Here is a 45,041-nt window from a genome sequence, read left to right on the forward strand (position 1 = left end):
ACATCGGAAAGCCGTATGAGGGAAAACCTCACGTACGGTTTGATGAGGAGGGGCTGAAATATTTCAGCCCTTTACTCTAGAGCGTTCACGTATGAAATATTGCGTGAGGCACTGTTCTGAGGCAGGAACAAGCATCCCCGCTAGTACAGGGCACTCTGGCCACGCAAACGCAAATAACTGGATTTTCTGTAGCTAATTCAAGCGAAATTACGCCATTTCACGAAATAACTGGATTTTCTCCCGCTATTTTCGACCAATTTCGTCAAATGAGGGTAGCGTCAAGAAGTTTGTGTAAAGGTCTTGTAGGGTTTATTCATCGGGACGATGAATTGGTTTTTTAGTTTAATGGATTCAGGGGGATCCCCCTGAAATTTTTGTATTTAATTCCCATTATTCTGAGACGTGCTCAGGCGCTTCATTCTCAGCTAGATTTGGTAAAGATGGATACCTGGTTTCAAAGAGCAACGCTAAAGCTTCTCTTGTTTTAGGGTCATTAAACCCTTGAATGACTCGGTTACCCCATCTTTCATTGTGAGCTACTGTATCCAAATAGATAATTTTTTCAGCAGCTTCAATATTGGTTAAACTGTTCATAGGACGTAACCTTTTTCTAAATTCTTTGTTGGTGCGCTCGATCGGATTGGATGTGTAGATGGCCTTCTTTATCATGGCAGGATATTTGTAAAACGTCAGCAACGTAGGCAGATTGGTCTCCCATGACTCCATCTCTTTGGGATACTGCTTCCCCCATTTCGCTTTCACCGTATCAAAACATGCCCTAGCAATTTCCTCATCCGGAGCATTGTAAATTGTTTTTAAATCATTTAGAAATTCCATCTTGTCTTTTACTCGAATCTTTGGAAACGTATTACGAACCTTGTGAACAACGCAGTGCTGCACATCGGCCTTTGGGTAGGCTTTTTTAAAGGCATCTTCAAGGCCGTTCAGCCCGTCAAATACACCTAAGAGCACTTCTGTTACCCCGCGTCGTTTGAGGTCTCCCAACACTCTCTAGAGGGCGTTCTTGCCAACGTTTTACGTCTTCGAGTACGGTGCTCGTGATGTTACTAATCGTAGTCGGCGAGTACTGCGTGCCAAACATACCCTCGATAAAGCGAGCCACATCACGCGTGCTCATACCGCCTTTATACATATGGATGACGGCCTCTTCGAGCCACCCATCGCGCCGCTGATACGGCTCAAAGAGCTGAGTTTGGAAGTCCCCTTTGCGGTCTCTTGGAACCTTCAAATCATCAATTTTCCCATACCGTGTATCGAGCGTGCGCTCGTAATAACCATTGCGGCTATTACGAATTTCAGGTTGTTCCACTTGAAGAAACTGGTTCATTTCTTCTTTCATGATCAGTTCAAGCTTTTCCTGGATCATTGTTTTCACAAGATTTTCTAGTAGATCGTTTAAAGTAGTTTGGGGTATAGTAGTCATTGAGTAGGGCTCCTTCTTGGTGGTGTGGTAATCCCGAGAATACCCTACTTTTTTGTCGTTCGCCTATACTCCAAATAATGGTACACTTCATCCAAATGAGACAGTTTAGGCGAAATTAGATGTAGAAAATCCATCTAAACTCCTCCAAAGGCTAGTTCTGCTCGGCAATAACTGTAGAAAATACAGTTAATCCTTAATAACTCCCAGCCGGAACGAAAAGGGTTCAGCAGCAAGGAGGGACGAGCGCTTCCATGGGATGACGGAGGTGCTTTTTTTCTTACATCCGGCTAAATAAACCGGAACCGATGCTGAGGTGGACAATCTCGGCATACAATGAATATACATATGATCCGTAATCTCATCCTGCTCTGTATAACTTCTTGAAAGTGATTAGAAGGGAGTGGTGAATTTGAACAAATGGCTGCTGGCTTTAACCTGTTGTATGGCGTTATTCACTGCGACGGCTGTCTTCGCATCGGATACCATTCAGATAGGCAGGCAAGTGAAGGTGAATGGCAAAGTGCTCGACACCCAAGTAGAAATAAGCCGTGATGGGACTACGTTAACCTCGACTCGGGCGATCGCGGAGGCGCTTGGTGCCAAGGTGTCTTGGAATGAATCAAGGAACACGGTTGAAATACATCGCGCGGAAGATACCATGACGTTCGATGAGAACCAAAGCTCCTACGCCAATTATGTATCCTTGCTGCTTCAAGGTAGATACAGTTTAAAGATTGAAATTATCGGAAAGAACCTCGGAGCTCGTTCAGATACGATGGTCGTGTTTGCAGACGGCTATGTGGATGTACCGGAAAATACGGATTATCAGAAACTGTTTCTCTTACTGCTAGCAGATCAAATAGGGGACTTACCCTTGGCTAAGGAGCAAGTCGAGTTCTGGTCGAATAAAGAGCTTGCCCAAACTTATGTAGCTGGGAAGTATATGAATGATCGATTAGAAGGATGGTCGGGGCTAGATGCTAGGTTTGGCTTGTTAACGAAAGAGGGAGGAAAGCTATCGCTTTCACATATTCTGAGTATCCATGAGCGCGACAGCGTCTCGATTGGCAAATATAAGCCCCAGTGACACCAAAGCCGTCCTTGCAGTGACCTGCGGACGGCTTTGTTATTGTGATTAGTTGCGGCTGCGTACGATCATCATAAGGCCGCCAACGACGATCAGTCCGATTGCGATGATGGAATTGTTATGGAAGAGCGTCCCGAAGATGGAACTGATGGAGAAGATCGCGAAGAACAGCAGCGACATCACGGTTAAGATGTTAATCGGAATAAGCAAAAATTTATTGCGACCGCCGAACCAATACAGTTCGAACAGGCCGACAGCAACAGCTAGCATGAAACCCGGCCACATCAGGTGCCAAATATCAAAAAGCGCGGAGATTTGGCACACGATACCTGCCGTTAGTAGAATACCGCCTGGAACTAGCACGCCTACGCCGCGTCGTTGCATGATGAAGAAGTACAACCAGTGGAAAAACAACCCGACGGGAATCACGAAGAGTGTCGGCCAGAAATATTGAAAAATAGTGCCAGAGCTGAACGAGACATCCCCTTTTAGAAACATAAAAACACCTAGCAGAATCAGGATCGGCCCGAGAAAGGCGCTGCGATTCATATTCATAGTCAATTTGTTCACTCCTATTGTTTGGATTCATTACTCTAAGAATACCATGATAGGGTACAAGTGTCTTCCGACTATAGGGAAGGTCGAAGATCGGTCTGAGGACTGATTTAACTGGAAAAAGTACAGCTAAACTCGCCGCTTTCCTCGCTTTCGGTAACTTAACTGTATTTCGTGTAGTTAATTGGACCGTATCTAGGTGCAGGGCCCGTAAATGGCGATTTTAACTGGAGGTTTTCCATTTAATCGTCCAGCGGGAGCGGAAATCGCGAAAATAGATGGAGGTTTTCCAGTTAATCCTGTTGGTCGATCACAAAGTTGCTACTAAGAGTGGCGGTTAGATGGTCAATGGGGGTTAGCAACTGCCAGAATTGCCTGCTGATCCAATACCAATCTGCTCAAGTTGCTGGAGGGAGGCTGGTCGTGCAATTGTTGGAGCAGCAGAATCCACGCACTCCCACATCCCCGCCACCAAAAAAGCCCCCTCCACGACGTGGAGGGGGCTTCTATACAAGGGGCAGAAGCTCCCATATACCCTTACTAGAAAAACTTCACGAGCTCATCCTTGATCTCGTCGTTCGAACCGCCAACCACCTTCTGGAACTGTGGTTTGTCGAACAGCGCTTGGATTTGCTCCGGATACGTCTGGGCAATTCCGCGCAGGCGGATCGACTCATCGAACTTCGCCGGATGCGCCGTGGACAAGGACACCGTTACCTCGCCAGAGACGGCGAGCTTATCAGCAGCTGCAACACCGCACGCCGTGTGCGGATCAAGCAGGTACTCGTATTTCGCGTGGTAGTCGCTGATCGTGTCGAGACACTCGTCGTTCTTCACGCCGTATGCAGCGAAATCAGCCTGTACAGTCTTCAGCTTGTCGGCTGGGATGACGACGCGGCCTTCGGCCTTGAACTGCTCCATGATCGCGTTAACAGCCGCAGCGTCTTCGCCGTACAAATAGAATAAGTAGCGCTCGAAGTTGCTCGCCACTTGAATGTCCATGGACGGGCTATACGTACCGCGGAACTCGCCTGGTTGATATACGCCTTCTTGTACGAATTTCTCAAGAATATTGTTTTCATTCGTAGCAAGAATAAGTTTATTGATGGGAAGTCCCATTTTCTGAGCCAAGTACCCAGCAAAAATATCGCCAAAATTCCCCGTCGGCACACTGAAATTCACCTTGCCAGCCTGCGCCTCTTGTGGCAGTTGGAAGTAAGCGTAGAAATAATACACCGTTTGCGCCAAAATGCGGGCAATGTTAATTGAGTTAATTGCGCGCAAATGGTAGCGGTGCTTGAACTCAACGTCTGCGAAAAGCTCCTTGATAATGCGTTGGCAATCATCGAAGGTACCTTCAACGGAAAGATTCAATACATTCTCATCATTGACGGTTGTCATTTGAAGCTCCTGCACCTTGCTGACCTTCTGGTGCGGGTGCAGGATACAAATACGGATGCCCTCTTTACCCCGGACACCTTCAATCGCAGAAGCTCCTGTATCACCGGAAGTAGCCCCGAGGATGTGAATGATGGAATTGGTTTTGCGTGAAACGTAGGAATACAGGTTGCCAAGGAATTGCAGCGCAATGTCCTTGAATGCAAATGTAGGTCCGTGGAACAATTCAAGCACGTACGTGTCATCGCTTAGGCGCTTAACAGGCGTGACTGCTTCGTCACGGAACGTTGCATAGCTTTCATCAACGAGTTGCTTCAGCTCATCGCGTGGAATTTCGTTGTTCACAAACAGAGAGAAAATCTCCAGAGCGAGCTCTGAATAGGAGAGCTTTGACCAGCTTTGAAGTGTGTCGGCAGATAGCTGCGGGAGGTGTTTCGGTACGAGTAGGCCGCCATCATTGGCCAATCCCATCAGGATCGCATCGATGAAGCCGATAGGTTCTACTTTGCCGCGAGTGCTAATGTATTCCATAGGAGTCCCCTTATACGATTGAATTTTCAGTTATTGTACCAAAAAACGGAACATTTGGACAGTGTACATCCATCACAGTGGCGTCTCCTTCCGAACAAAAACAGGCTGTCCCACAAGGACGGCCCGAAATTTTTACATATGGCATGTTCAAAATCTTACTCTTCTGCAGCAGCTACAACGATTTTCCAAGCGTTACTAATTGGTGGCAAGCTCTTGGTCATCATAGGCCCGTAAAATCCGATAACGTTCGCGCCTTTAACCAGCGTGGATTTGACAACGGGAATACCCTTACCGTCTACGATGGCTGTGTCAGCATTTATTGTAAGAACAACCTCATCTGGCGCATCTTCCGTAAGTCCCTCGCCTTTGACAAGAAGGCTGCCATCTTCGCGTATAGCTTCAATGACGCCAGACGTACCTAAAGCACCCTTATGGGCTGCTGTATCAAGGACCGTGATGTTGGAAGCAGATGTTTGTGGTGGCAAGCTCAACGTCATCGCTAAGGAATGCTCCGCAGTGATCGTCAATCCCACGTGAAGGTCAGCACGTGTCAGCTTCGAGCCGTCGAGCATTTGGTAGGTGGTATCGGGGCCAACATTGAGAACTATTCCATCTACTCCTGTACCTTGTATGTGAATTTGCGCGGTATCACCTGTTGTGCGAATGGAGGTAATGACACCGGTCGATTGCATTTGCTTAATTGCTTCTTTTATTGCGCTCCTGCTAAAGTCTCCTACGGCTGTATCGGGCTCCATTGCTTCTGTAGTACCTGCATAAGTTGCTCCTATTGTCAGCATGCTGGATAGAGTGAGGATCGCTAGTGTTTTTTTCATTATTTTCATCGTTGTTCTCTTCCTTTCTATATGCGAATATGATAAGATTCTGTTCTCATGATGTTCGTATCTGTGAGGAGGTTGCAGATGAGCCTGAAAGTTTCTTTATAACAAAGATCGGGTGTGGACTTCACTTCGCTTAAACTATAGAATCAATGAGTGTGCCAAGAAATTGTAAAGAGGTGGTAATGTTGTCTTTTGTTATGAAGCTTAGTTGGTTTTTCAAAGAGAGATGGAAGTATTATGTGCTCGCAGTCTCCCTCTTAATCGGTGTAAATATCTTAGCAACGATTCCGCCCAAAATGATTGGGAATATCATTGACCATATTCGTATGGGGAACTTAACAGCTTCCGGGCTTCATAATACGGTTTACTTGCTGATTGGCCTTTCGCTGCTTCTGTATGTCATGACCTATTTGTGGATCACGAACTTATTCGGGAACTCCGCTTTGGTGGAGAAGTTGCTTCGAGGACGCTTATTAACGCATTTGTCCAAAATGTCGCCACCCTTCTTCCAACGCAACACGACGGGACAGCTGATGGCGCTGGCGACGAATGATATCCTAGCCATTGGTCAAACCTCCGGGTATGGGGTGATGACGCTCGTCTCTACAATCGTCGGGGCATCTGTTGTCATCATTACGATGGTGTCGCTGATCTCCTTCAAGTTAATGCTTGCTGCGTTAATACCGTTGCCATTCCTAGCTGTAATGATTAATTTGTTAGGCAAAAAGGTGCGTACGCGCTTCCTTGCGGCTCAAGCCTCCTTCGGTGTGATGAATGATCATGCGCTGGAATCGATCTCCGGCATTCGAGTGATTCGTTCCTACGTGCAAGAAGCGCAGGATTTGAAAGCCTTCGATGACGTCACATCGGATGTGATGAACAAAAATCGCCGTGTATCGATGCTCAATGCTCTGTTCCAACCATTGACTTCGTTGATCGTAGGCCTCAGTTATTCAATCGGGATCGGATACGGGTCGTATCTCATGTTCCAAGGTGAAATCACGCTGGGACAGCTGATTTCATTCAATATTTACCTAGGTATGCTCATCTGGCCTATGATTTCCTTCGGTGAGTTTATTAACGTTCTGCAACGCGGCAGCGCCTCGGCAGATCGTCTCGATAAGGCGCTGATGCAGCAAGCAGATATTGTGGACGCTGAGAAGCTTGTCCATGTCGCTGTGCCTGAACGCATCGAGATGAACGATCTGACGTTCACCTATCCAACCGCGAATCATCCAAGTCTTGTTCATGTTTCCTTCGAGCTAACGCGGGGACAGACGCTTGGGATCGTAGGCAGGACGGGGAGCGGGAAGTCTACCCTTCTGAAGCAACTGCTTCGCCAGTATCCGATTGAGCCAGGCAAGTTAAATATCTCAGGTGTACCCATCGAGCAAATCGCCATCGATCAACTTAAACGTTGGGTCGCTTACGTGCCACAGGAACATCTGCTGCTATCCAAATCCATTCGCGACAATGTCGCATTAGGTAAACATACGGCTTCGCCAGAAGAGATTGCGCACGCCGTGGAGATGGCTTCTTTTACCCAAGATATTGCCCAAATGCCAGAAGGTTTAGCCACGATTGTAGGTGAGAACGGTGTGATGCTGTCCGGCGGACAGAAGCAACGTCTAGCGATTGCGCGTGCGCTATTGATTGATTCGGAGATATTGCTGCTCGACGACTCACTTTCTGCTGTAGATGCGCGTACGGAAAGTCGCATTCTCCAGCATATCCGCAAGGAACGTGCGGGGCGTACCACGCTCATTTCCACGCATCGACTGTCTGCAGTGAGCCATGCGAACTGGATTCTCGTTCTTGATGAGGGCAGAGTCATTGAAGAGGGCACCCATGAGGAGCTCATGCAGTTCGGTGGCTGGTACCGTGAACAGTGGGATCGTCAACAGATGGAAGCTAGTCTCGAGGATTGAGAACTTAGCCCATGCTTACGAAGATAGTTTTACTAAAGTAAAACTTTTAGGAGGACGTTTATTGTGTCTAAACCGACCACGGCCAGACGACTCATGTCTTATGCACTCGTCTACAAGTTCAGAATTCTCGGAGCGCTGCTCATTCTTTGCTGTTCAGTAGCTGCCGAGCTGGGCGGGCCTTATATAACGAAAACGATTATTGATAAGTATCTCTCAACCGGTGTGCATGAAATGGCGCCAGTGCTTAAACTGCTCGGCCTCTATATGGGCCTTTTGGTAACCGCTGGACTATGTAATTACTCCCAAGCTTATATCCTGCAATCTACGGCCTTACAGATCATTAAGAACATGCGGATGGACCTAATGGGCCACATTCAGCGTATTTCACTGCGTTATTTCGATAACACACCGATCGGCCAAGTCGTATCTCGTATTGCGAATGATACGGAAGCTGTCCGTGATCTGTTCATGAGCTTCATGGCCACGTTCGTTGTCAGCATGCTGCAATTGATCGGGATATATGTCGCGCTTTTCCTGCTGGATTGGCATCTAGCCATGTTCTGCTTGGTTTTGCCGCCGATTTTTGTGGTGATTATGTATGTTCATCTCAAATATTCGAAAATCTTCATCACCATCATGCGTGCCAGACTTAGCGATATGAACGCGATGATCAATGAATCGATCGTTGTGATGCCGATTATCCAGGCTTTTCGCCGCGAGAAAGTCACGTTGGATGAATTCGAAGTATTGAACATGGATCGTTATGTGAACCAACGGAAGCAATTTCAAATTTACGGTCTTTCCACACGGAATGTGGTTGGGACGATCGGCAGCTTGGTGACGGCGATGGTGATTTGGTATTTTGGCGGAAAATCCTTAGAGGCCGCTATTTCGTTCGGGGTGTTCTATGCGTTCATTGATTACTTAGGTCGGGTTTTTCAGCCGATCATTGGGATTTTCGATCAGTTGACGAATGCACAGCGTGCTTTTGTATCGGCGGAAAAGGTGTTCACGATTCTTGACATGGAAGGTCAAGACGTAGAGAAGGTTGGCCACGTACAGCGCCCTGAGGGCATCGTGAAGTTCGACCATGTCACCTTTGCGTATAAGGAAGGGGAGAACGTCTTGAAGGATATCTCCTTTGAGGCGCGAAAAGGGGAAACGATCGCCCTCGTCGGGCACACCGGCTCAGGCAAAAGCTCGATTCTGAACCTGCTCCTCGGCTTCTACGAGCCTGCTGAAGGCGCGATCACAATTGATGGCCAGGATATCAAGGGAATGTCCAAGCAAGCGCTGCGCAAGCATATGGGGATCGTGCTGCAGGATCCGTTCCTGTTCGCAGGGGACATCAAGTTCAACGTCAGCTTGTACAACCAGGACATCTCGCTCGACAGAGTGAAGGCTGCGTTACATGATGTTGGCGCTGCTGGCTTCATTGAGCAGTTGCCGAACGGCTACGACGAGCAAGTCGTCGAGCGGGGCAGCACGCTGTCCTCCGGCCAGCGGCAGTTGATCTCGTTCGCGCGTGCGCTGGCGTTCGATCCGTCGATCCTGATCCTCGATGAGGCGACAGCCTCCATCGACAGTGAGACGGAAGGGCTCATCCAGCGTGCGCTGAAGGTTGTGAGCGAAGGGCGGACGACACTCGTCATCGCGCATCGGTTGTCCACGATCCGCGATGCGGATCAAATTCTTGTGCTGCACCGCGGCGAGATCGCCGAGCGGGGCAATCACGAGACACTCATGGCGCTGGGCGGGCGCTATGCGAAAATGTACCAACTGCAGAAGGGTTCATCTGCAGTTGTAGGGTAAGGAAAGGCGCTTCCTCGGTTGCTGAGGAAGCGCCTTTTTGTGTGTAAGCGGGCCGCTGCGGGGGCGGCCGAAGCGCGCGGCCCCCGCAGCGGCCGCTAGTGTTAGGATGCGCTGCGGCCAAGGGCTTCTTTTTCGCGCGTGACATCTGCACGCTGCTCAGGATCGCCTCAATCCCGCCAGAAGAGGGTTACTCCAAGGGAGTGTGGCTGGCCGCACGCCACAATTCGTAACCATTTGGATTAACTGGAAAACCTCCATCTATTTTCGCGATTTTTGCTCCAATTGGACGATTAGCTGGAAAATATACAGTTAAAATCGCAGGTTTCGAGCTAAACAGCTAGATACAGACAAATTAGCTGTAGGAAATACAGTTAAGTTATCGAGAGCGAGGGAAATGTCGAAATTAGATGTACTTTTTACAGTTAACATGTGGGAAGAGGAGTAAGTGTGGGGACAACTGAGAGAGATAGGGTGCTAGAGGAATGTGTTAGTGGTGTATGAGAGTGAGAGTTGGAGTGAGTATTGAAGTTTTGGAGGATGGGGCGATGGCGTGCAGAGTGATGGAAGAAGAAGTAGACGAAGAGAAGTAGGAGCTGCGCTAAGAAGTAGAAGAAGTAGAAGAAGAGAAGTAACACCTATGCTAGTGGGAAAAGTATACGAAGATGAGTAGGAGTACAATAAAAATAGAGGTGGATGTAGCAAAAATAGAATAGTAATAGTAATAATAATAGTAATAGTAGACGAAGATGCTTCTACAGCTACCTGAGCAAAGCAGCCTTAAACCAAATTTGTTTAAAACAAGCAACTCTCAACAGAGGCTCAAGCCCACCAAATTACGATATCCAGCAGTAGTTGTTACAATAAAAAACCAGCGGCAAGCACAGACTTATATTCAAGTCTAGCTTGCTGCTGGTTTTACTTTTATTTACTTCAATTTAGGGTCCCGCAGATAGGTCCACAGCATCAAAACGAAGCCTGCCGCGGTCAATCCAGCACCGATCCAAGGTAAGGAAGATAAACCGATGTGGGTAATCGCCCAACCGCCGAGAAATGCACCGCCTGCATTACCGAGATTCAACGCAGAATGCGTTGAGGTGGCTGCCAGTTCTGGTGCGTCTTTGGCCAGATTCATGATGCGGATCTGCAGCCCAGGCAAAATCCCGAATGCAGCAATGCCCCATATGAATATGGTGATAATCGCAGCAACCGGGAATTGATCGGTGTACGCGAATACGGCTAGAATAAGCGCTAACGCTGCGAAGTTGCCGATCAAGGACGGCATGAGTTTCCAGTCTGCCATTTTGCCACCAACAATGTTGCCCAAAGTGACACCAAAGCCGAACAAGATGAGAATCCACGTTACACTGCTCTCTTTGAACCCTGTGATGTTGATTAGGATAGGTGCGATGTAGGTGAACACTGCGAACAAGCTGCTGCATCCCAACGCACCGATTAGAAAGACGAGCAATAATTGCGGCTGTAACAGAGCGCGAACCTGCCGCACAAGGCTGCTATTGGTTTTCTGAGTAATTTTTGGAATGAAAATAAGGATACCAATGAAAGAGATAATCCCCATGATGACAACCGAACCGAAGGATGCCCGCCAGCCGAGATGTTGACCGATGTAGGTGCCAAGCGGTACGCCAAGGATATTCGCGATGGTTAGTCCCGCCATCATGACCGAGATAGCACTAGCCCTCTTCTCAGGCCGAACTAGATTCGCCGCGATCACTGAGCCGACTCCGAAGAAGGTACCGTGAGCCAAAGCCGTAACCAATCTAGCTACGAGTACGATGCCATAGGACGGAGCTAGGGCAGCTAAGCCGTTTCCTAGGATGAAGATGAGCATTAGTATGAGTAGAAGGCGCTTCTGCGGGAGCTTATGAGTCAACATAGCGAGAATCGGAGCTCCGAATGCCACACCAAGTGCATAACCCGTAATCAATTGCCCCGCTTGCGAAATGCTAACATTCAAGTCATCAGCCACATTGGGCAGAATTCCCATAATAACGAACTCAGTCATACCGATGGCGAAAGCGCCGACCGTTAAGGAGAAAAGGGAGATAGGAAACCGCTCTTTCAAGGTGGCTGTCCCTTGTAAAGCTTGTGAAGTGTTCATTAGTGCGTAGAACCCACCTTTCTATCTTAAAGGTTTAATCATACCACGATACGAGTCGGAAAAGGTGTGACAGTCTGTTCATTATTTTTCCATTTGTATAGGGAGACTGACAAGGGCAAACTGATTTAGGCTATATAAGGATAAGATTGAGTTGATGAAAATACTTGTTGACATTTATCTCTAAATAGAGTATCTTTAAATAAAGATAAACGAAGCAAACAAAAGAAATGAGGTGAAGCGACATGAGCGAAGCAAAAAATCATTCTTTGGATCTCTACATTGCCCTTTCTAGAGCAAGTGAGTGGGTGAATGCCCACGGGGATCGAGATATTCGCAAACATGGACTGAACCGCACAGAGTTTGGTGTACTAGAACTGCTTTACCACAAGGGAGCGCAAGCGATTCAACAAATTGGCAGTAAAGTATTGATGAGTAGTGGGAACATTACTTATGTTGTCGATAAGCTAGTCAAGAAAGAATTCGTTATACGCAATACTTCAACGGAAGATCGCAGATTGATTTTTGCTGAAATTACGGAAAAAGGGAAACAATTTATTGAGGATGTTTTTCCTAAACATGCCGAAGTGATCGAGAGCGCAGTAGCAGGATTAACAGAGGAAGAGAAGCAGTTAGCAAGTCAACTGTTGAAGAAGCTTGGCAGGTATGCGCAGGAAGGGTTCAAGTAGTAACGAGTGGTTATTAGCTCAGAACGAAAGGACTTCCGTGTTTAAAAAAGCAATATCGCACGCAAACTATCTTAAAATAAAGATTCTTAAATATGAAGGAGTTGGCTATTATGACAACAACACAACAACAAACCGCAGGTATCCACCATATCACCGCTTTCGTACAACATGCACAGGCAACTGTTGATTTCTATGCAGGTATTCTAGGACTACGCTTGATCAAAAAAACAATTAATTTCGATGCACCAGAAGTGTACCATCTCTATTTCGGTAATGAAGCAGGCAGCCCAGGCACGATCATTACCTTCTTCCCTTACGCGGGATCTCGCAAAGGTCGGGTCGGCGGTGGTCAAGTCGGCATCACAACGTATGCTGTGCCAACAGGCAGCCTATCATTCTGGGAAGCACGCTTAACCCAATTCGATGTTGCTTATGAGAAAAATTCCCGATTTGGCGAAACTTATGTACAGTTCAAAGATCCAGACGGTCTACGACTGGAGATTGTGGAGCGCGAGCAGGGTACACCAAGTCAGTGGGCGTTTGGCGGTGTGCCGGTGGATAAAGCAATCAAAGGCTTTGGCGGGGCTGTTCTCTACAGCACAGCACCTGACAAAACTTCTGACCTGCTTGTGAATGTCATGGGTCTGACAAAAGTAGGTCAAGAAGGCGCCTATGCACGCTTCACTTCTTTCGGCGACTTGGGTAACATCATCGATATCAATGTAACGCCAATGGATTATGGCGCTGGCGGTGCGGGAACAGTCCACCATATCGCATGGCGGGCAAAAGATGATGCTGAGCATGCGCTATGGAGAAGCCACGTAGCGAGCAACGGTTACCACCCTACACCAATCGTGGATCGTCAATATTTCAACGCGATTTATTTCCGTGAAGAAGGCGGCATCCTGTTTGAAATTGCTACGGATCCTCCAGGATTCGCAAGAGATGAAGCACCAGAGGCGCTTGGTGAGAAATTAATGCTGCCAGAATGGTACGAAGCAAGCCGCGATCAAATCGTGAAAAATTTGCCGCCAATCGAAGTGCGGGTATTGGAAGGTGACGAGCAATGAGACATATCTTTCAGCAAGGATCTGATGTGACTGCACCCGTGCTCGTTCTGTTTCACGGAACGGGCGGGACCGAGCAAGATCTGCTCCCGTTGGCGCAGGCGATTTCACCAACCTCCTCCGTACTTAGCGTACGGGGGAACGTCCTAGAGAACGGCATGCCGCGGTTCTTCCGGAGGCTGGCTGAGGGTATCTTCGACGAGGAAGATCTCATCTTCCGTACGAAGGAAGTTTACGATTTCCTCGATGCAGCAGCCATCGAGCATGGCTTCGATCGCAGCAACGTCGTTGCGATCGGCTACTCTAACGGAGCGAACATCGCCGGCAGCCTCCTGTTCCACTATCCGAATGCGCTTCGCGCAGCCATTCTGCATCATCCGATGGTGCCGCGGCGCGGCATCCAGCTGCCTGATCTCACAGACACCCCTATATTCATCGGGGCTGGCAAGAACGACCCGATCTGCTCCCCAGAGGAATCGGAAGAGTTAGAACGCCTGCTGAGCGCTGCTGGATCGGATGTTCATGTGCACTGGGAAAATTCAGGCCATCAATTGACGCGCTCTGAGGTTTTTGCCGCAGCAGAGTGGCTTCAAGGAATCTCACTCTAAGAGAAGAAGAGGGGGAAGGTCGCCATGGCCGCCATGCTAGGCATTGATCCATCCGCACAAAGCGAACGAGAGAACTATAAGCTGCTGATTGGCAGCATTATTCCGAGGCCGATTGCTTTCGTCTCGACCTTATCTACGGAAGGTGTGCTGAACGCCGCGCCTTTTAGCTATTTCACCATCGTGACGGCAGATCCGCCGATGGTTGCCGTTTCCGTGCAGCGGAAGCAGGGTGTCCGGAAGGACACCTCCCGCAACGCGGTCGATATAGGAGAATTCGTCGTGCATATTGCAGACGAATCCTATATCGACCAGATCAATCAGACCGCCGCTGCGCTGCCGCCGGAGGAGAGCGAAGTGACGTTGGCGGGGCTAACGCCCGTCGCGAGCAGCCAGATCGGCGTTCCGGGCATCGCCGAAGCCAGCATCCGCATGGAATGCGTGCTGGAGCAGGTGATTCCGCTTGGCGGAACACCTGATGCACCTGCGGCAGATTTGCTAATCGGACGTGTCCTTTATTTTCACATCGATGAGAACTTAGTTGACAACGGACGTATTGATCCGCAGCAGCTAAGACCAGTAAGTCGATTAGCGGGCAATTCTTATGCGAAGCTTGGCGAGCTGTTTGAGATAGATCGCCCCCTATAAAGTAGAGACGAAAAGCTTCGTTCTAGCGCAGAACGAGAGGCGATTCGTCTCTTTTGTTGTTGGAGTAGGAGCCTAGGCAGACAGCTTATGGGTAGACAAGTGCTGTGGAATAACGTTATGCCACACGCTTATGTAAACTCATGCGATACCGCACCTTATCAGGGCAGATCATCCCCTCTGAAGTCGACTTTTTTGCAAAGAAATTCATCCCGAAAGGTCGGCATAGCACGTTCCCTGTAGCGATTTACTTATATTGCATTTTACAAAAGGGAACCTCCGCACGTATGCTGAGTTAGCAATGTAATATTTGTTGCCCTATAACGGGAACTTATTTCGATTCGCAACGTACTACTTCAAGGGATTTAACTTACACAATTCGACACGACGCGAAGAGAGGGAGTTCTAACAGGATGAAGCATGAGGATAAGGGTGGGTGGCGGAAAGATATCGCGCCTTACGAAAGACCACATATGAAGCATAGTGTGTGGCAAATCATTAATACAGTGGGACCCTTTTTCGTGCTTTGGTATTTTGCTTTTCTAAGTCTTTCTGTTTCCATTTGGCTGACTCTTGTGATGGATGTAATAGCCGCGGGATTTTTGATCCGCATATTTATCATTTTTCATGATTGCTGTCATAAATCCTTTTTCAAAAACAAACTAGCCAACGAAATCGTCGGCACACTAACCGGAATATTAACCTTCGTACCGTACCATCAATGGCGCCATACGCATTCCGTTCACCATGCATCGAGTGGTAACTTGGATAAAAGAGGCGTTGGTGACATCTGGACGCTTACCGTGGATGAATATATGCAAGCAACATGGCTCAAACGAATGACATACCGCCTATATCGCAGTCCGTTTGTGATGTTTATTATCGGTCCGATCTTCATCTTCTTGATTGATTACCGGTTTAACCGCCGGAAGGCAGGCATGAAAGAAAGAATGAATACGTATATCACCAATATTGGTATTGTGGGCAGCATTGCTCTGCTATGTTGGGGGATCGGCTGGCAGTCGTTCTTGCTGATTCAAGGACCGATGTTCTTCTTCTCGGGAATGGCGGGCATTTGGCTGTTCTACGTACAGCATAACTATGAAGAAACGTACTACGAGAATGATGAAGAGTGGGATTACGTGAAAGCTGCGATGCATGGCAGTTCATTCTACAATTTGCCACGTGTTCTACATTGGATTACAGGCAATATTGGTTATCACCATATTCATCATTTAAGCCCGCGCGTGCCTAATTATCATTTGGAAAAGGTGCACAATACAAACGCAGCACTTCGTAAAGTGCAGACGATAACATTGAAAACGAGTCTAGAATCTCTGAAATTCCGTATCTGGAACGAAGAGTCTAAGAAGTTCATCCAGTTCAAGGATTTGAAGCATTTCCAGGGGAACAGCGTGAAAGTGAAGCCGCGTATAATGAAAGCTGTTGATGTTGAATGAGTAAGATGTGTCCGACCTGTGATTATTTAGCGGGTGGGGCACCTTTTTTTATCGAAATAGCGTTGAAATGCCCAATTGGGCACGGTATAATCCATCTATGACGTCAAAAAGTGAACAGGTGTTTATTAATGCAAATTTTAAAAGATGAAGTGAAAAACAGCATCCGCCAAGCAGCCTTGGCCGAGTTCAAGAAGCATGGCTACTTGAAAGCCTCTATTCGACAAATTGCAGATGCCGCAGGCATCACACCTGGCAACATCTATCGCTATTTTAAGAGCAAGGATGATCTGTTCGATGAGCTTATTCAACCCATTCAGGAGCAATTAACTGAAGTACTTCGGGTGTGCAAGCAAGAGGTAGATAACACCTTGTGTACGGCCCTATCCGATCACTTGCTAATCCTGCGTCGAATTGATGCCTCTCTGATGCTGCTCTTCAAGGAGTCCAGCACTGAGCTTACCATTCTGCTGAATCTGAGCGAAGGTTCTCAATTTGCTTCAGTGAAACAAGACCTGATTACGCTGGTTCATCAGATTATCTCGGAAGTTTTTACAGCGGAATTAGCGCCAACAGGCACACTGCCTCTGAGAGATCAATTATCCGCGCGCATGATTGCGACGACGATGATTGAGAGTATATGTTTGATTTTGCGTGACCACGAAGATGGCGATACGATTAAAATGCTAGTTGATGAACTGTTGTACCTGTTTTGCACGGGTATTTCAGAAAAAATAAAGTTAGCACAAGCATAAAATTTTTTGACTCAATAATGAACGCTTGTTTACTAACAGAGTGGAGGAGAAAGTAAGATGAAATCCATTATTAAATGGCGCTGGGCAATTCTGGCCGTGTGGTTGGTGGCGACCGTATTGCTGACGGTTTTCCAGCCTAATGTGAATGCGATCCTGGGACTAAGAGGACAGGATCCGCTGCGGAGTGACGCACCTTCCAAGGTGGCTTCAACGATCCTGAACAAAATTAATGGGGTGGAGGGCACGAGTGATATCGTGGTTTTCCATAACCCGAATAAGCTGTCAGATGCGGATATGAAGGCAATCGAGGCCGGCATTACGAATTTGAAAAGTCATCAAGATGGGCTTGGCTTCAATCAGTTGATTGATCCATTTACGATGCCAGAGGCGAAGTCTTCACTTATTTCCGAGGATGGCACGACGTTGATGGCGAGCTTTTCGTTGGATAAGAGAGGGCGCCACGTCGAGGACATCAAGGTGGAGTTTGAAGATGTGTTGAAAGACGTGAAGGTGGAGTATTACCTCTCGGGGGAGGACTTCATTCAGGATGATTATATTAAGACCTCCGAGTCAGGTGTTGAAAAAAGCGCCGCGTTAACGGTCATTTTCATCCTAGCTGTCTTGGTCATTATGTTCCGTTCCGTCATTATTCCAGTGGTTTCCTTGCTGGCGGTTGGTATTTCGTACCTCGTATCCATGGGGATTGCCGCGCAGCTCATCGATAAGTTTAATTTCCCAGTGACGAGTGTCACTCAAATGCTGTTGATCTTAATTCTTTTCGGAATTGGGACCGATTATAACATTCTCTTATTCAATCGATTCAAAGAGGAATTATCCCACGGCCTATCCGTGGATGAAGCGATCATTGTGACCTACCGCACGGCGGGTAAAACGATTTTTTACAGCATTTTGACCGTATTTATTGCGTTTGCTGCATTGACCCTATCCGATTTCGGTATCTATCAATCAGGTAACGTAGTTGCCATCGGTACGGCGATTCTCTTGCTCCAAATCGTAACGGTGACGCCATTTTTCATGAAAATGCTCGGGAATAAGCTCTTCTGGCCATCCAAAGGAACAACTGGGCATAAGGAGAGTAAGTTCTGGGCGGGCTTGACGAAAATCGCGGTGAAAAGACCAATTATTACGACGGTTATCATTCTCATTATCACGATACCGCTCGCGCTTGCGAATCATCAGAAGCTATCTTTTGACCAGTTAAAAGAGCTTGGAAATGACCACCCTTCCACCAAAGGGTTTAGCCTTGTGGCAGATCATTTCAGCCGTGGTCAGGCGCTGCCAACGATGGTTGTTATTGAAAATGACAAACCGCTTAATACGAATGAAGGTTTAGCAGCAATTGATAAGGTAACGGAGAAGCTGAAAACCATTCCAGGTATCGATATGGTATCCAGTGTGACTCAGCCGCAATCGAAACCGATAGATGAATTCTATATTTCGACTCAAACGAAGACGGTTGCCGACGGCATTACAGCCTCACAGAAAGGTGTCAATCAAATTCGTGATGGACTCACGTTGATGCAAAGTAAGCTGGAGGTGCCTGATACGTCGAGTGTTGGCCAACTGGTAGATGGCACGGGTCAGGTGCAGGATGGTTATAGTAAGCTAACGACCGCGCTGGATCAAGTAGCTAGCGGTATTGCGCAAGGTGCTGGCGGTGCAGGAGAGCTCAGTACGGGGATTGCTGCACTGAAAGATGGCATGAATCAAATCGAAAGTAATACGGGTAAAATCAATGATGGGTTGACCCAGCTTGGGCAAGGCTATAGCGCCATGGCAGATGGCTACAGCCAAATCGAGGGGCAGCTTACAGGTATACAGCAAGGACTTGTTGGGATGAATGGGCTCATTGGCGGGCTTGGCAGCAAGTACAGCCAACTGGCGACCGACGCGGATTACATCAAGCTGAAGCAAACGGGTGAAGGTCTTGCCTCCGGCTTGACGCAGTTAAGCGGCGGACTTGGAGAGCTTGGCAAGAACACAGCCAAGCTGAACAGTGCTTTCGTAGATGCGACGCAAGGCCTAGCGCAAGTGAACGGCGCGCAGGCACAGCTAGCCGCGGGACTTGCGCAGCTAGAGAGCGGAGCCGCTGAGCTCACGCAAGGGCTGAAGCAAGGCAGCGCGGGCAGCCGCGAGATCGCTGCAAACATGGCGAAGCTGAATGCTGCGCTAGGCAGTGTCAAAGACGGTCAGCAGAAGCTGAGCGAAGGCTTGTCAGGTCTCAGCGGCGGTATGGGCCAGCTGAAGGACGGACTTGGCCAGAGCGGCAACGGACTCGGTGACGTGTCCGAGGGGTTGGGCAAGACGAGTCAGTTCTTGACGCAGCTGAACGGCTCGAAAACGTTCTTCATCCCGAAAGAAGCGCTGTCGAGCGCGGATTTCGGCAAGTCCTTGGACAGTTTCATGTCCAAGGATCGGACGATGACGAAGATGATCGTCATCTTGAAGGATGATCCGTATTCATCGGCGGCGATGGATACGATTGAAGCAATTAACGCGGAGCTTGCTGCCAGCGTGAAGGGCACTGTTCTTGAGCAAGCGAAGGTCGGCGCGGCAGGACCGAGCTCGACGACGTACGACACGAACAAGGCGCAGCTGAAGTCGTTCAATAGCACCGCGATTATCGTCATCATCGGTGTGTTCATCGTCTTGCTGTTCGTTATCCGTGCCTTCTGGCCAGCCGTCTACATCATCCTAAGCCTAGTGATTTCTTACTACGTGGCGATGACGGCGACGAATGTCGTAACAGATAAAATCATCGGTGCCGATGGTGTTTCCTCCTTCGTACCGTTCTTCTCCTTCATCATTATTATTGCTGTCGGCGTCGACTACAGCATCTTCCTGATGATGCGGTACAAAGAGCTTGGTGACCTATCGCCTTCGAAGGCGATCGTGCAAGCCGCCAAGCACATCGGCGGCGTGGTCATCTCGGCGATGATCATCCTTGGCGGAACTTTCGCCACGCTCGTACCATCCGGCCTCGTGCTGTTGATCGAGCTAGCGGTGGCCGTAATCGTCGGCCTCATCGTGCTCTGCTTCATTTTGCTGCCGATGCTGCTGCCTGCTTTGCTGGCTATGCCAGAAGCACTACGCGCGAAGCGCGGCGTCAGCGCGCACAAAGTGTCGACGGAGAGTCGCACGGCGTAAGAACCGTAGTATAAAATTGAAAGTGCCCCTCCACTTATTGTGGGAGGGCGCTTTTTTGGCGTGTAAAAAGTTAAACACAAAGTGTTGATTGGATAAAACTAGAAGTAAAAGCAGAACCTACTCGTAAAACAAATGGGGGATGGCTATGATTTCTCTGATTGTTGCTCTTATTCTGTTTGTAATCGGCTATCCCAAAAAACGTGCTCGCCAGCAAGATCATAGAATTGTTCCTGCTTATGTTACCTTGTTGCTGATCGCTCTCATTTTTGCTGTCCTACATGCAACTGGAACCTCTTATGTTCTAACGACTGCTCTACAAAATGCAATGAATAGAATTATGGAAAAGGTAGGCGGATAGTTTGTCATTTTTGGGAAAACTCCTCAAAAAATCAGCATCAGGTTCATCGTACGGACCGCTTTCTGAAGCTGTTGCGCCATATCTAGCGGAGCAACAATTAAGCGGCCAATTAGAGAAGGACTTACAGTTGATCCAGTCATCGACTCAGAATCCCTCAGATCTAATTGTTCGTGAACTTCTCCTTCAGAAGGGGGATGGTTCAGAAATCCGCGCAGCCGTTCTCTATATTGATGGACTCGCTGAAAAGGATATTGTACACCAATGTGTCATTCTCCCTCTGATGCAAATTGGTCATCATAATGAGGTTACTTTAACGTATATCGAGAAATTTGTGATAACAGCTAGCGGTATAAAGCGCGTAAACTCGCTTGCCGAGAGTATTAAGGGACTGCTTTATTCGAATACGCTTGTTTTACTTGATGGGGTTGGGGAAGTCCTGCTCGTCACATCGGAAGGATGGGAGCATCGAATTGTAAGCAATCCGACCAGCGAACCGATTATTCGGGGGCCACAGGATGCTTTTAATGAAGTGCTGCGCACAAATACTGCCCTAATACGAAGAAAAATTAAAGATCCTAAATTAGTTCTTTTCCCGATTCAGATTGGCACACGTACGTTGACGGATGGGGTTATCGCGTATCTGCAGGACGTAGCCAATCCAAGCATTGTTGATGAGGTGAAGAGAAGACTGGCTGCCATCGAGACCGAAGGGATTCTAGATAGCGGTCAACTGGAGGATTATTTGGAGGATTCGCCACTTTCGCCATTTCCTCAAATTAGCTCGACAGAGCGGGTGGATAAAGCAGCGGCGGCCATCTTAGAAGGTAAGATTGTCGTTCTTGTAGACGGCACGCCATTTGCCTTATCCATGCCGATCACCTTCACTGAATTTCTACTATCGACAGAGGATTACTACACGAGCTATATCGCAGCTACGATGCTGCGTTGGGTGCGATTCTTAGCGATGATGATGGCACTTGTGCTCCCATCCATCTATATCGCGATTACGTCGTACCATCAAGAAATGATTCCGACGGAATTGATGCTTGCCATTGCGAGCAATCGCAGCGGCATTCCATTCCCTGCATTTGTGGAAGCGCTGATTATGGAAATCAGCTTGGAACTTCTGCGAGAGGCGAGTCTGCGCCTTCCTGGCACGATGGGGCAAACGATTGGTATCGTCGGCGCGCTCGTGATTGGACAGGCCGCGGTTCAGGCGAATATCGTCGGCCCTGTACTGACGATTATTGTCTCCTTTACGGCAATTGGCGCCTTTGCCATACCGAATTACAATGCATCCTTAGCCATCCGATTGCTGCGATTTCCGATTATGGTACTAGCCGCTGTTTTCGGTATTTTTGGTATCGTATTCGGCACTAGCGCCATACTCATCCATATGATTCATCTGCGATCTTTTGGCGTCAGCTATCTAGCTGCTTTAACCCCGCAATCGTTAAAATCAGTCGACGACTCCATTGTCTTCAAGAAACCGGGACCATCGCTCAAATATCGTCAATCATTTCTTGGTCTTAAGAAGCAGAAACCTTAAGTGAAAGGAGGGATATCCTTGTCATCTGCCCATTTAACAACGAAGCAAATTATGATTCTTCTATGCTTTACCGTGTTTGGCACGATTTTTTTTACACTTCCACGCACGCTAACGCAGGCTTCAGGGCACAGTGGATGGGTATCGATTCTACTCGGCAGCCTGATGGTTATTCCCCTTCTCTGGTTAATCACACAAATTGGTTCTTCTATGCAAGGGATGAGCATTATCGCTTATTGCCTTAGCTTATTCGGACCCTTCTTTGGCCGGGTGTTTGCGCTTCTTATTTTGCTGCCGCTGCTATTTCTTTCCGGGACCTCAATTAGACTTGTTGCAGAATTATTCGTTACGCTCATTCTTCCAGAAACGCCGCTCGAACTGATTTCTATCATGCTTATTGTCCTTCGCTACTATTTGGCGAAAGGAGGGATGGCATCTATTGCACGTTGGGGAGAAGTTGTTATGCCCGGTGTTGTTATTTTCCTTATTATTATGTTTGGACTATCCTTTCAAAAGGTGGATACGGAACGCATACTGCCGCTATTGAATGCTTCCTATATGGATGTGTTTAGGGGGGCTCTGGCCATTTGCAGTGTTTTTTCTGAAATTAGTGTGCTGCTGTTTATTTATCCGCAAATCAAGAACAAGAGCAACATGTTCAAGAAACTAATTTGGATCATGATTATTGTTATGTTTATATTCGAGATTATCTTTTTAGTTACGATAGGAACCTATGGCAGTGCGTATACACAAAGGCTTATTTTCCCTGTGGTGGAGTTAATCAAAGATATTGCGATTTTTGATTTTATTGAGCATTTAGAGAGTATCTTCTTGGCGCTTTGGGTGTTCATTAATGTGTCCAAAGGGGCATTAACATTTTATGCCTGTTGTATTGGGACGCGGGATTGGTTCGGAACGCAAGATTACAAGGAATTGATGCTGCCTCTATCTGTGATTATGTTGTATATCTCGTTATTACCCGGCAATATTTATGTATCCATTGTTAGTTTTGAAATCGCGAAAGGAGTCACCTTTTGTTGGTATGCCCTCATCCTTCTCGTCATTGTTTGGATAGCGGGTAAGTTGAAAGCGAGGAGAACGGTGAATGAACAGAATACTTAGGACGGTACTTTTGCTGGGCTTCCTATTAAGCATAACCACTGGCTGTTGGAATCGCCAAGAACCGGATAAAGTCGAATACGTCCTAGCCGCAGGTATTGATCTTAACGATAAAGGTCAAATCGTTCTTACCGTGCTTACACCTGTGTTAGAGGCTTTGAAGCCTATGAGCGGTTTGCAAGGGGAGCAGAAGAAGACTTTGAGTGTCGTAGGGAATACGACGTTCGAGGCTGTACGAGCTTACATAAAAATAACAGGCAAAAAGCTGTACTGGTCTCATTTGCAAATGCTATTAATTGGAGAATCGGCCGCGAAAACAGATGCGCGATATTACTTTGATTTCTTCTCAGCGGATCCCGAGCTTCGGGGTACGGCTTATATCGCCACGGTGAAAGGACGTGCGCTGGACATGCTGGAATCCAGCCCAGACATTACAGCGTTATCATCGAATTATCTGAAAGAAATCATCACGAACTCCGATTTGGAGGGGAAAGCTGCCAAAGTGCATCTATCTGAATTTGCTCGAAAGCTTGCACAACCAATAGGTGCTCAGCCCTTCAGTTCGGTTCTTCGTTTAATGGATCAAAGCGAGTATGTCAAAACGGTTGTTGGAATGAAACCCTATGGAGCGTCAGACACACATCAATCTACCTTATTTTATGCAGCGGGAACAGGTGTTTTCTCTGACGGGAAAATGGTAGGGACATTGAATGGTACGGAGACAAGGGGCTTTTTATGGGCCATGGGGACATTAAAAACGGCAATTGTTGTCGTTCCCTGCCCGGATGAAACGGATTGTCACCTATCATTGGAATTATCCGGTGAAAAGGTTAGTAAAAAAAGAGTGAAATATGAGGATGGTAAAGCAAAGATCCATCTTCAAATTACGGTGGAGTTCAATATTGGAGATAAAGCGAGCACCACGTTCAAAACAAATCTCGAAACGATCGCCTATGTAGAGGATCAATTTGCCAAAACCGTTCAAAACGAAGTGAAACTGGCTTTTCACAAAGTTGCTGTAGACTATAAGTCGGATATATTTGCTTTCGGCAACAGCCTGGAAGATCGGAATCCCAAACAGTGGAAGCAAATTAAAGATCATTGGGAGAAGGAGATACTGCCGGAGGCCGAACTGGACGTAGAGGTCATCTCAAAGCTTCGCAGAACGTCAAGAACGCTCTATTCGCCTTGGGTGAAGGCGGATCATTCTTAATTAGATGTAGTGGGGGGACGTATGATGCGCGGATTAGCATGTTCCCCTCTTTTTTTCATGCCCAAAAACCTAAAAAAAACACAAGTGAGTGAAAAGCCATTCCATAGTTGAAAGCGCTATATCAGGGTAGGATAGACCTATAACATCGACGAAGATTAGTGAGGGGGGCCAGAGGATGGCGGTCAACGCACAAGCGGTAAAACAGATGAGTGGACGCAAGCAGATAAGCAAAGGCAAGGCCTTGCTGCGAGCGTTTTGGAAGTATAAGGCGTTATATCTGATATCGCTGCCGGGCATTATTTATTTTATTATTTTCAAGTATGTTCCTTTGTTAGGTTCAGTTATTGCCTTTCAGGATTACAACATTTTCGACGGCATCACAGGCAGTAAATGGGTTGGGTTTGAGCATTTTACCCGAATGTTCGCACACTATGACTTTCTCAATATCTTAAAAAATACCGTACTCATTGGCGTATATGATTTGCTTCTTGGTTTTCCGGCACCGATTATTCTGGCATTGCTCCTGAATGAGCTTCGCGTCGTATTGTACAAGCGTGTGCTTCAAACAGTCGTGTACATGCCCCACTTCCTGTCCTGGGTTATCGTGAGCGGGATCGCGATCGGTATTCTTTCTCCTTCTACAGGGGCTGTGAACCACTTTGTTACGTGGCTGGGCTTCGAACCGATTTATTTCTTAGGCGAAGAATCTTGGATTCGTACCGTATTGATTGGTTCAGGGATTTGGCGTGATTCTGGTTACGGCACGATCATTTATTTGGCAGCATTAGCGGGAATTAATCCCGATTTATATGAAGCCTCTGAGGTAGATGGCGCGAACCGCTGGAGACAGACAATTTCCATTACACTTCCGTCGCTCTTACCGACAATTATGATTTTGTTCCTTTTGCACATTGGGAAATTCTTAGACTTCGGTTTCGAGCGTGTGTATGTATTCTTGAATCCGCTTAATAAAGAGAATGGTGAAATCTTAGATACGTACATCTACACCGCAGGGTTGCTCGGTCAGCAATATAGCTACACGACGGCGATCGGGCTATTCAAAGCTTTGGTTGGTGTCATCTTCATTGTCACGGGTAACGTATTAAGTAAAAAAACAACGGGTGAAAGCTTGTACTAAGACGGAGGTGAACGCTTTATGAATCGCAAGCCGACAGCCGGTTGGCAAGTGTTTAACGGCTTTAATGTCATATTTCTAACGGCAATTTCTCTCGTGATGCTTCTGCCGTTCTTAAACGTACTGGCTCAATCCTTCTCCTCATCAGAAGCGATCGTGAAGGGAGAGGTTCTCTTCCTGCCAGTTCATTTTACGACAATTAACTACCAATATGTATTCAGTGATCATGCGATCTGGCGTTCCTTTGGGGTAACCGTGTATATTACGATCGTAGGTACACTTATTAACTTGATTGCTACAGCTTCTCTGGCTTATCCAGTTTCACGTCCAGAGTACATGGGTCGCAAAGCGATTGTCATCATGGTTTTAATTACGATGGTGTTTACCGCGCCGCTCATTCCTAACTTTATTTTGATGAAAAACTTGCATTTGACGAACTCGCTTTGGGCTTTGTTGATTCCTGGTGCGATCAGTGCTTTTAACTTTTTCATTATGCGTTCGTTCTTCCTTCAGATTCCAAGTGAAATCATTGATTCGGGTCGTATTGACGGAACATCTGAGATGGGTATGATTTGGCGAATCGTGCTGCCGCTATCGAAGCCCGTCATGGCGTCACTCGGTATTTTCTACGCGGTAAGCCACTGGAATACGTATCAAAGCGCCATTTATTACCTCAATAAGCCGACGCTATGGCCGTTGCAAGTGAAGTTGCGTCAGTTAATTGTGTCCGATGATATTACGATTGATCCGAACGCTTCCCAATTCAGTGGATTGGCTCACATGGATCCGGAAGGTATCAAGATGGCGACGATTATTATCGCAACGCTTCCTATCATTATTATTTACCCTTTTTTACAGCGGCATTTCGTTAAGGGTATGATGGTTGGATCGGTTAAGTCCTAAAAAAAAGACAATTCGAACTAAAGACAGTCCATATTCGCGCTTTGTAAACGCTTTTACAATGGAGATATGAAAGTGTTAGTTACCTAGTCGATATGAAAAGAGGGGTAGAAATGAAAAAATGGATTCCCACGACAATGGCTGTCGTATTAATGGGCAGTGTGCTTGCAGCTTGTTCTTCTTCCAAGACTGAGGATAAACCGGCATCCAGTGCTGGTGCGACTACAGCTGCAAGTACGAAGCCGGCAGAGAAAACGAAGTTCTCGATTTCCTTGCGTACACTTGCTTTCGGACACGTTGAGAAATCGCCTGATATTAATCAAGATAAATGGGTTAAGAAGCTCGAAGAATTAACAAACACCGATATGAATATTGTACTTGTTCCTCACAAAGAATATGAACAAAAAATGATCCAAATGTTTGCAACGAACGACATTCCAGACGTTGTACAAGGCAGCGGCGGGGTGAACGGGAAAGAAATGGCGGGCTCTGTGAAGGCTGGTGTTTTCCAACCGCTGGATGAGTTGCTGAAGAAGTTTGGTCCTAATTTGTTGAAGAAAGTTCCGAAAGACGCTTGGGATAACGTAACGTACAATGGGAAGATCTATGCGATTCCGGAGTACTTGTCCAATCCATCCCGCCGCGCGATCTTTGTTCGTAAGGATTTACTGGATAAAGCAGGCCTAGGCGTACCGAAAACGGTTGATGAGTACATGGCTGTACTGCGCAAGTTCAAAGAAATGGGCGTTGAGAACCCTTACATGGGCCGTGAGAACTTCAAGTATGCCGATTCCTTCTTCGGTGCTTATGATGTGTATCCGTACCTATCGATGTTCGAGAAGTCTGGCGATCAAGTTCTGCCGAAATTCTTCGATTCGGAGAACATGATGAAAGCACTGACTACGTACAAAACGATGTTTGACGAAGGCTTGATCAACAAAGAATTCGCAACAATCAACGCAACTGTGTTCAAGAACACGATTCTTTCAGGTAAAGCTGGCATGTGGTCTATGAATGCGAACGAAATGCTGCAATGGGAAACACAACTCAAAGCAACAGTTCCAACGGGCGATATCGAAATTATTGCTTCCCCAACAGGGCCTGATGGCAAAGGTGGACACTACTTGTATGGTCCAGCACCACGTGCGTACTTCATCAACAAGAACGTAAAAAATGCGGAGCAAATTATTAAGTTCTACGACTGGATGATGTCCGACGAAGCGGAGAAATTCTTCACATTCGGTATCAAAGACGACACGTACACAGAAGTAGATGGCAAAATCAACTACAAAGCGCCGACGGATCCAGCTGCTGTAGATGAGGAGCGTTACCGTCAATCTTTCTTGTGGCTAGTTCAAGATACCACGTATAATAAGGGCACATTAAGCTTGACAGATGAAGGTAAGAAATTAATGAACGTGTATGACACAACGTTGAAGAATGAAGGACGTGATGGGTTGAACTTTGAGCCTCGTCTGGATTCTTTGATGAAAAATCCTGATATTTCACCGCTTTCTGACCAAGCGCCTCCGTTTATTCTTTCTCACATGGTGAAAATGGTTTATGGTAAAGAACCGATTTCCGACTGGCCGAAAGTATTGGAAGAGTGGAAGTCCAAAGGCGGCAATGAAGTTATCAAGGAAGCAACTGAGAAATTTAATAGTAAAGATTCCGGTACGACTGTGTCGATGCCGCGTAAATAAGCTCAAGCATTGAGCATGCCGCCTCCTCACGTACCCACCAGTGCGTGGGGAGCGTGCATTTCATCCCATTATGAAAGGAGAGTTTCTCATGTACCGCATACTCATTGTCGATGACGAGCCGATGATACGCAGAGGATTACAGAAGCTTGTGGAGCAATCGGGGCTGCCCATTGAAAGCTTGCGAACGGCTGAGAATGGTGTTGTCGCAATGCAGCGGATTCAAGAGGAACGACCCGACTTTCTTTTTACAGATATTCGCATGCCGAAGATGGATGGTTTGGAGCTGTGTGCGCAAATTGCCGAGATGGATGCGGATATTCAAGTGGTTGTGATCTCTGGCTACGGAGATTTCGAGTACGCCCAGAAGTGTGTGTCTTACGGGGTCAAAGAATATTTGTTGAAGCCAGTCAATATCAAGGGGTTTCAGCTCGTCCTAGAGAAGCTCATTCTGAACAAAAGCAAGGTGAGTTCGGAGTCTTTCGTGGCCGTCACGAAGCTAGAGAGCTGGGCTACTCATTTGGAGCAAGCGGTGTGGATGCTTCAGGAAGCGGAGCTGGACCGAGATCTCGAAGAGATCAAAGCGGAGCTGGCTGCCTATAAACTAAAGCTCAATCGTATGAGCGATATTGTGCAGGAGATATACACGCTTGTCCATGGGCGGCTGACTGTCCGCGATGTGTATATGATTCAGGAGGAGCCTCAGATTTCCCCTTCGTTAAGCGAGGAAGATGTGTGGCTGTGGTTTACGTCCTCTGTGAAAGGGCTGCTGCAAGAGCTCAAGAACAAGCGCAAAGGCAAGCAGAAGGACCCTGTTGAGGAAGCGAAACAGTACATGGAGAAGCATCTGGCGGAGGAGGTTTCCTTAGAAGAGGTAGCTGAATTCATTGGATTGAATCCCTCGTACTTTAGCCAATTGTTTAAGCAGAGTACGCAAGAAACCTTCGTTCAATATCGGACACGCAGGCGGATGGAGAAGGCGAAGAAGCTGCTGCAGCAGCCGCATTGGCGCATTACCGACATTTCCGGTGAGGTGGGGTATGCGGATCATCCGCATTTCACCAAAACGTTCAAAAAGTATGAAGGCTGTCTACCCTCAGAATATCGTCAGCGAATGGGGATTCGATAATGAAGAGGAAGTCGCTATCGCGTCAAATCTATGCGTATTTTCTCATCGTTATCGTGCTCTCGTTGGTGTCTGTCGGGGCCGTTTCCTACTGGCAGTCTTCGCAATCGCTGGATGATCAAGTGAAGCAGTATATGGAGCAGATGGTCGATAGTGCGAACTACCAGACAGATAGCTACTTACAGGCGTATGAACTGCTCAGCAATGCCTTTTCGTCGAATTCCGACGTGCGAGCATTCATGGAAATTAAGCCGGATGATGCGTATGAGTACTATGAATATTCCGATAAAATCAAGAAATTTGCTTTCGCTTCCATTGAGTCCATTGTCACGCTGTATAAGCAGCTCAATATGATCTATGTGACGGGTCAGCATGGTCGCTCTGTCGTTTATGAAAATCAGAATCTATTCTTTAATTTCGATCCCGTCTTGGTACAAGAGAAATTTACGAATTTAATGAAAATGACGCCTATTGATGGCAAAATCGCGTTGCTCAATATGAGTATCCGCCCAGCGGATCAAGGATCTGTTGTTACAATGGCCCGCAAGGTAAGGGGGCCATCCTACAAGGATGAGAATCGCGGCGTTCTTGCTTTTGAAATTAAGCTAGATGAGTTAGCGAAAACGTGGGACCGTGTGAGCTTGGGGAAAGACGGTTTTTTCTTTATCGTCGATGACGCAGGTAATTACATCTATCCGCGTTCGATGAGTGAGCGCCAACCGAATGACGAACTAGCTTCTCAGGTGCTCACTAGCGGCGATCAAACGTTTTTGTCCAAATATGACGAAGAAGAACGTATGTTTGTGTCTCGCAAATCAGGCTACTACGATTGGAATCTTGTTGCCTCTATGCCTGTGAAGGAGCTTCGTCGCCCAGTTAACACCATTCGGACCACGACAATTATTGTCGGTCTGATCACCTTGGCAGCAGCGTTGTGGCTGGCTTTCCGCTTTGGCCGCTCTATCGTCAGGCCGATCCGGGAGCTCAAAGACAGCATGAGGGAGACGGAAAAAGGGAACTGGCAGTACATCGAAGACGCAGGCCGAAACGATGAGATGGGTGGACTCATTCACAGTTATAACCTGATGGTGACGCGCTTGTCCGATATGATCGAGCGGGTGTATGAGGCCGAGCTAGAGCAGCAGAAGAACGCACTGGAGCTTGGCGAATCGAAGCTCGAACGGCAGAAGGCTGAATTTCAATCTCTGCAGCTGCAAATTAACCCGCATTTCTTATACAACACACTGGAAACGATCAATTGTTATGCGATTGTGCAGGATTCGGGGGAAATCACAGAGATGGTTGAGGCGATGGCTTTCATGCTTCGCTACTCCGTTCAGACCAATTTAGAGGAAATCACAGTTGCGAATGAGCTGAATCATGTGCGGAACTATATGATTATTTTGCAGCATCGGACGGAGCGGGAATTCGAGATTGATGTAGTGATCCCGCCAAGCTTGCTGCTGGAGAAGATGGTCCGTTTGACGTTGCAGCCGTTAATTGAAAACATTTTTCAGCATGCTTTTCCAGAAGGTGTGGAAGAAAGGCATAGCATTCGCATTGACGCTCGAAAAGAGGATGGCTTGTTTCAGGTTTTCATTGAAGACAACGGCACAGGCATGATGCCAGAACGACTAGCCGAGCTGCGCAAGAAGCTCGAAGAGAATCGCTTGGCAGAGCCGGAAGAAGCGAGTACGGGGACTAAGCGTGGAGGCGGCATCGGTCTAATGAACGTCCATCGACGGATTCAAATGGTGTTCGGCGAAGCCTACGGGCTGTCCGTTGACAGCGAGTGGGGACGCGGCACCTGCATCACGATGAAGATGCCGGAGACGACACGGCCTCGGCTGCGAGGGTGATGGTCGCAGCCTTAGGGTCTATGAGCAACAGACAGGTAGTTACGCTGCACAAGCAGCGATTCAAATAATAATAGCGTTATATCCATGGGAGGATACCATAATGAACATCAACTTAACGGGGAAAATTGCACTTGTAACAGGATCGAATGCAGGGATTGGACGCGCAATAGCATTAGCCTTGGCTAGCAATGGTGCGAAAGTAGGCGTGAATTGCCTAAATAATGTAGTACAAGGTCAGGAAGTCGTTGCTGAAATCCAAGCATTAGGCGGGGAAGCGGTGCTTGTACAAGCGGATGTCACGAATGTGGAGCAAATCGACAGACTTGTTAGCGAAGTGGAGCAAGTTTTGGGTGGAACGATTGATATTCTTGTCAATAATGCAGGCCACTTGGTACAGCGCGTGCCCAATGCTGATATGTCCGAAGAGATGTACGACCGCATTATGGATGTCAACTTGAAAAGCACAGTTTTCGTGTCTAAACGAGTGCTGGCAGGGATGAAAGAAAAAGGCTGTGGCCGCATCATCAATATGACTTCTGTTGCCGCACATAATGGTGGCGGACCCGGAGGAAGTGTGTATGCTGCAAGTAAAGCAGCCGTACTAACTTTCTCCAAAGGCTTGGCAAAAGAAGTTGCCGCTAGTGGCATCACTGTGAACAACGTTTCACCAGGTTTCATCGGCAATACGATGTTCCACGCGACGTTCACGACGGATGCTGCGCGCCAAGCAACAATTAACGGCATTCCGCTGCAACGCGAGGGAACACCCGATGATGTCGCCGGGGCTGTTCTCTATCTAGCATCCAATTTAGCAGCTTATGTAACAGGTGAAACGATTGAAATCAACGGCGGGATGATGATGCGATGAGTACCGCGATCCCATTGGCCGCTAAAGTAGAGACATTGACGTGGGCGGCTCACACTGCCCGCAAACTCCAAGAAGAAATCGACAGGCTGCAGCAAGCAGGCAGCCTGGTCGTTCCTAAAGAACCTGGTGGCTGGTGGCACCAGTATGTTTGTCCACATCATCATACCGAACTGACGTTCGATGATAGTCGTGTAGACCCTTCAGAATTTCTATGTCCGCATGGCTGCGTCATCACAGGTGATGCTTACCGCGGTGCGTGGCTTGTGTTTAAGCACCAATCCTTGGCGCGCGTGGCGCTGCAGTCAGCTGCTGTTTATGCGGCGCTGGGTGACGTGGCCTATGCGCAGATTAGCAAGCGTTTACTTGTCGAGTACGCCGAGCAGTTTCCGCTCTATCCCGTGCATCCTGATGCTCAGAGCTGGATGCTGAAGGGGCGCGCGTTCCATCAAGCACTGACGGAGGCGATTTGGTCAACGACGTTGATTCGCGCCTATCTGCTTCTTCGTGATGAGGGCATTACCTTTGATGCGGAAGAACAGGTAGCCATCGACGTGTTCCTAGACATGTTGGCTGGAAGCATGGAGGAGTATCGCCATATCTTGATTCATGAGCGCAATAATGCCGAGAACAACTATACCGCTTGGCTGAATGCATCCTTATCTTGTGTGTATGCAGCTCGAGGCGAGCAAACTGCATTAGAAGCGTTGATTGAAGGCCAGGGCGGCTTCATTCATCATCTATCGATCGGCGTGAAAGCCGATCAATTCGAATTCGAGGGAAGCACGTACTACCACGTCTTTGTGCTTCGTGCTTATCTCATCGCTGCCGAAATGGCGCAGCGCTTCGGCATTGATCTCTACGCCACCACTGGCGCAGAGGGGCAATCCATGCGCGGCATGCTCGAGGCGTTGGCCGACTTGGCCGACGACCAGGGCGCCCTGCCGGCCCTGCACGACGGGCCGCTTGCGCGCGGCCCTTACGCCCGCGAGATCGCCGAGATCGCGGAGCAGGGGCTCGCGATCTACGGCCTCGCCGGCCTCGCGCCCGTGCTGCGCGAAGCCTACCGGCAGCTAGGCGCTGCCGGGAACGAGCAGCTCGAAGCGCTGCTCTACGGCGGTGGCGCTGACCGCGCCGCAGCCCACGAGCCGCGCAGTTCGCGGCTCTGGCCGGACGCTGGCTTCGTCATCGGCCGCATCGCGGGGAACCCGCTGTCGTTTCTCGCCGATTTCGGCGAGCACGGCGGTTCCCACGGCCACTACGACAAGCTGCATCTGACGTTGATGCACCGAGATCAGACCCTAACTCCCGATCTGGGGATGGTGCCTTACGGCTCGTCCATGCGCAGATCGTGGTTCGCCGAGACGGCCAGCCACAACACGGTTTCGCTGTCCGGCCAATCGCAGGCGCCGCATGAAGGGCGCCTGCAGCACTACGAAGCAACGCAAACATCGGTGTACGCTTGGCTGCAATCAACCGAGGGCTACGAAGGTTGTACGATGAATCGACATCTTTTGCTCACAGATGATTGGATGTTGGACTGGTTCCAAGTTGAGCTTTCGGGTGAACAACCACAAGGGATTGAATGGTGGATGCATCCTGTCGTAGCGGTGGAGGCTTCACAACAACCACTTACCAATGAGGCTTCTTATTCCTTATTTATTGCTGAGAAAGTGGACGACGTTGCGACGCTCAAAGAGCAGCAACTGCCGATTATCAGCCAATTTGTACCTACCTCAGGTGTACTGCAGGCTTCGTACAACCTTGCGAACTCAGACGCTATCATCTACCACGCTGCACTAGTTCAACAAGGTGATGAGCTTGTAGCTGTTGGGACGCCGGGCGATGCCGTGGATCCAAGTCGCTCACTTATGGCTATGCTGCATCGCCGTAATGATCGTAAGGCGGATTTCATCCATGTGTACCGAGCGGGGAGTGCAGTTCAGCTAACGCAGATGTCGGATGATGAAATTAACATAACCATTCCTAATGCTACTATTGGTGTTAAAATGACAGATAAAGGATTACAAATGGTGTAATTTTCATGTACCGAACCCTTTCCACAGACAAAGGGGTTTCTGTACATCGTAACGTATGGCTTCCATAACATGGGCGGAGGCATAACCGCAAAATAGCGTTATGGCACAGCTCTATACGAGCAGCCTCAGCAATGTCCAGACGATTTACCTACGGTGCAGGAACATCTTCTGGTGTCTGGGGCTTTTATTTGCACCAACATTCTTAATTTTTTAACAGACATTGCATCTTTCATTCCTAGTAGAAGCCTTACAGAACCAAGCCTGGAGGGGAATAATCCATGTCATTATCGCCACTTTACGAACCGCAAAGCGGTGTGTTAACCGTACAATATGAGCCGAACGAGAAGTCGGTGTTGCTGGAAAACCCGCCTCGCTTCACGTGGATTCCGGCACAGCTGGAGCATGATCGTTATGTGCTTCAAATCGCACAATCCGAAGCTTTCTCACCGACAGAGACGCAGACCGTTCAGCCAATTCCCTATAACATGTATACACCTGATGCTGCACTCAACCCAGGCACATACTACTGGCGCTATGCTTTGCTGGAAGAAAATGGTGGACAAACCGCATGGAGCCGAATTCGACGCTTCGATGTACCGGCAGATTTGCCGGAAACGCCGCTGCCAAGCAGAGCCACGCGATACGCAGAGGTTACGGCTCAGCATCCGAGATTGTGGCTGCAAGCCACGGAGGTAGAAGCCTTTCGTGCCGAGTTGACGACGAACCCAAACTTTTGTGAGTGGGAAGTCTTCTTCGAGAAGTCCGTTCAACCATGGATAGAAAGAGATTTAATTGCGGAGCCGCTTCATTACCCAGGAAATAAACGGGTCGCCAAATTGTGGCGCCAGATGTACATGGATACGCAAGAAGCCTTGTATGCGGTACGTCATTTGGCTGTAGCGGGCAAGCTGCTCGATAATGCTGCGCTATTAGATCGCGCCAAAACGTGGCTGCTTCATATCTGCACGTGGGATATCAAAGGCACAACGAGCCGGGACTATAACGATGAGGCCTCCTTCCGAACGGCTGGCGCCATCGCATGGGGCTACGACTGGCTCTACGACCGACTATCTGAGGATGAGCGGAATCAAATTCGCCACGTTCTGCTCGAACGTACACGCCAAATCGCACAACATGTTATCGAGCATTCCAAAATTCATCACGTACCGTTCGACAGTCACGCCGTGCGTTCCCTATCCAGTGTGCTTGTGCCTTGCTGTATCGTGCTTCTGCAGGAAGAGCCTGAGGCTCAAGAGTGGCTTGACTATACGCTTGAATATTACGCTTGTCTGTACTCGCCATGGGGCGGGCCGGACGGAGGTTGGGCCGAAGGTCCGATGTATTGGACAACGGGGATGGCGTTTGTGACGGAAGCGATGAATTTGCTGAAGAAATATACGGGCATTAACTTTTATAAGCGACCATTTTTCGCCAAAACAGGTGATTTCCCGTTGTATGCGTTCAGCCCTGACACCTTGCGTGCCAGCTTTGGTGATCAATCCACTTTGGGGGACCCGGTTAGCTTGAAGACGGGCTTCAATATTCGCCAATTTGCAGGTGTCACAGGGAACGGTCTGTATCAATGGTATTTTGAGCGTGTCCGCGAGATCGATACCGATTCAGAAATGAAATTTTACAATTATGGCTGGTGGGATTTCCGTTTTGACGAAATGGTGTATCGTCACGACTATCCGCAGGTTGAAGCTATCGCACCTACCGATGCCAATATTCAGTCGGTCAAATGGTTCCGTGACATCGACTGGGTCGCCTTCCATTCCAATATGGCAGATCCGGAACGTCACATTATGCTCCTCACGAAGAGCAGCAAATACGGATCTGTCAGCCATAGTCATGGGGATCAGAATGGCTTCTTGCTGCATGCCTACGGCGAGCCGTTGGCCATTGAGAGCGGCTACTATGTGGCGTTCAGCTCCACGATGCATATGAATTGGCGCAGACAGACGCGCTCGACGAACAATATTTTGATCGATGGTCTCGGTCAATACGCTGAGAAAAACAAAGTCCTGAATATGGCGGCCAATGGTTTTGTTGAAGTGGCTGAACAGCGCAAAGGCTACGGGTATTCCCGCAGCAATGCAACCGCGGCATACCAAGAATACGTGCCGTATCTGGAGCGGTATGTGCGGGAACTTTACTTCTTCGGCACCTACGTTGTCGTCGTCGATCATATCGATCTCGCACAGGCAGGAACCGTAGATTGGTTGTTCCAAACCCTGTATGAGATGAAATTGAATGGACAAACCTTCAAGGTCCAAGGCCGCAAGGCCGACATGGACGGTCGTTTCGTCTATTGCTCCTCAGGTGAGCTAGAGCTGTCTCAGCATCAGAGCTTCACCGACATCGACCAGTCGGAGATCGAGGGTTTGCCGCCGCACTATCATTTGAAAGCAAAGACGCGATCTGCGCGCAGCCATCGTATCGCAACCTTGCTTGTCCCAATCAAGCATGGTGAACCGAAATACGTATCCTACTTCATGGACGATCAAGGCTTTGACGTTCATATTTACTTCACTGAAGATGGTATCACCAACCGCGTAGAAGTGCCCAAAGCCTACTGAATATCCCAATAAACCAAGCGATTCCAAGCCAGCGAGAGCTGCCAAGGGGGTCGCTTTTTTTCCGTATTGACTACCAGGGGCTCATAAAAAAAAGCCTGCAAGGGAAAGTTATGTGAGTAGATAAATCTATAGAAATCAAACATGATACCTAAAGTTCCTGCATTGTAAGGGGTGCCAAAAACACGGCATAATAAGAGCATAAAGAACATTCACTCAAACGAGGGGGATTTACATTGGTGAAAAAGTATAAATCACTACAAGTCATTGCGGCAAGCTTGCTAGCCATTAGTTTAACAGCGTGTGGTTCAGGTGGAGATAGCAAGAGCACAGCTTCGCCAGCAGCAGGAGCATCGACAGCGCCATCTACGGATAAGAACATTACGATCACGTTCCAAAACATATATCCAGATCCGACGGATCCGAAAAATGGTATGTTGAAGAAAATTGTTAATGACTACCAAACGAAAAACCCGAACATCAAAATCGAGCTTGATTCCTTGAACACGGATCAACAAAAGCTTAAATTGAAAACGCAAGCCGCTTCCAAAGAAGTTCCAGACATCACAGTCGTGAACCCGGCTGCGCAAATGCAACCATTCGTTGATGCAGGTCTATTCGCGCCTTTGAATGATATGGTTGAGCAAAACGGACTGAAAGCAACTTTCCAAGAAGGTATCCTTAACTGGTACAGCTTCAAAAATAATATCTACGCATTGCCAGATGGCAACAACATCGGTGTTGTTTACTACAACAAAGACTTGTTCAAACAAGCTGGCGTTGAAGTACCGAAAACATTCGAAGAAATGGTTACAGCTGTAAAAACACTGAAAGGCAAAGGCATTCAGCCAATGGCTATCGGTGAAAAAGATTCCTGGACAGGTTCCTTCTTGTTCATGAACATCTTGCTTCGTACGAACGGCGGTCCTGGATTCTTGCAAGCCGTTGTTGATGGTAAGAAAACATTCGCTGATCCAGCATTCACGGATGCGGTTAGCTCTTTTGAAGACTTGATCCAAGCTGGTGCTTTCCAAGAAGGCGCAACATCCTTTGACTACAATGCTGGTGAGAACTTGTTCAAAACAGGTAAAGCAGCTATGTACTACATGGGTAGCTGGGCAACTGGCGGTATCGAAACTTCTTCCGTTAACGGTAAAGTTGGCGTATTCCAATTCCCAACTGTTAAAGGAAAAGGTAACCCAGATGAGTTCATGTTGGCACCAGGATCTGCGTTTGCAGTATCCGCTAACAGCAAGCATTTGAAAGAAACGAAAGATTTCTTGAACTATTTCATGCTGAACTTCCCTAAAGAAGCTTTCGCAGTTAAAGGCGCTGTAGGTCTTGCACAAAAAGTTGAAGGCGACTTTAAAGCAGCTGGATACTCCGATATGGCAATGGACGTTCTTGGTCTATTCAAGAAAGTCAAAGGCGGCGACCTTGCGTTCGATAACACAATGAACCCTGGCACAGCACAAGGTCACTTAACAAGCATTCAAAACCTCTTCGTACAAAAAGTAGATCCTGCTGCTGTAGCGAAAGAGCACCAAACAGCTTACGACTCTAACAAGAAATAAATGATAACGTAATAAACCCCATCGGGAATTTGCCTAAAGTGCCTTAAGAGGGACTGAGGTAAGTTCCCCATGGGTATATTCCATGAAGGAGGCGAGCCAAGTGAATGTGTTAAGAGTCTCCAAGTGGACGATTGCCATATTTGTACTGCCCTGTTTAATTATCTATGTTGGTCTTGTATTTGTACCTATTCTCGTATCCATGTACAGTGGATTGTTGGAATGGAACGGGATTGGCGCATCGAAATTTATAGGACTCGAGAATTTCCGTACCATGCTTTTCCACGATCCTGTCTTTTGGCCATCCGTAAAACGTACGCTTATGTTTGCTGTTTTCTCTATGATTGAAATCCCAATTGCTTTGGGTGTAGCTATCTTGCTTAATCGGTTTATCAAAAAGCCTAACTTCCTCGTTTCTGCGTACTTTTTACCTGTTATTTTATCTGTCGTTATTGTTGGTCAATTATGGAAAACGATTTATAATCCCGCGTCTATGGGCGGTATGCTCAATCAAGTATTAGATTTGCTAAACTTACATAGCTGGACGAGATCGTGGTTAACCGATCCCAAAATAGCCATGTATTCCCTTTATTTCGTAGCCCTCTGGCAGTACCTGGGATATCACACGCTCATTCAGTTTACTGGTATTCAGAACATCCCGGCTGACATTTATGAGGCTGCACGTCTCGATGGAGCAGAAGGCCTCAAGGCTGACTGGTATATCACTTTCCCTATGAATATTCCGATTTTCAAAATATCGATTGTCCTTGCTTTTATTGGTTCCTTACAAGCGTTTGATATGATTATGGTTATGACAGGCGGCGGACCGGCTCATGCCACAGATGTGATTTCTACCCTGATGTACAACAATTCATTCCTTTCCTTGAAATATGGTTATGGAAGCGCGATTGCTGCCTTCTTGGTTGTGGTATGTCTAGTAGCAACGGTTATTATCAACTCAATCTTCAACAAACTAGAGAGAAAATTCACTTAGGAAGGGAAGTGTCACCATGCTAAACGCCAGGGAAGCAGCTTCGGCTAAACCTGCCATCATACGGAGACGCAAAAGCTTCTCTATCCTGAAGGTTCTTGTCATCATCTTTTTGTCAGCACTAGTGGTCACGCAAGTGTACCCGTTGCTATGGTTATTCATCTATTCTTTAAAAACCAATGAGGAAATTCTCTCAGGTCGGTTTTTCGCTCTGCCGGAAGTGTTGCAATGGAAGAATTTCTCCAGTGCGATTGAAGCCGGTCACTACTTTCAATATTTAAAGAACAGCTTATTCGTTACCTTAATTACAATGGTATGTGTACTTTTCTTAAGTTCATTGACTGCCTTTGCGATTACACGGTTCAAATGGAAATATGGTCAGTTGGTTATGGTGATCTTCCTTATTGGGATGATGGTTCCCATGCAGGCTACGTTATTGCCGCTCATGATTATTTTCAAAAATATGCATATCCTGAATACGCATCTTTCCATTATTCTTCCGTATATTGCGTTTCAGACACCAGTTGCCGTCTTTATCCTAAGCGGCTTCATGAGATCCATTCCAGCTGAGATCGAAGAATCCGCGGTTGTGGATGGCGCAGGAATTTTCAAAATTTTCACCGGAATTATACTTCCGATTTCCGTTCCGCCAATGATGACGGTGTGTATTCTAACCTTCATTAATATTTGGAACGAGTATATCCTCGCGGCGACATTCATTTCGTCCGAGCGACTCAAGACGCTTCCTTTCGGGGTAAACAGTTTCGTGAGTCAATATTCCGTTAACTATGGGGCAATCGGTGCTTTCCTCGTACTCGGTGCGTTGCCGGTTATTCTCGTGTATTTCTTATTAGCGGATAAAATTACAAAAGGTATGGTAGCGGGAGCGGTGAAGGGTTAACTTCACCCCTCTCTTTTTTTCATTATGAGATGGAGCTGTGGTAAAATAGCGAATACCGCGTAATGAAAGGGGGAAATCGCGTGACACGGGGCTTTAATTCCATTCATAACCGGCTATTCTTACTATTTACGAGCTCTATGCTTGTCCTCGTGGTGATAGTCAGCGTCTTATATTATCAGAGGACGACCCAAATCATACATAGTAAAATCAGCGATTTGGCCCAGAAAAATATTTCACAAACCGTTGGCTTATTTGATTTGCTCTTGCAAGGCTATGATAGTGTTACGAAATCATTGAATAGTAACTATGAGATGCTTCGTTTAATCCAAGACCGGGATACGAATCCCGATATGGCAGCAAGTATATTCAATGAGCGAACGATAACGAATATTCTGGGAGCCATTTACTACTCGCGTGATGATATCATCGGTATTCATGTCATTACGAATGCGGGGAAGAACTACAATTATGAGCGCGGCTTTGATAGTGTAATCAATACCAACTATTCTACTGCGAACTGGTATCAGAAACTGCAGGATTCGTCAGGTGAGATGGTTTGGTTAGGGCTGGTTGAAGAGTCGGTTATTAATCAATTTCAACGAGCTCCGCTCTTCGTATTTGGCAGGAAGCTGTATGACCTCACAGACCACCGCGTAATCGGTGTGATGTTAATTGAAACGAACCCACAACCTATCTTGGCGGCACTCTCGAACGTGACGATTAGCCCGAATAGTCGTGTTTATATCGTCGATCGCGAGAATCATATGATTGCCACGACGGCTGAAGACAAGAAAACGGTTCCTTCATTCAGCGGACTTCCTCGCCCTGTAAATAATGAAATCATCGTGGATGATCGTACAGATCAATTAATGGTCGCAGCGAAAGCGAAAATGTCAGACTGGACCGTATTCGGCTTAACCCCCAAAGGGGATATTAATGCTGAAGTTGTCAAAACGAGAGAGTACTTATACTTCGTTGTCGTGGTTCTTATTATTTTATCCACTATGTTGGCCAGTTTGATTTCACGAAATATTTCCTCCCCGTTGAAGTTGTTGATTCGTGAGATGAAACAGGTAGAAATGGGGAATTTCAAAGGCTCGGTGACGGTTAGATCTTTCGAGGAAATTAACTCACTCGTCTCCTCCTTTAATCGCATGGTGAATCGGATGGATGAGTTAATTGAACGGATAACGCTGGCTTCCATGAGTGAGAAGAATGCTGAGCTTCAAGCTCTACAGTCACAGGTAAACCCACATTTCCTATATAACACCTTGGATATGATTTATTGGATGCTAGATGAGCGAGAGAATGATCGACTCGGCAGAGTCATCCTAGCCCTATCTCATATGTTTAGATACAGCAGTGACTGGCAGGAGGCTTCGAAGACCACAATACAGCAAGAGTTAGATCAAATGCGCCATTATATGACGATTATCGAGAATCGCTTAGAGGGAAGGGTGCGTACCGAAATAGACATTGATCCAGAGTGGATGGATGTGGTTCTGCCCAAAATGACCTTGCAACCGATTATCGAAAATGCGGTGAAATATGGCCTGGAGCCGCTTCGAGAACTTGGTGTACTTCGGGTTTTCGCTCAAGTGCAGGAGCAGGAGCTGCATATTGTGATCTCTGATAATGGCGTAGGGATTGAGGAAGAGCTTCTTCGTCAGATGCAGGAGAGACTGATTGAGGATGCGCGTATGATAGGTGATCCATATACGTATAAAGCGGGCAATTCCATAGGTGACTTGGCTTCCATCGAGGATGGCAAATCGACACGAAGAGGCATTGGTCTTACGAATGTGCATCGACGTATTGTCTTACTATTCGGTGAGGCTTATGGACTCCGGATACATAGTAAACTAGAGGCAGGAACTACGGTTATCATTGCGATGCCGCTTCCTCGTAAGGGGGTATAACAGACCATCATGGATATTCTTATCGTTGATGATGAAACCATTATTTTGCAAGGCATTCAGCGTACGCTTCAGAATCGTTTTCCTGAGCATACCATTCATCTGGCCTCCAATGCGGAGCAAGCGATCAGCATCCTTCGCAGCCAGACGATTCATATCGTGCTTACGGACATTCTGATGCCGGGGATGACAGGGTTGGAGCTAATGAATATGTCGCGCAGTCGTCATCCCCATGTGAAATGGGTTGTGATTTCGGCGTATTCAGAGTTCTCCTATGCGCAAGAAGCTGTGCGCCTTGGGGCGAAGGACTATTTGCTGAAACCGATTGGCAAAGATGTGTTGAGCGAAATGATTAGGAAACTAAGTGATGAAATCGCCCATGATACCGAACTGATTGAAGAAGCGGAGTTGCTCAAGACGAATCGCAAATATCTGCAAGAAGCTGTGTTTCAGCGCTGGGTACAAGGTCTAGATACAGGGCGTATCGACATGGGTCCTTTCATGGAACAACATCCTTATTTCTATCTGATTATGGTCAAAATGGAGACCGACAAGGCCGTATTTCTGGAAAATTTCATTATCGAGAACGTCCTGTTGGAGCTGATCGAACGTTACGGCAAAGGGTTCGTGACGGTTCACGATAGCAAAAGCTTGCTCGGGCTGGTCACGCCTCCCGAAGGAACAAGCATTACACAGCTCGTTGAGGAGCTTCGCAGCCATCTCATTAAATATTTGAAGGTACCGTTCCAGATCATGACTACGGAACGGATTCAACAGTACCAGTCCGTGCCTGCCGAGGTGCAACGGATGCGGCAGGCGTCAACCACACAGGTCTATGAGCATCACGCCAGCGGCAGTGATCGTTCTGTTGAAGTGGCTTTGCAATATATGCGCACGCACTATCAAGACGATCTTTCGCTTGAGAAGGTGGCTTCCATCGTGTATCTGAACCCCGTATACTTTAGCCAGTTGTTCAAGCAGAAGACGGGTCAGGGATTCAAGGACTTCGTCATCAACTTGCGGCTAGAGCAGGCGAAGCAGTTGCTGTTGAACCCCAAGATGAAGCTGGCAGACGTTGCTGAGCGTATTGGCTATCAAGATATGAGGCATTTCTCTCAAGTGTTTAAGAAGAAATATGGGGTGACCCCCTCAGAGTTCCGGCAGGAACATACTGGCGATAAAGCGGATTCATTGGTGTCAAGAGATTGAGTCTCAGCGAATTCTCATGAAATTCTCAGAATAGAGACTGCGATTAGGTGTGACGCGACTTTCCTCCTGTGATGTTAAATATTAGGTTGTTTGGCATGTGCTATGGTAGTAGCAGGTCCAACAAACTTAGATATTCATACCAAAGGAGGAAATCAATCATGCCTTTTGTGAAGAAGAACCGCCTTACTCATTCTGTTGTAGGTCTTAGTCTTTCCTTGTTAGTCGCTGGAACTGCGTTGTTAAGCCCGCAGGCGGCCAATGCTGCCACGTCAACCACGAATGGGGAAGCTGCTGCCGTGACGGCGACAGCGATGAGCACGTCCCGTGCAGATAGCATTGTGCGTACAGCGAAATCGTACATTGGGAAAGTTAAATATAGCTTTGGAACAAGAAACACGAGCCGTCTGATCTTAGATTGCTCCGCGTACACGCAGCTCGTATTCAGTAAGAATGGGATATCGCTTCCTTGGGGCTCCCAAGCTCAAGCGAAATTAGGGACACGCGTATCTAAGAAGACAAGCTTAAGCAAAGGCGACTTGGTCATGTTCAGCACATCGAAGCCTGGTCGTATTAATCATGTAGGTATTTATATTGGTAATGGTCAATTCGTAAGTAATACAACCAGCTCCGGCGTTGTTATACGAGATATGAATACTGGCTATTGGAAAGACCGCTTTATTATGGGGCGTCACTTGTAATCGTCACAGAGATATTGACCAGAACTCCCTTGGGGTGGTATATAGTATAAAACTATAACCTTGTTAAGGGAGATCAGTTACAATGACTTTAAAGTTAGCATTTGAAGCTGTGAAAAAGTTTCATGAAACGTTTGAGCACCCAGTGGGCGCATCTCCACAGCGCCTCTCCCCTGGGCGGAAAGCCGCGCGTCTGGCGTGGATGCAAGAAGAGCTCAACGAATTCGAAGAAGCAGCTACGTTAGAAGATGAAGTAGATGCGATGATTGATGAATTGTATTTTGTTCTAGGAACACTTGTAGAAATGGGTGTAGAGCCGGGACCGATCTTCGATATCGTTCAACATGCGAACATGTCTAAAGTATGGCCCGATGGGAAGGTTCATAAGAATGAAATGGGCAAAACCATCAAGCCACCTGCCTGGGAAGACCCATTCGACAAAATTAGAACTGAAATTCATAGACAAAAAAATAAAGAAAGTTGAGGTGAGGCGATCGTGGCCTTCCACATCCGGCTCAAAGAGCTGCGGCTACAGCATAATCTCACTTTACGTAAGCTTGGGGAGAAAGCAGGAGTCAGCTATTCCATCCTAAATTCAATCGAAAATGGTCGAATCATTCCGTCGAAAGATGTCGCATTAGCACTAGCTATAGCACTTAAAATTGAGGATAGAGAAACCTTTATTGCTTTAGCAATAAATCCCTCTCAGGTATAATTGCAATACCTAATATAGTGTGGTACAGTATTAATAGTCTTAAGGGAAAACCTGAATTGCGTATTGCAAAGGGTTATCATTTTAAGTAAATGAAACCTTTTCCAATGTGTAATTTTTTTGTTCGAAACAAGAAAAAAGACATGTTAATAAAACTTTGGAGGTATTACCCATGGCAGTAGGAACAGTTAAATGGTTTAACGCAGAAAAAGGATTTGGATTTATCGAAGTTGAAGGTGGAAACGATGTATTCGTACATTTCTCCGCAATCACTGGCGAAGGTTTCAAATCTTTGGACGAAGGCCAACGCGTTGAGTTCAACGTAGTTCAAGGCAACCGCGGACCACAAGCTGAGAACGTTGTAAAACTGTAAGCTCCAGCTTGCACATATAGCATTCTCCAGAAAGACTCTTAACTTCGGTTAAGGGTCTTTCTTTTGGTGCGCTTGGCAGCGCATCGTGCTAACGGGTGAAAGTCCCGAGTACACCGCGAGATGGCGGAAGTACATAGTTGA

At 47.3% G+C, this 45,041-nt stretch carries 35 protein-coding genes and 1 pseudogene; 31 read left to right on the forward strand and 5 right to left on the reverse strand.

Annotated features, from left to right (window positions below; translation table 11 throughout):
* Nucleotides 1-390: 390 nt before the first annotated feature.
* A pseudogene (locus tag A8708_RS00945) lies at nucleotides 391-1,444 on the reverse strand (IS256 family transposase).
* A 409-nt stretch (nucleotides 1,445-1,853) separates the two neighbouring features.
* Between A8708_RS00945 and A8708_RS00950 the strand changes: the two are divergent.
* The gene (locus A8708_RS00950) at nucleotides 1,854-2,531 is read left to right on the forward strand and encodes a stalk domain-containing protein (RefSeq protein WP_157264495.1); all 678 of its coding nucleotides are present in this window, start codon (nucleotides 1,854-1,856) and stop codon (nucleotides 2,529-2,531) included.
* Between the two features lie 48 nt (nucleotides 2,532-2,579).
* Here the strand turns inward: A8708_RS00950 and A8708_RS00955 are convergent, their stop codons facing one another.
* The 3 genes from A8708_RS00955 to A8708_RS00965 form a co-directional block, all read right to left on the reverse strand.
* Nucleotides 2,580-3,086 carry a hypothetical protein gene (locus A8708_RS00955; protein WP_239696480.1) on the reverse strand — a complete coding sequence of 169 codons (507 nt, stop codon included), beginning with the start codon at nucleotides 3,084-3,086 and terminating at the stop codon, nucleotides 2,580-2,582.
* A 540-nt stretch (nucleotides 3,087-3,626) separates the two neighbouring features.
* Nucleotides 3,627-5,015 (reverse strand): threonine synthase, encoded by a 1,389-nt coding sequence (thrC, locus tag A8708_RS00960; RefSeq protein ID WP_068661672.1) that lies wholly within the window; start codon nucleotides 5,013-5,015, stop codon nucleotides 3,627-3,629.
* A gap of 155 nt (nucleotides 5,016-5,170) precedes the next feature.
* Nucleotides 5,171-5,857 (reverse strand): hypothetical protein, encoded by a 687-nt coding sequence (locus A8708_RS00965; RefSeq protein WP_068661673.1) that lies wholly within the window; start codon nucleotides 5,855-5,857, stop codon nucleotides 5,171-5,173.
* Between the two features lie 179 nt (nucleotides 5,858-6,036).
* Here A8708_RS00965 and A8708_RS00970 point away from each other — a divergent pair, with 179 nt between their 5' ends.
* Nucleotides 6,037-7,782: an ABC transporter ATP-binding protein gene (locus tag A8708_RS00970; protein WP_068661674.1), complete on the forward strand. Its 1,746-nt coding sequence runs from the start codon at nucleotides 6,037-6,039 to the stop codon at nucleotides 7,780-7,782.
* A 93-nt stretch (nucleotides 7,783-7,875) separates the two neighbouring features.
* The gene (locus tag A8708_RS00975) at nucleotides 7,876-9,594 is read left to right on the forward strand and encodes an ABC transporter ATP-binding protein (RefSeq protein WP_068661699.1); all 1,719 of its coding nucleotides are present in this window, start codon (nucleotides 7,876-7,878) and stop codon (nucleotides 9,592-9,594) included.
* 925 nt (nucleotides 9,595-10,519) lie between these two features.
* Here A8708_RS00975 and A8708_RS00980 read toward each other — a convergent pair.
* Nucleotides 10,520-11,713 (reverse strand): MFS transporter, encoded by a 1,194-nt coding sequence (locus tag A8708_RS00980; protein ID WP_068661675.1) that lies wholly within the window; start codon nucleotides 11,711-11,713, stop codon nucleotides 10,520-10,522.
* A 242-nt stretch (nucleotides 11,714-11,955) separates the two neighbouring features.
* Here A8708_RS00980 and A8708_RS00985 point away from each other — a divergent pair, with 242 nt between their 5' ends.
* From A8708_RS00985 to A8708_RS01120, 28 genes are all read left to right on the forward strand, one after another.
* The gene (locus A8708_RS00985) at nucleotides 11,956-12,399 is read left to right on the forward strand and encodes a MarR family winged helix-turn-helix transcriptional regulator (protein WP_068661676.1); all 444 of its coding nucleotides are present in this window, start codon (nucleotides 11,956-11,958) and stop codon (nucleotides 12,397-12,399) included.
* 110 nt (nucleotides 12,400-12,509) lie between these two features.
* Complete coding sequence (locus A8708_RS00990; protein WP_068661677.1) at nucleotides 12,510-13,469, forward strand: ring-cleaving dioxygenase; 960 nt, start codon at nucleotides 12,510-12,512, stop codon at nucleotides 13,467-13,469.
* The gene (locus A8708_RS00995; protein ID WP_068661678.1) at nucleotides 13,466-14,074 is read left to right on the forward strand and encodes an alpha/beta hydrolase; all 609 of its coding nucleotides are present in this window, start codon (nucleotides 13,466-13,468) and stop codon (nucleotides 14,072-14,074) included. Before A8708_RS00990 ends, A8708_RS00995 begins: the two co-directional genes overlap by 4 nt.
* A gap of 33 nt (nucleotides 14,075-14,107) precedes the next feature.
* Nucleotides 14,108-14,719, forward strand: coding sequence for a flavin reductase family protein (locus A8708_RS01000; RefSeq protein WP_068661700.1), 612 nt, complete (start codon nucleotides 14,108-14,110; stop codon nucleotides 14,717-14,719).
* A 410-nt stretch (nucleotides 14,720-15,129) separates the two neighbouring features.
* Entirely contained in the window at nucleotides 15,130-16,176 is a 1,047-nt protein-coding gene (gene desA, locus A8708_RS01005; RefSeq protein WP_068661679.1) for a Delta(5) desaturase DesA, read from the forward strand.
* A gap of 128 nt (nucleotides 16,177-16,304) precedes the next feature.
* Entirely contained in the window at nucleotides 16,305-16,928 is a 624-nt protein-coding gene (locus A8708_RS01010; RefSeq protein WP_068661680.1) for a TetR/AcrR family transcriptional regulator, read from the forward strand.
* Nucleotides 16,929-16,985: 57 nt separating this feature from the next.
* Nucleotides 16,986-20,096 carry an MMPL family transporter gene (locus tag A8708_RS01015; RefSeq protein ID WP_068661681.1) on the forward strand — a complete coding sequence of 1,037 codons (3,111 nt, stop codon included), beginning with the start codon at nucleotides 16,986-16,988 and terminating at the stop codon, nucleotides 20,094-20,096.
* Between the two features lie 145 nt (nucleotides 20,097-20,241).
* Entirely contained in the window at nucleotides 20,242-20,454 is a 213-nt protein-coding gene (locus A8708_RS01020) for a hypothetical protein (RefSeq protein ID WP_068661682.1), read from the forward strand.
* Nucleotides 20,455-20,464: 10 nt separating this feature from the next.
* Nucleotides 20,465-22,003, forward strand: a complete 1,539-nt coding sequence (locus A8708_RS01025; RefSeq protein WP_068661701.1) for a spore germination protein — start codon at nucleotides 20,465-20,467, stop codon at nucleotides 22,001-22,003.
* Between the two features lie 18 nt (nucleotides 22,004-22,021).
* A complete protein-coding gene (locus A8708_RS01030; protein WP_068661683.1) occupies nucleotides 22,022-23,122 on the forward strand; it encodes a GerAB/ArcD/ProY family transporter in 1,101 nt (366 codons plus the stop codon).
* Nucleotides 23,106-24,332, forward strand: a complete 1,227-nt coding sequence (locus A8708_RS01035) for a Ger(x)C family spore germination protein (protein WP_068661684.1) — start codon at nucleotides 23,106-23,108, stop codon at nucleotides 24,330-24,332. The genes A8708_RS01030 and A8708_RS01035 overlap by 17 nt, the downstream gene beginning before the upstream one ends.
* A 205-nt stretch (nucleotides 24,333-24,537) precedes the next feature.
* Entirely contained in the window at nucleotides 24,538-25,470 is a 933-nt protein-coding gene (locus A8708_RS01040) for an ABC transporter permease (protein WP_068661702.1), read from the forward strand.
* Between the two features lie 18 nt (nucleotides 25,471-25,488).
* Nucleotides 25,489-26,370, forward strand: coding sequence for a carbohydrate ABC transporter permease (locus A8708_RS01045; RefSeq protein WP_068661685.1), 882 nt, complete (start codon nucleotides 25,489-25,491; stop codon nucleotides 26,368-26,370).
* A 110-nt stretch (nucleotides 26,371-26,480) separates the two neighbouring features.
* Complete coding sequence (locus A8708_RS01050) at nucleotides 26,481-28,070, forward strand: extracellular solute-binding protein (protein ID WP_068661686.1); 1,590 nt, start codon at nucleotides 26,481-26,483, stop codon at nucleotides 28,068-28,070.
* A gap of 88 nt (nucleotides 28,071-28,158) precedes the next feature.
* Entirely contained in the window at nucleotides 28,159-29,196 is a 1,038-nt protein-coding gene (locus tag A8708_RS01055) for a response regulator transcription factor (RefSeq protein WP_068661687.1), read from the forward strand.
* On the forward strand, nucleotides 29,196-31,052 hold the full coding sequence (locus A8708_RS01060) for a cache domain-containing sensor histidine kinase (RefSeq protein ID WP_068661688.1): 1,857 nt from the start codon (nucleotides 29,196-29,198) through the stop codon (nucleotides 31,050-31,052). The genes A8708_RS01055 and A8708_RS01060 overlap by 1 nt, the downstream gene beginning before the upstream one ends.
* Before the next feature lie 100 nt (nucleotides 31,053-31,152).
* Nucleotides 31,153-31,920, forward strand: coding sequence for an SDR family NAD(P)-dependent oxidoreductase (locus A8708_RS01065; RefSeq protein ID WP_068661689.1), 768 nt, complete (start codon nucleotides 31,153-31,155; stop codon nucleotides 31,918-31,920).
* Nucleotides 31,917-33,956, forward strand: a complete 2,040-nt coding sequence (locus A8708_RS01070) for a heparinase II/III domain-containing protein (RefSeq protein ID WP_082927194.1) — start codon at nucleotides 31,917-31,919, stop codon at nucleotides 33,954-33,956. Before A8708_RS01065 ends, A8708_RS01070 begins: the two co-directional genes overlap by 4 nt.
* A 278-nt stretch (nucleotides 33,957-34,234) precedes the next feature.
* A complete protein-coding gene (locus tag A8708_RS01075) occupies nucleotides 34,235-36,535 on the forward strand; it encodes a DUF4962 domain-containing protein (RefSeq protein ID WP_068661690.1) in 2,301 nt (766 codons plus the stop codon).
* 233 nt (nucleotides 36,536-36,768) lie between these two features.
* Nucleotides 36,769-38,106 carry an extracellular solute-binding protein gene (locus A8708_RS01080; protein WP_068661691.1) on the forward strand — a complete coding sequence of 446 codons (1,338 nt, stop codon included), beginning with the start codon at nucleotides 36,769-36,771 and terminating at the stop codon, nucleotides 38,104-38,106.
* A gap of 100 nt (nucleotides 38,107-38,206) precedes the next feature.
* Complete coding sequence (locus A8708_RS01085) at nucleotides 38,207-39,097, forward strand: carbohydrate ABC transporter permease (RefSeq protein WP_068661692.1); 891 nt, start codon at nucleotides 38,207-38,209, stop codon at nucleotides 39,095-39,097.
* A gap of 16 nt (nucleotides 39,098-39,113) precedes the next feature.
* Nucleotides 39,114-39,995 carry a carbohydrate ABC transporter permease gene (locus tag A8708_RS01090; RefSeq protein WP_082927195.1) on the forward strand — a complete coding sequence of 294 codons (882 nt, stop codon included), beginning with the start codon at nucleotides 39,114-39,116 and terminating at the stop codon, nucleotides 39,993-39,995.
* An 80-nt stretch (nucleotides 39,996-40,075) separates the two neighbouring features.
* Nucleotides 40,076-41,914: a sensor histidine kinase gene (locus A8708_RS01095; RefSeq protein WP_068661693.1), complete on the forward strand. Its 1,839-nt coding sequence runs from the start codon at nucleotides 40,076-40,078 to the stop codon at nucleotides 41,912-41,914.
* Between the two features lie 9 nt (nucleotides 41,915-41,923).
* Nucleotides 41,924-43,120 carry a response regulator gene (locus A8708_RS01100; protein WP_068661694.1) on the forward strand — a complete coding sequence of 399 codons (1,197 nt, stop codon included), beginning with the start codon at nucleotides 41,924-41,926 and terminating at the stop codon, nucleotides 43,118-43,120.
* A gap of 158 nt (nucleotides 43,121-43,278) precedes the next feature.
* The gene (locus tag A8708_RS01105; RefSeq protein WP_068661695.1) at nucleotides 43,279-43,818 is read left to right on the forward strand and encodes a C40 family peptidase; all 540 of its coding nucleotides are present in this window, start codon (nucleotides 43,279-43,281) and stop codon (nucleotides 43,816-43,818) included.
* Between the two features lie 82 nt (nucleotides 43,819-43,900).
* A complete protein-coding gene (locus tag A8708_RS01110) occupies nucleotides 43,901-44,299 on the forward strand; it encodes a pyrophosphohydrolase domain-containing protein (RefSeq protein WP_068661696.1) in 399 nt (132 codons plus the stop codon).
* Between the two features lie 12 nt (nucleotides 44,300-44,311).
* Nucleotides 44,312-44,530, forward strand: coding sequence for a helix-turn-helix domain-containing protein (locus A8708_RS37020; RefSeq protein ID WP_068661697.1), 219 nt, complete (start codon nucleotides 44,312-44,314; stop codon nucleotides 44,528-44,530).
* Nucleotides 44,531-44,699: 169 nt separating this feature from the next.
* Nucleotides 44,700-44,900 (forward strand): cold-shock protein, encoded by a 201-nt coding sequence (locus tag A8708_RS01120; RefSeq protein ID WP_028555213.1) that lies wholly within the window; start codon nucleotides 44,700-44,702, stop codon nucleotides 44,898-44,900.
* Nucleotides 44,901-45,041: the final 141 nt, after the last annotated feature.

The sequence above is a fragment of the Paenibacillus oryzisoli genome, from assembly GCF_001653565.1.
GTDB lineage: Bacteria > Bacillota > Bacilli > Paenibacillales > NBRC-103111 > Paenibacillus_E > Paenibacillus_E oryzisoli.

What these genes read in the sequence shown, in the direction of transcription:
- A8708_RS00955 (WP_239696480.1), bottom strand. Translation starts at nt 3,086, where the DNA reads ATGAATATGAATCGCAGCGCCTTTCTCGGGCCGATCCTGATTCTGCTA.
- thrC (WP_068661672.1), bottom strand. Translation starts at nt 5,015, where the DNA reads ATGGAATACATTAGCACTCGCGGCAAAGTAGAACCTATCGGCTTCATC.
- A8708_RS00965 (WP_068661673.1), bottom strand. Translation starts at nt 5,857, where the DNA reads ATGAAAATAATGAAAAAAACACTAGCGATCCTCACTCTATCCAGCATG.
- A8708_RS00970 (WP_068661674.1), top strand. Translation starts at nt 6,037, where the DNA reads ATGTTGTCTTTTGTTATGAAGCTTAGTTGGTTTTTCAAAGAGAGATGG.
- A8708_RS00975 (WP_068661699.1), top strand. Translation starts at nt 7,876, where the DNA reads ATGTCTTATGCACTCGTCTACAAGTTCAGAATTCTCGGAGCGCTGCTC.
- A8708_RS00980 (WP_068661675.1), bottom strand. Translation starts at nt 11,713, where the DNA reads ATGAACACTTCACAAGCTTTACAAGGGACAGCCACCTTGAAAGAGCGG.
- A8708_RS00985 (WP_068661676.1), top strand. Translation starts at nt 11,956, where the DNA reads ATGAGCGAAGCAAAAAATCATTCTTTGGATCTCTACATTGCCCTTTCT.
- A8708_RS00990 (WP_068661677.1), top strand. Translation starts at nt 12,510, where the DNA reads ATGACAACAACACAACAACAAACCGCAGGTATCCACCATATCACCGCT.
- A8708_RS00995 (WP_068661678.1), top strand. Translation starts at nt 13,466, where the DNA reads ATGAGACATATCTTTCAGCAAGGATCTGATGTGACTGCACCCGTGCTC.
- A8708_RS01000 (WP_068661700.1), top strand. Translation starts at nt 14,108, where the DNA reads ATGCTAGGCATTGATCCATCCGCACAAAGCGAACGAGAGAACTATAAG.
- desA (WP_068661679.1), top strand. Translation starts at nt 15,130, where the DNA reads ATGAAGCATGAGGATAAGGGTGGGTGGCGGAAAGATATCGCGCCTTAC.
- A8708_RS01010 (WP_068661680.1), top strand. Translation starts at nt 16,305, where the DNA reads ATGCAAATTTTAAAAGATGAAGTGAAAAACAGCATCCGCCAAGCAGCC.
- A8708_RS01015 (WP_068661681.1), top strand. Translation starts at nt 16,986, where the DNA reads ATGAAATCCATTATTAAATGGCGCTGGGCAATTCTGGCCGTGTGGTTG.
- A8708_RS01020 (WP_068661682.1), top strand. Translation starts at nt 20,242, where the DNA reads ATGATTTCTCTGATTGTTGCTCTTATTCTGTTTGTAATCGGCTATCCC.
- A8708_RS01035 (WP_068661684.1), top strand. Translation starts at nt 23,106, where the DNA reads ATGAACAGAATACTTAGGACGGTACTTTTGCTGGGCTTCCTATTAAGC.
- A8708_RS01040 (WP_068661702.1), top strand. Translation starts at nt 24,538, where the DNA reads ATGAGTGGACGCAAGCAGATAAGCAAAGGCAAGGCCTTGCTGCGAGCG.
- A8708_RS01045 (WP_068661685.1), top strand. Translation starts at nt 25,489, where the DNA reads ATGAATCGCAAGCCGACAGCCGGTTGGCAAGTGTTTAACGGCTTTAAT.
- A8708_RS01050 (WP_068661686.1), top strand. Translation starts at nt 26,481, where the DNA reads ATGAAAAAATGGATTCCCACGACAATGGCTGTCGTATTAATGGGCAGT.
- A8708_RS01055 (WP_068661687.1), top strand. Translation starts at nt 28,159, where the DNA reads ATGTACCGCATACTCATTGTCGATGACGAGCCGATGATACGCAGAGGA.
- A8708_RS01060 (WP_068661688.1), top strand. Translation starts at nt 29,196, where the DNA reads ATGAAGAGGAAGTCGCTATCGCGTCAAATCTATGCGTATTTTCTCATC.
- A8708_RS01065 (WP_068661689.1), top strand. Translation starts at nt 31,153, where the DNA reads ATGAACATCAACTTAACGGGGAAAATTGCACTTGTAACAGGATCGAAT.
- A8708_RS01070 (WP_082927194.1), top strand. Translation starts at nt 31,917, where the DNA reads ATGAGTACCGCGATCCCATTGGCCGCTAAAGTAGAGACATTGACGTGG.
- A8708_RS01075 (WP_068661690.1), top strand. Translation starts at nt 34,235, where the DNA reads ATGTCATTATCGCCACTTTACGAACCGCAAAGCGGTGTGTTAACCGTA.
- A8708_RS01090 (WP_082927195.1), top strand. Translation starts at nt 39,114, where the DNA reads ATGCTAAACGCCAGGGAAGCAGCTTCGGCTAAACCTGCCATCATACGG.
- A8708_RS01100 (WP_068661694.1), top strand. Translation starts at nt 41,924, where the DNA reads ATGGATATTCTTATCGTTGATGATGAAACCATTATTTTGCAAGGCATT.
- A8708_RS01105 (WP_068661695.1), top strand. Translation starts at nt 43,279, where the DNA reads ATGCCTTTTGTGAAGAAGAACCGCCTTACTCATTCTGTTGTAGGTCTT.
- A8708_RS01110 (WP_068661696.1), top strand. Translation starts at nt 43,901, where the DNA reads ATGACTTTAAAGTTAGCATTTGAAGCTGTGAAAAAGTTTCATGAAACG.
- A8708_RS01120 (WP_028555213.1), top strand. Translation starts at nt 44,700, where the DNA reads ATGGCAGTAGGAACAGTTAAATGGTTTAACGCAGAAAAAGGATTTGGA.